The 56,997-nt window shown below is 61.8% G+C and carries 53 protein-coding genes (1 of these 53 only partly in view); 21 read left to right on the plus strand and 32 right to left on the minus strand.

Going from position 1 to position 56,997, the window contains the following annotated elements; translation table 11 throughout:
* Positions 1–90 precede the first annotated feature (90 nt).
* The gene (locus J1G18_RS03630; protein ID WP_098967080.1) at positions 91–1,182 is read right to left on the minus strand and encodes a calcium:proton antiporter; all 1,092 of its coding nucleotides are present in this window, start codon (positions 1,180–1,182) and stop codon (positions 91–93) included.
* A 287-nt stretch (positions 1,183–1,469) separates the two neighbouring features.
* Between J1G18_RS03630 and J1G18_RS03635 the strand changes: the two genes are divergently transcribed.
* The 3 genes from J1G18_RS03635 (at position 1,470) to J1G18_RS03645 (ending at position 4,689) form a co-directional block, all read left to right on the plus strand.
* Complete coding sequence (locus J1G18_RS03635) at positions 1,470–2,543, plus strand: BMP family ABC transporter substrate-binding protein (protein ID WP_223007108.1); 1,074 nt, start codon at positions 1,470–1,472, stop codon at positions 2,541–2,543.
* A 144-nt stretch (positions 2,544–2,687) separates the two neighbouring features.
* Entirely contained in the window at positions 2,688–3,653 is a 966-nt protein-coding gene (locus tag J1G18_RS03640; protein ID WP_223007109.1) for a 2-oxoglutarate and iron-dependent oxygenase domain-containing protein, read from the plus strand.
* Positions 3,654–3,735: 82 nt separating this feature from the next.
* On the plus strand, positions 3,736–4,689 hold the full coding sequence (locus J1G18_RS03645) for an adenosine deaminase (RefSeq protein WP_003221371.1): 954 nt from the start codon (positions 3,736–3,738) through the stop codon (positions 4,687–4,689).
* A gap of 118 nt (positions 4,690–4,807) precedes the next feature.
* On the opposite strand, the gene J1G18_RS03650 is transcribed toward J1G18_RS03645, so the two are convergent.
* The 3 genes from J1G18_RS03650 to J1G18_RS03660 form a co-directional block, all read right to left on the minus strand.
* Positions 4,808–6,190: an MFS transporter gene (locus J1G18_RS03650; RefSeq protein WP_139053432.1), complete on the minus strand. Its 1,383-nt coding sequence runs from the start codon at positions 6,188–6,190 to the stop codon at positions 4,808–4,810.
* A 126-nt stretch (positions 6,191–6,316) separates the two neighbouring features.
* The gene (locus J1G18_RS03655) at positions 6,317–7,048 is read right to left on the minus strand and encodes an ArsR/SmtB family transcription factor (protein WP_097089938.1); all 732 of its coding nucleotides are present in this window, start codon (positions 7,046–7,048) and stop codon (positions 6,317–6,319) included.
* Between the two features lie 315 nt (positions 7,049–7,363).
* The gene (locus tag J1G18_RS03660) at positions 7,364–8,293 is read right to left on the minus strand and encodes a LysR family transcriptional regulator (RefSeq protein WP_027613634.1); all 930 of its coding nucleotides are present in this window, start codon (positions 8,291–8,293) and stop codon (positions 7,364–7,366) included.
* A 118-nt stretch (positions 8,294–8,411) separates the two neighbouring features.
* On the opposite strand from J1G18_RS03660, the gene J1G18_RS03665 reads away from it, so the two are divergent.
* From J1G18_RS03665 to J1G18_RS03675, 3 genes are all read left to right on the plus strand, one after another.
* Complete coding sequence (locus tag J1G18_RS03665; protein ID WP_134785373.1) at positions 8,412–8,705, plus strand: putative quinol monooxygenase; 294 nt, start codon at positions 8,412–8,414, stop codon at positions 8,703–8,705.
* 32 nt (positions 8,706–8,737) lie between these two features.
* On the plus strand, positions 8,738–9,751 hold the full coding sequence (locus J1G18_RS03670; RefSeq protein WP_210556608.1) for a zinc-binding alcohol dehydrogenase family protein: 1,014 nt from the start codon (positions 8,738–8,740) through the stop codon (positions 9,749–9,751).
* Positions 9,752–9,904: 153 nt separating this feature from the next.
* Entirely contained in the window at positions 9,905–10,078 is a 174-nt protein-coding gene (locus J1G18_RS03675) for a hypothetical protein (RefSeq protein WP_166496092.1), read from the plus strand.
* Positions 10,079–10,083: 5 nt separating this feature from the next.
* Here J1G18_RS03675 and J1G18_RS03680 read toward each other — a convergent pair whose 3' ends face one another.
* Together J1G18_RS03680 and J1G18_RS03685 are read right to left on the minus strand one after the other, a co-directional pair.
* A complete protein-coding gene (locus J1G18_RS03680) occupies positions 10,084–11,286 on the minus strand; it encodes a multidrug effflux MFS transporter (protein WP_027613631.1) in 1,203 nt (400 codons plus the stop codon).
* Between the two features lie 233 nt (positions 11,287–11,519).
* On the minus strand, positions 11,520–11,720 hold the full coding sequence (locus tag J1G18_RS03685) for a heavy-metal-associated domain-containing protein (protein ID WP_096794848.1): 201 nt from the start codon (positions 11,718–11,720) through the stop codon (positions 11,520–11,522).
* Positions 11,721–11,868: 148 nt separating this feature from the next.
* On the opposite strand from J1G18_RS03685, the gene J1G18_RS03690 reads away from it, so the two are divergent.
* The 3 genes from J1G18_RS03690 (at position 11,869) to cueR (ending at position 15,250) form a co-directional block, all read left to right on the plus strand.
* Entirely contained in the window at positions 11,869–12,252 is a 384-nt protein-coding gene (locus tag J1G18_RS03690; RefSeq protein ID WP_103484571.1) for a hypothetical protein, read from the plus strand.
* Positions 12,253–12,446: 194 nt separating this feature from the next.
* A complete protein-coding gene (locus tag J1G18_RS03695; protein ID WP_223007110.1) occupies positions 12,447–14,840 on the plus strand; it encodes a heavy metal translocating P-type ATPase in 2,394 nt (797 codons plus the stop codon).
* Positions 14,837–15,250 (plus strand): Cu(I)-responsive transcriptional regulator, encoded by a 414-nt coding sequence (gene cueR / locus J1G18_RS03700; protein ID WP_123589138.1) that lies wholly within the window; start codon positions 14,837–14,839, stop codon positions 15,248–15,250. The genes J1G18_RS03695 and cueR overlap by 4 nt, the downstream gene beginning before the upstream one ends.
* On the opposite strand, the gene J1G18_RS03705 is transcribed toward cueR, so the two are convergent.
* The 3 genes from J1G18_RS03705 to J1G18_RS03715 form a co-directional block, all read right to left on the minus strand.
* Positions 15,204–16,406: an MFS transporter gene (locus J1G18_RS03705; RefSeq protein ID WP_223007111.1), complete on the minus strand. Its 1,203-nt coding sequence runs from the start codon at positions 16,404–16,406 to the stop codon at positions 15,204–15,206. The two genes, cueR and J1G18_RS03705, sit on opposite strands and share 47 nt — an antisense overlap.
* A gap of 223 nt (positions 16,407–16,629) precedes the next feature.
* Positions 16,630–17,526 carry a PA4780 family RIO1-like protein kinase gene (locus J1G18_RS03710; RefSeq protein WP_003221347.1) on the minus strand — a complete coding sequence of 299 codons (897 nt, stop codon included), beginning with the start codon at positions 17,524–17,526 and terminating at the stop codon, positions 16,630–16,632.
* Positions 17,527–17,848: 322 nt separating this feature from the next.
* A complete protein-coding gene (locus J1G18_RS03715; protein ID WP_223007112.1) occupies positions 17,849–19,126 on the minus strand; it encodes an acetyl-CoA C-acetyltransferase in 1,278 nt (425 codons plus the stop codon).
* 329 nt (positions 19,127–19,455) lie between these two features.
* Between J1G18_RS03715 and J1G18_RS03720 the strand changes: the two genes are divergently transcribed.
* The 4 genes from J1G18_RS03720 to J1G18_RS03735 all read left to right on the plus strand — a co-directional run bounded on the left by J1G18_RS03720 (position 19,456) and on the right by J1G18_RS03735 (position 25,356).
* Positions 19,456–20,808 (plus strand): 3-oxoacyl-ACP reductase, encoded by a 1,353-nt coding sequence (locus J1G18_RS03720; RefSeq protein ID WP_134785365.1) that lies wholly within the window; start codon positions 19,456–19,458, stop codon positions 20,806–20,808.
* 2 nt (positions 20,809–20,810) lie between these two features.
* Complete coding sequence (locus J1G18_RS03725) at positions 20,811–21,665, plus strand: MaoC family dehydratase (protein WP_223007113.1); 855 nt, start codon at positions 20,811–20,813, stop codon at positions 21,663–21,665.
* Between the two features lie 302 nt (positions 21,666–21,967).
* Positions 21,968–23,551, plus strand: a complete 1,584-nt coding sequence (locus J1G18_RS03730) for a collagen-like triple helix repeat-containing protein (RefSeq protein ID WP_223007114.1) — start codon at positions 21,968–21,970, stop codon at positions 23,549–23,551.
* 134 nt (positions 23,552–23,685) lie between these two features.
* Entirely contained in the window at positions 23,686–25,356 is a 1,671-nt protein-coding gene (locus J1G18_RS03735; protein ID WP_223007115.1) for a ShlB/FhaC/HecB family hemolysin secretion/activation protein, read from the plus strand.
* A gap of 223 nt (positions 25,357–25,579) precedes the next feature.
* Here J1G18_RS03735 and J1G18_RS03740 read toward each other — a convergent pair whose 3' ends face one another.
* The 9 genes from J1G18_RS03740 to cpaB form a co-directional block, all read right to left on the minus strand.
* Positions 25,580–27,979 (minus strand): autotransporter domain-containing protein, encoded by a 2,400-nt coding sequence (locus J1G18_RS03740; RefSeq protein ID WP_223007116.1) that lies wholly within the window; start codon positions 27,977–27,979, stop codon positions 25,580–25,582.
* A gap of 226 nt (positions 27,980–28,205) precedes the next feature.
* On the minus strand, positions 28,206–28,478 hold the full coding sequence (locus J1G18_RS03745; protein WP_134785360.1) for a DUF3613 domain-containing protein: 273 nt from the start codon (positions 28,476–28,478) through the stop codon (positions 28,206–28,208).
* Between the two features lie 17 nt (positions 28,479–28,495).
* On the minus strand, positions 28,496–29,218 hold the full coding sequence (locus J1G18_RS03750; RefSeq protein WP_135294886.1) for a tetratricopeptide repeat protein: 723 nt from the start codon (positions 29,216–29,218) through the stop codon (positions 28,496–28,498).
* Positions 29,219–29,241: 23 nt separating this feature from the next.
* On the minus strand, positions 29,242–30,126 hold the full coding sequence (locus tag J1G18_RS03755; protein WP_007962993.1) for a type II secretion system F family protein: 885 nt from the start codon (positions 30,124–30,126) through the stop codon (positions 29,242–29,244).
* Position 30,127: 1 nt separating this feature from the next.
* Complete coding sequence (locus J1G18_RS03760; protein ID WP_097089927.1) at positions 30,128–31,012, minus strand: type II secretion system F family protein; 885 nt, start codon at positions 31,010–31,012, stop codon at positions 30,128–30,130.
* 18 nt (positions 31,013–31,030) lie between these two features.
* Entirely contained in the window at positions 31,031–32,299 is a 1,269-nt protein-coding gene (locus J1G18_RS03765) for a CpaF family protein (protein WP_098967055.1), read from the minus strand.
* A complete protein-coding gene (locus J1G18_RS03770) occupies positions 32,296–33,486 on the minus strand; it encodes a pilus assembly protein (RefSeq protein ID WP_098967053.1) in 1,191 nt (396 codons plus the stop codon). Before J1G18_RS03770 ends, J1G18_RS03765 begins: the two co-directional genes overlap by 4 nt.
* Positions 33,483–34,706 (minus strand): type II and III secretion system protein family protein, encoded by a 1,224-nt coding sequence (locus J1G18_RS03775; RefSeq protein ID WP_098967052.1) that lies wholly within the window; start codon positions 34,704–34,706, stop codon positions 33,483–33,485. The genes J1G18_RS03770 and J1G18_RS03775 overlap by 4 nt, the downstream gene beginning before the upstream one ends.
* Positions 34,707–34,726: 20 nt before the next feature.
* Positions 34,727–35,662 (minus strand): Flp pilus assembly protein CpaB, encoded by a 936-nt coding sequence (gene cpaB, locus J1G18_RS03780; RefSeq protein ID WP_098967050.1) that lies wholly within the window; start codon positions 35,660–35,662, stop codon positions 34,727–34,729.
* A 336-nt stretch (positions 35,663–35,998) separates the two neighbouring features.
* Here cpaB and J1G18_RS03785 point away from each other — a divergent pair, with 336 nt between their 5' ends.
* From J1G18_RS03785 to J1G18_RS03795, 3 genes are all read left to right on the plus strand, one after another.
* Positions 35,999–36,205, plus strand: a complete 207-nt coding sequence (locus tag J1G18_RS03785; protein WP_095138203.1) for a Flp family type IVb pilin — start codon at positions 35,999–36,001, stop codon at positions 36,203–36,205.
* A 117-nt stretch (positions 36,206–36,322) separates the two neighbouring features.
* Positions 36,323–36,535 (plus strand): Flp family type IVb pilin, encoded by a 213-nt coding sequence (locus J1G18_RS03790; RefSeq protein ID WP_096794831.1) that lies wholly within the window; start codon positions 36,323–36,325, stop codon positions 36,533–36,535.
* A 66-nt stretch (positions 36,536–36,601) separates the two neighbouring features.
* Positions 36,602–37,009, plus strand: coding sequence for a response regulator (locus J1G18_RS03795; protein ID WP_025111740.1), 408 nt, complete (start codon positions 36,602–36,604; stop codon positions 37,007–37,009).
* Positions 37,010–37,068: 59 nt separating this feature from the next.
* Here J1G18_RS03795 and J1G18_RS03800 read toward each other — a convergent pair whose 3' ends face one another.
* Together J1G18_RS03800 and J1G18_RS03805 are read right to left on the minus strand one after the other, a co-directional pair.
* Positions 37,069–37,854, minus strand: a complete 786-nt coding sequence (locus J1G18_RS03800; RefSeq protein WP_096794830.1) for a response regulator transcription factor — start codon at positions 37,852–37,854, stop codon at positions 37,069–37,071.
* A gap of 118 nt (positions 37,855–37,972) precedes the next feature.
* Positions 37,973–38,443, minus strand: coding sequence for a prepilin peptidase (locus tag J1G18_RS03805; RefSeq protein WP_098967049.1), 471 nt, complete (start codon positions 38,441–38,443; stop codon positions 37,973–37,975).
* A 75-nt stretch (positions 38,444–38,518) separates the two neighbouring features.
* Between J1G18_RS03805 and J1G18_RS03810 the strand changes: the two genes are divergently transcribed.
* Positions 38,519–38,965 (plus strand): TadE/TadG family type IV pilus assembly protein, encoded by a 447-nt coding sequence (locus J1G18_RS03810; RefSeq protein ID WP_007963015.1) that lies wholly within the window; start codon positions 38,519–38,521, stop codon positions 38,963–38,965.
* Entirely contained in the window at positions 38,962–41,709 is a 2,748-nt protein-coding gene (locus J1G18_RS03815) for a PAS domain-containing sensor histidine kinase (protein ID WP_223007117.1), read from the plus strand. Before J1G18_RS03810 ends, J1G18_RS03815 begins: the two co-directional genes overlap by 4 nt.
* Here J1G18_RS03815 and J1G18_RS03820 read toward each other — a convergent pair.
* From J1G18_RS03820 to J1G18_RS03840, 5 genes are all read right to left on the minus strand, one after another.
* Positions 41,706–43,709: a pilus assembly protein TadG-related protein gene (locus J1G18_RS03820; RefSeq protein WP_098967045.1), complete on the minus strand. Its 2,004-nt coding sequence runs from the start codon at positions 43,707–43,709 to the stop codon at positions 41,706–41,708. The two genes, J1G18_RS03815 and J1G18_RS03820, sit on opposite strands and share 4 nt — an antisense overlap.
* 253 nt (positions 43,710–43,962) lie before the next feature.
* Positions 43,963–44,520, minus strand: a complete 558-nt coding sequence (locus tag J1G18_RS03825) for a DUF4136 domain-containing protein (protein ID WP_007963018.1) — start codon at positions 44,518–44,520, stop codon at positions 43,963–43,965.
* A gap of 51 nt (positions 44,521–44,571) precedes the next feature.
* Complete coding sequence (locus J1G18_RS03830; RefSeq protein WP_210556638.1) at positions 44,572–45,180, minus strand: DUF4136 domain-containing protein; 609 nt, start codon at positions 45,178–45,180, stop codon at positions 44,572–44,574.
* A 12-nt stretch (positions 45,181–45,192) separates the two neighbouring features.
* Positions 45,193–45,942, minus strand: coding sequence for a methyltransferase (locus tag J1G18_RS03835; protein WP_222016751.1), 750 nt, complete (start codon positions 45,940–45,942; stop codon positions 45,193–45,195).
* On the minus strand, positions 45,942–46,244 hold the full coding sequence (locus tag J1G18_RS03840; RefSeq protein WP_007951009.1) for a MazG-like family protein: 303 nt from the start codon (positions 46,242–46,244) through the stop codon (positions 45,942–45,944). The genes J1G18_RS03835 and J1G18_RS03840 overlap by 1 nt, the downstream gene beginning before the upstream one ends.
* Positions 46,245–46,404: 160 nt before the next feature.
* On the opposite strand from J1G18_RS03840, the gene J1G18_RS03845 reads away from it, so the two are divergent.
* Both J1G18_RS03845 and J1G18_RS03850 read left to right on the plus strand, forming a co-directional pair.
* Positions 46,405–46,698: a hypothetical protein gene (locus J1G18_RS03845; protein ID WP_223007118.1), complete on the plus strand. Its 294-nt coding sequence runs from the start codon at positions 46,405–46,407 to the stop codon at positions 46,696–46,698.
* 151 nt (positions 46,699–46,849) lie between these two features.
* Positions 46,850–48,199: an MATE family efflux transporter gene (locus tag J1G18_RS03850; RefSeq protein ID WP_223007119.1), complete on the plus strand. Its 1,350-nt coding sequence runs from the start codon at positions 46,850–46,852 to the stop codon at positions 48,197–48,199.
* Here the strand turns inward: J1G18_RS03850 and J1G18_RS03855 are convergent.
* The 7 genes from J1G18_RS03855 to J1G18_RS03885 all read right to left on the minus strand — a co-directional run bounded on the left by J1G18_RS03855 (position 48,193) and on the right by J1G18_RS03885 (position 55,761).
* Positions 48,193–49,068: an alpha/beta hydrolase gene (locus J1G18_RS03855; RefSeq protein ID WP_223007120.1), complete on the minus strand. Its 876-nt coding sequence runs from the start codon at positions 49,066–49,068 to the stop codon at positions 48,193–48,195. The two genes, J1G18_RS03850 and J1G18_RS03855, sit on opposite strands and share 7 nt — an antisense overlap.
* Before the next feature lie 12 nt (positions 49,069–49,080).
* Complete coding sequence (locus J1G18_RS03860; RefSeq protein ID WP_223007121.1) at positions 49,081–49,875, minus strand: DUF4123 domain-containing protein; 795 nt, start codon at positions 49,873–49,875, stop codon at positions 49,081–49,083.
* Positions 49,872–51,209, minus strand: a complete 1,338-nt coding sequence (locus J1G18_RS03865) for a contractile injection system protein, VgrG/Pvc8 family (RefSeq protein WP_134785346.1) — start codon at positions 51,207–51,209, stop codon at positions 49,872–49,874. The genes J1G18_RS03860 and J1G18_RS03865 overlap by 4 nt, the downstream gene beginning before the upstream one ends.
* Before the next feature lie 230 nt (positions 51,210–51,439).
* Entirely contained in the window at positions 51,440–53,353 is a 1,914-nt protein-coding gene (speA, locus tag J1G18_RS03870) for an arginine decarboxylase (RefSeq protein ID WP_003221289.1), read from the minus strand.
* Between the two features lie 219 nt (positions 53,354–53,572).
* Positions 53,573–53,944 carry a translation initiation factor Sui1 gene (locus J1G18_RS03875; protein WP_007914613.1) on the minus strand — a complete coding sequence of 124 codons (372 nt, stop codon included), beginning with the start codon at positions 53,942–53,944 and terminating at the stop codon, positions 53,573–53,575.
* Positions 53,945–54,132: 188 nt separating this feature from the next.
* Complete coding sequence (locus J1G18_RS03880; protein ID WP_223007122.1) at positions 54,133–54,690, minus strand: NUDIX hydrolase; 558 nt, start codon at positions 54,688–54,690, stop codon at positions 54,133–54,135.
* Positions 54,691–54,693: 3 nt separating this feature from the next.
* Entirely contained in the window at positions 54,694–55,761 is a 1,068-nt protein-coding gene (locus J1G18_RS03885; protein ID WP_007963034.1) for a DUF2333 family protein, read from the minus strand.
* Positions 55,762–56,187: 426 nt separating this feature from the next.
* Between J1G18_RS03885 and gcbA the strand changes: the two genes are divergently transcribed.
* A protein-coding gene (gene gcbA, locus J1G18_RS03890; RefSeq protein WP_027613596.1) for a diguanylate cyclase GcbA crosses the window boundary here: on the plus strand, positions 56,188–56,997 show its 5' portion. Its footprint extends 861 nt past the window's final position; only the first 810 of its 1,671 coding nucleotides appear in the window; the start codon lies at positions 56,188–56,190; the stop codon falls past the right edge of the window.

The raw sequence follows: 56,997 nt of genomic DNA on the forward strand, positions 1-56,997 counted from the left end.
CGCGAAAGCGGTGTGTCAGGCAGGCTAAATCTGAATGACACACCGCTTTCGCGAGCAAGCCCGCTCCCACATTTGGATTTGTGTATGTCCTTAAAGGCCCAGCAGGGAGAGCATGATAAACGTCGCAAACAGCACAAAGTGAGTCATGCCTTCGATGGCATTGGTCTCGCCGTCATTCAGGTTGATCGCACTGACAATCAGCGTGATGAAGATCATCACCGTCTGCACCGGGGTCATCGCCATTTGAAACGGCTGACCGGTGTACAGCGCCATCGCTTCCATCACCGGCACGGTGAGGATCACCGTCGACAGTGACGCGCCCATCGCAATGTTCACCACCGATTGCATGCGGTTGGCCAACGCGGCACGCAACGCCGTCAGGATCTCCGGCGCCGCGGAAATCGCCGCCACCAGAATCGCCGTGATCACCGGCGGTGCACCGGTACCTTCCAGGCCCAGATCGAGGGTCTTGGACATCACTTCGGCCAGTGCGCCGATCACCACCACGCCGAACACCAGAATGCCGATCGACCAGGTCAGGCTCAGCGGTTTCGGTTCATCTTCCACCGGCTCTTTCTTGCGGCGTTTGTCCGGATAGCTGTAGCTGAAAAAATAACTGTGCGGCCCGACCTGCATGCGCAGGAACAGCGCGTAAAGCACCACCATCGCACCGATGGTGAACGCTGAATAAATCTTCCAGTTGGCCGCCGGAATAAACTCCGGCACCACCATCGATACGCCCATGGCGGTGAGGATCATCACGCTGTAGCTGCGTGCCGAATCATCGTTGTACGACTGCTCGCCGTGCTTGAGCCCGCCCATCAACGCGGCGAGGCCGAGGATGCCGTTGATGTCGAGCATCACCGCCGAATAGATCGTGTCCCGCACCAGCGTGGCGGACGCCTCGTTGCTCATCATGATCGCCAGGATCACCACTTCCACCAGCACCGCAGCGAGGGTCAGGATCATCGTGCCGTAGGGGTCGCCGACTTTTTCTGCGAGCAGTTCGGCATGATGGGCGACGCGCATCGAGGCGGCGACGATGAAGGCGATCAGCACCAGACCGCAGACCAGCGCGACGATCTGGCCGCTGTGGAGCATCCAGTGTTCCAGCGGATAGGCGATGCACGCGGCAATCACCGCCAGCAGCAGAAAGCTTTCTTGCTTGAGGATCGTGAGCATGGCGGGCCTTTTTGCCGAGAGATTCGAATGAGCTACTGACTGCGGCGCGGCGCTAACGTTTCGTTACACCTTAGCGCACCAACCGATTGCAGCGGGTTTCAGGCATGCACTTTTATCGTTCCTGCCGGCCTCTTCGCGAGCAAGCCCGCTCCCACAGGGAATCGCATTCCAATGTGGGAGCGGGCTTGCTCGCGAAGGCCGCGCCTCGGTTTCGGATTGTTTGTTGTCCTGTTGGTCAGCAATTTGCATTGCCCCTGACCACACACAACAAAATGGAGCTCCAATTCATGCAAATACGTCCGCTGCACAAACTGCTGTGCGCCGCCATCGGTCTGGGGATCAGCCTGAGCGCCAGCGCTGCCGATCCGCTGAAGGTCGGTTTCGTCTACATCGGCCCGATCGGCGACCACGGCTGGACGTATCAGCATGAACAGGGGCGCAAGGCACTGGCGGAGAAATTCGGCGCGCAGATCAGCACCAATTACGTCGAGAACGTGGCCGAGGGCGCCGACGCCGAGCGGGTGATCCGCAACATGGCCAAGGACAACTACGACCTGATCTTCACCACCTCGTTCGGCTACATGAACCCGACGCTGAAAGTCGCCAAACAGTTTCCCAAGGTCACCTTCGAACACGCCACCGGCTACAAGCAGGACAAGAACCTCGGCACCTATCTCGCGCGCACCTACGAGGGTCGTTATGTCGGCGGTTTTCTCGCGGCGAAGATGACCAAGAGCAAGAAGATCGGCTACGTCGCCTCGTTCCCGATTCCGGAAGTGATCCGCGATATCAACGCCATCCAGCTGGCGCTGAACAAGTACAACCCTGGCACCGAGATCAAAGTGGTGTGGGTCAACTCGTGGTTTGACCCGGGCAAGGAAGCCGACGCCGCCAACGCCCTGATCGATCAGGGTGTGGACGTAGTGTTCCAGCACACCGACAGCCCGGCGCCGATTCAGGCCGCCGAACGGCGTGGCGTGTACGCCGTGGGTTACGCCTCGGACATGGCGCACTTCGGCCCGAAAGCGGTGCTGACTTCGATCGTCAACGACTGGGCACCGCACTACATTCAGGCCACGCAAAGCGTGATCGACCACAGCTGGAAATCCCAGGACTACTGGGGCGGGCTGAAGGAAGGCACGGTTGAACTGCCGATCAGCGATCTGGTACCGGCACCAGTGAAAGCCGAGGCCGAGCAGATCATTGCCGACATCAAGAGCGGTAAGTTGCAACCGTTCACCGGGCCGATCAAGGATCAGGCCGGCGTGGAGAAAATCCCTGCTGGGGTGAGCGCAACCAATGCCGAATTGGCGTCGATGAACTATTACGTGGAAGGGATGAAGGCCGAGATGCCGAAGTAATTCCGGCCCCACCACCATTCCCCTGTGGGAGCGGGCTTGCTCGCGAAAGCGGTGTATCAGCCAACGCATGTGCCGACTGACACGGCCCCTTCGCGAGCAAGCCCGCTCCCACATTTGGATCTTCAGTGTTCTCAAGGATTGTGTATGGATCAGCTCCCGATCATCGACATCAGCCCGCTCTATAACGACGACCAAAACGCCTGGCCCGCCGTCGCCGCACAGATCGACCAGGCCTGCCGCGAATGGGGCTTTTTCTACATCAAGGGCCACCCGATTTCCGCACAGCGCATCGACTCGCTGCTCGACCACGCCCAGCGTTTTTTTGCGCAACCGACCGAAGAAAAACTCAGGATCGACATCACCCAGACCCGCCACCATCGCGGCTATGGCGCTATCGCCACCGAACAGCTCGACCCGGACAAACCCAGCGACCTCAAGGAAACCTTCGACATGGGCCTGCACTTGCCGGCGGATCATCCCGACGTGCTCGCGGAAAAACCGCTGCGCGGGCCGAATCGTCATCCGGCACAAGCAGGCTGGGAAGCGCTGATGGAGCAGCACTACCTCGACATGCAGGCCCTCGCGCAAACCTTGCTGCGGGCGATGACGATTGCGCTGGGGATCGAACGCGACTTCTTCGATTCGCGCTTCGTTGAGCCGGTCAGCGTACTGCGGATGATCCACTACCCACCACGCCACACCGCCAGCAGCGCCGAACAGCAAGGCGCCGGAGCGCACACCGATTACGGCTGCATCACCCTGCTCTACCAGGACAGCGCCGGCGGCCTGCAAGTGAAGAACATCAACGGTGAATGGATCGACGCGCCACCGATTGACGACACCTTCGTGGTCAACCTCGGCGACATGATGGCGCGCTGGAGCAATGACCGTTATCGCTCGACCCCGCATCGGGTGATCAGCCCGCTGGGGGTGGATCGCTATTCGATGCCGTTCTTCGCCGAGCCGCACCCGGACACCCGCATCGAATGCCTTCCCGGTTGCCAGGACGCACAGCATCCGGCGAAATATCCGACCACCACCTGCGCCGGATTCCTGCTGTCGCGCTTCGCCGATACCTACGCCTATCGGCGCGAGCCGCAAGCGGTGTGATGGATCGCTTGGTCAGGTTTTGCCAATTGTTTCGGCGCGCATCTGTAGAATGGCTGCCATCTGCACCTGATGAGAAAAGAATATGTACGATTGGCTCAACGCCCTGCCCAAGGCCGAACTGCACCTGCATCTGGAAGGCTCGCTGGAGCCTGAGTTGCTGTTCGCCCTGGCCGAACGCAACAAGATCGCCCTGCCGTGGAGCGATGTCGAAACCCTGCGCAAGGCCTACGCCTTCAACAACCTGCAGGAATTCCTCGACCTGTATTACCAGGGCGCCGACGTGCTGCGCACCTCGCAGGACTTCTACGACCTGACCTGGGCCTACCTGCTGCGCTGCAAAGCGCAGAACGTGATTCACACCGAACCGTTCTTCGACCCGCAGACCCACACCGACCGGGGCATCCCGTTCGAAGTGGTGCTCAACGGCATCGCTGCGGCACTCAAGGATGGCGAACAGCAACTGGGCATCACCAGCGGTTTGATCCTGAGCTTCCTGCGCCACCTGAGCGAAGACGAAGCACAGAAAACCCTCGATCAGGCGCTGCCGTTCCGTGATGCGTTTGTCGCGGTCGGCCTCGACAGCTCGGAGATGGGTCACCCGCCAAGCAAGTTCCAGCGTGTGTTCGACCGCGCCCGCCACGAGGGTTTCCTGACCGTCGCCCACGCCGGTGAAGAAGGCCCGCCGGAGTACATCTGGGAAGCCATCGACCTGCTGAAGATCCAGCGTATCGACCATGGCGTACGCGCCATCGAAGACGAGCGCCTGATGCAGCGGATCATCGACGAGCAGATCCCGTTGACCGTGTGCCCGCTGTCGAACACCAAGCTCTGCGTGTTCGATCACATGTCGCAGCACAACATCCTCGACATGCTCGAACGTGGGGTGAAGGTCACCGTCAACTCCGACGACCCGGCGTACTTCGGCGGCTACGTCACCGAGAACTTCCATGCGCTGCATGAACACCTGGGCATGACCCAGGATCAGGCCAAGCGCCTGGCGCAGAACAGCCTGGATGCGCGTCTGGTAAAACCGTAAGTACAAAGCAAATCCCCTGTGGGAGCGGGCTTGCTCGCGAAAGCGGTGTGTCAGTCGACATATTGGTTGAATGACACACCGCCTTCGCGAGCAAGCCCGCTCCCACAGGGTGCTGTGTTCAGCCAGCGATCTCTGCTTCAGTCAGCTCTTCCAGCGTCTTGCCCCGCGTCTCCATCCCGAACAGCCACACCACCCCCGCCGCAATCGCAAAGCACAGCGCGCCCAGCGCAAACACCCCGCCCTGCCCGGTAATCGGGAACACCAGCCCGGTCACCAGCGGCCCGAGCAACGAGCCGACACGGCCAATCGCCGAGGCAAAGCCCGAGCCTGTCGCCCGCGCCGAAGTCGGGTACAACTCCGGCGTGTAGGTGTAGAGCACCGCCCACATGCCGAACAGGAAAAACTGCATCAGCAGCCCCGAGCTGATCAGCAACGCGACGTTGCCGCCGAACACCGCACTCTGCCCGTAGAGAAACGCCATCACCCCGCCGCCGAGCAACGTCACGATGCACACCGGTTTGCGCCCCCAGCGTTCCACCAGCCACGCCGCCATCAGAAACCCGGGAATCCCGCCCAGCGATATCAGCACGGTGTAATACACCGACTGGGTCACGGCGAAACCCGACTGTTGCAACAACGCACTGAGCCACGATGTCAGCCCATAGAAACCGAGCAAAGCGAAAAACCACAGGCTCCAGATCATCGTGGTGCGCTGGCGATATTGCGGCGACCAGATCTGCTTGAGCGCCGAGAAGAAGTTGCCCGGCGGCGTCACTGTTCTTGGCAGGCGCACCGGCTCCGGCAGCGTCGCCCCCCCGAGCGACGTGCGCACGCGCGCCTCTATTGCGCTCAGGACCTTGTCCGCCGCCTCATGGCGTCCGGCTTGCTCCAGCCAGCGCGGTGATTCGGGGATAAAGAAACGGATCGCCAGCACAAACACCGCCGGCACCGCCAACACCAGGAAGATATCGCGCCAGCCAATCAACGGCAGCAGAAAGTACGACAGCACCCCGGCGGCAACGAAACCCAGCGGCCAGAAACCGTCCATCAATGCAATGTAGCGCCCGCGCCGCTGCGCCGGGATCAACTCCGAAAGCATCGACTGTGCAATCGGAAACTCCATGCCCATGCCGATCCCCAGCAGGATCCGGAACAGCGTCAGGCTCTCGACCGTTTGCGCGGTCGAACACAGATAACTGGCCACGCCCCACAACACGATGCTCCACTGAAACACCGGTTTGCGCCCGAAGCGGTCGGCGAGCATGCCCGACAGGGACGCCCCCAGCACCATGCCGAAAAAGCTCGAACTGGCGAGCAGGCCAGCCTGTGCACTGCTCAAGCCGAACTCGGTTTTGATCGAGCCGAGCAGGAACGTCATCATGGCCAGGTCCATGGAGTCGAAAAAGAACGCCAGGGCAATGATGATGAAAATGACCCGGTGATAACCGCTGAGCGGCAGCCGTTCCAGGCGTTCTGCCGCGCTGAAGTTTCGCGTATCCATGCCCATCCCCTCCGCAATGTGTGCGGATCGAGTGTGCGCGATAACGCCTCAGCGCTTTTTCTGGATACGACCTGTTCGCAGTCACAGGCGACGCCAGCGTCGAAGTGTCGGCCGGCGAACGCTCTATTACGCCAATTCCAGCTCGGTTTCCTTGGCGAACCGCTGGATTTCCCGCTGCCCGGCCGGGGTCACTTGCAAGGCTCGGGAGTCCTTGGGCAGCACCAGCCAGCCGGACTGCATGAACAGCTGCAGCACCGCCGCGCCGAGTGAACCGCCCAGGTGCGGGCGACGTTCACTCCAGTCCGGACAGGCGCACGCCACCTGAGCCTTGCGATGAGCGAGGGCCTGGATGAACACACCGCGGTTGGCCAGTTGCGTCGAGCCTTTGAGGGTCACCACGACCCGCTGCTCGATCTGTTCGAGCCAGCCGGCATCGAGCAGACGCTGATACAGATCGGCGGCCAGCGTGCCACCCAAATGATCATCGCAAAAGCGCGCACGCAGCAGTGAAGACGGCGCAGTCCGGGGATTGGCGCTCGGTGCCGAGCGTTTGAATACGTGAGGAATTTCCCGCGGTGCGCTGGCGATCGTGGCACTGGCCAGCGCTTCGATGGCCGCCGCGATCTCCGGGGCTGCCAGACGGAAAAAGCGCTTGCGCCCACGGACCTCGACTTTCAACAGGCCCCCGGCGGACAAACGCCCCAGATGCGCACTGGCCGAAGATGGCGACAACCCTGCCAGCAGCGCCAGCTCTTCGGTCTGGCGTGCCGAGCCATCCATCAACGCCCACATCATCGCACTGCGCTTGGGGTCGGCCAGCAGCGTGGCGATCTGGCTGATGCAAGGTGCATGTTCCATGTATTCACTCCCTGTTGAATCGTATCGTCTACTGCTCGAAGACATCTTGACCAGTAATGGGTCATCGGCCAAGACGGGTAAAACGCCATGAACCGGAGCAAGCCAGGCCGGTGCTGCGGCACCCGTCAATGGAGTGTCCGCGGCGTTTGTGCAGCGCTCGCCCGGCTCTGAAAAACCGGCCGGATTCAGTCCTGACCGGTTATCGGTGCAGGTTTGAGGCGGTCGCTAGTATAAGCGGGATGCACGCTGCTTCCTGCGCCGTGGCTGACACGAATGGTGATAGTTCCTGAGTGAAATTTCGCTAATTGCCTGCGACTAATGATCAACTTTCGGGAAATGGGGAAATTGACTACTCAATTCGGCGCATCGGCTGGCGAGCATCTCCCTCAAAAGGTTCACCGGCTTACTCAATTGTGCGCGATGGGCGCACAACAGATTCAGCGGAGCACGCTCACAGAGCAGCTCTGGCAGCAACACTTTGAGGCGCCCGGCGAGCACATCCGTGCCGACATCGAGCCACGATTTGTAGGCGATGCCCGCCCCCGCCACCGCCCACAACCGGACGACGTCGGCGTCATCACTGAAGCGATCACCACTGACCGTCAGCCCGACTTCACGTTTGCCGTCATGAAAACTCCAATGGTCGTGCACGCGGCTGCCGAGCATGTACAGCAGGCAATTGTGCTGCGCCAGTTGTTCGAGCTGACGCGGTTCGCCGTGGCGCGCCAGGTACGCCGGCGATGCGCAGAGCACGCGGCGATTGTCCGGAGCGATGGGCAGGGCCACCAGGCTCGAATCCTCGGGTTCGCCATAACGCAGGGCGATGTCCACCGGCTGGCGGAACAGGTCGGCGATCCGGTCACCGAGCAGCAGGCGCACGGTCAGCTTCGGATGCTCGCGCTGAAACTCGTCGAGCCATGGCAACAACAGGTTGCGCCCGAAATCCGAAGGCGCCGACAACTGCAGGATGCCGCTGACCTGATCCTGCGCGCTGGAGAGAAATCGCCGGCCTTCGTCCAGCGAACTCAACGCGGCCCGCGCGTATTCGAGGAAGCCTTCGCCCTCGGCGGTCAGACGCAGGCTGCGGGTCGAGCGCGCCAGCAAACGCACGCCCAGTTGCTGTTCGATGCGTTTGAGCGCGGCGCTGGCCACTGCCGCGGACATGTCCATCACCCGCGCCGCTGCCGACAGACTGCCCAGATCCGCCGCGCGAACGAACAACTGCAAATCGTCGAAACGCAGCATTCTCAGCCTCGATTATCAAAAAAACATTGAAAGAGACTGCTCTTTTAGCCGGTTTTATCGCGCCGAGAAATAGCCAATGATGGGTTCAAGCAAATTTATCCCGCGACTGGAGCCGCACATGTCCCAAGCATTCACCGCCATCGCCACCCTGATCGCCAAACCCGGCCAGCAGGACACCCTCGAAAACGCCCTGCGCGCACTGGTTGAGCCGAGTCGCGCCGAAGAAGGCTGCAGCCAGTACGACCTGCACCGCGACCTCGCCGATCCGCTGACCTTTTATGTGATCGAACACTGGGCCAGCGAGGAAATCCTTTCGGCGCACAACGCCAGCGCGCATTTTCAGAACTTCCAGGCCGCCGCCGGCCACTGCATCGATCACTTCCAATTGAAACGTCTGGGCGCCATCGCCTGAGCCCTTCTTCTATTACCGTTACGGAGCAAGTCATGAAAGCCATTGCCTATTACGCCTCCCTGCCGATCAGCGACGAAAAATCCCTGCAAGACATCGAACTGCCGGAGCCGGTCGCCGGCCCGCGCGACCTGCTGGTGGAAGTCAAAGCCATCTCGGTCAACCCGGTCGACACCAAAGTGCGGCAGAACGTGGCGCCGGAAAACGGCGCAGCAAAAGTGCTGGGCTGGGACGTCGCCGGTGTGGTCAAAGCCGTCGGCAGTGAAGTGACGCTGTTCAAGGCCGGCGACAAAGTGTTTTACGCTGGCTCCATCGCCCGTGCCGGTGGCAACAGCGAGCTGCACGTGGTCGATGAGCGCATTGTTGGCCACATGCCCAAATCCCTCGGTTTTGCCGAAGCCGCCGCGCTGCCGCTGACCGCGATCACCGCGTGGGAACTGCTGTTCGAACGCCTGCAGATCCTTGAGGGCAAGACCGAAGAAGGTCAAAGCCTGCTGATCGTCGGCGCCGCTGGCGGCGTCGGTTCGATCCTCACCCAACTGGCCAGCCAGTTGACCGGCCTGAAGGTCATCGGCACCGCGTCCCGTGCACAGACTCGCGACTGGGTGACCGAGCTGGGTGCCGACCTGGTGATCGACCACAGCCAGCCGTTGAGCGAGGAACTGAAACGCGCCGGCATCGATCACGTGACCCACGTCGCCAGCCTGACCCAGACCGATCTGCACCTGGAGCAACTGGTCGAGGCGTTGGCCCCGCAAGGCAAACTCGCGCTGATCGACGATCCGAAGTCGCTGGACGTGAGCCAGCTCAAGCGCAAGAGCCTGTCGCTGCACTGGGAATTCATGTACACCCGCTCGCTGTTCGAAACACCGGACATGATCGAGCAACACAAACTGCTCAACCGCGTGGCCGAGCTGATTGATGCGGGGACGTTGAAGACCACCGTCGGCGAGCATTTCGGCACGATCAACGCGGCGAACCTGCGCCGGGCGCATGAGCTGCTGGAAAGCGGCAAGGCCAAGGGCAAAATTGTTTTAGAAAGTTTCTGAAAACCCGGACGTCGTAATCAGCGCCAGCCCTTTCAAGGGCTGGCGCTATTTTTTGCCGTCAGTCAGATGCTTGATCGTTGTCACAAATCCGATCGTATTCAGGTCTACACTCGAAGCCTCTGCGATGCATCTTTTACACAAGGGAGGTCAGTAATGAAGATCCTGATAAAAGAAGTGGCAAAGTCCCAATGGCAGGTTCGCCTGGACCAGCACGCCGTGACCTTTCGCAGTGAAGCCGAGGCGCTCGCCTTCACCCGCACCCTCGAAGCGCGCCTGCACGCGCCCCATCGGATTCCCGACCCCGGACAGCAACGCGCCGTCGGCTGAGGCAGTCAGGCTTCGGCCTGTGCTTGCGCCAACGCCCGGGCATTCTGCAAATGCCGGGTGTACATCGCGACGCTCACCACCAGCAACCCGCACAGGCTGATGACCATGGCCATCGGCATGGCGCTGCCATCGTGCAGAACGCCCACCAGCGAAGCCGCGCCGGAAGCCACGCTGAACTGCAGGCAGCCCATCAGTGCCGACGCACTACCGGCACGCGCACCCTGGCCGTTCATTGCACACGCCGCTGCGTTGGGCAGGATGCAGCCGAGGCTGGCGATACACACGAACAACGGGATCAACAGCGGCCACAACGCTTCGGTGTGCAGCGAGCTGACCGCGAGCAAAGAAACCCCGGCCAGCAGATACACCCACACCGCCCGTGCCAGCAGAAACGCCGGACCGCGCTTGGCCAATAGCCGCGCATTGACCTGAGCCACCAGAATGAAACCCGCCGCATTGGTGCCGAACAGCCAGCCGAAATGCTCGGCCGGTACGCCGTAGAGCTTGATGAAGACGAACGGCGAACCGGCGATATAGGAAAACATCCCGGCGACCGCAATCCCACCGGTCAGGGCGTGTCCGAGAAACACCCGGTCGCCGAACAACCGGCCGTATTGGCGCAACGCACCGGACAATGGCTGGCGCGGCACATGGGCCGGCAGACTTTCCGGCAGCCCCAACGCCACAGCGAGGCCGGCCAGTGCGCTGAAGCCCGTCAGTGCGAGGAAGATCGACTGCCAGCCCGTGGTGTTGACCAGCAGACCGCCGAGCAACGGCGCGAGAATCGGCGCCAGCCCCATCACCAGCATCAGTTGCGAAAAGACTTTCGCCGAACCAACCGCATCGCACTTATCACTGACCACCGCCCGGGAAATCACCATCCCCGCGCAGCCGCCCAGCGCCTGAACGAAACGCGCACCGATCAGCCATTCCAGATTCGGTGCGTAGGCACAGGCCAGCGAGGCCAGGGTGAACAGGCCGACACCGACCAACAGCGGCAGGCGCCGCCCAAACCGGTCGGCCACCGGGCCATACAGCAACTGCCCGATCGACAGACCGGCGAAATAGGCCGCCAGGGTCAATTGCACATGCTTTTCATCAGTGCCAAAGGCCAGCGCCATCGACGGGAACGCCGGCAAATAGAAGTCGATCGCCAGCGGACCGAAGGCGCTCAGGGCACCGAGAATCAGAATGGTACGGAAGTTCATCAGGCATCCAGGTGGGATAGAAGTCGGCAGCCCGACAGTCTAGCCGCGCTGAGACACCTTGAACATTCCGATAGCTCGCTAACTATTAGAAATCAGATGACCTACACCTGAAACCTGTGGCGAGAGAGCTTGCTCCCGCTGGACTGCGCAGCACGCCGAGTGTTTTTCAATTGAAAAAAAGGGCCGCTTCGCGACCCGGCGGGAGCAAGCTCCCTCGCCACAGGGATTTATCGTTATCCGGCGAGTTTTACCGGGTAGCCCTCTTCGCTGATCACCTCGATCACCTGCTCGGCACTCAGCGAACTCTCGACACCAACTTCTTTAGCCGCCAGATCGACCCGTACGCTGGCCGCCGGATCCTTCGCCTGCACGGCGTTGGTGATGGCTTTGACACAGTGGCCGCAGGACATGCCTTGAACGTTGAACACTTGCATGGATGGACTCCTTTGAGTGAGGTTGCCCGCAGTGTCGAGCTTGCCACCATGGCAAGGTCAAGTTCTGCAGAAAACTGCCGGGCTGGCAATCGGCGTCGCGCTCAGCCAAGCTGCGTGCATCAATGACTCAAATTCAGGAGATTCAGCCATGCGCTGGTCAGCTTTCAGCCTGTTTGGCTTGCTCAGCCTCTTTGCCGCCCTGCCCCAGGCCAACGCGACCGGTGAGGACTACGCCGTTCTGATCATCTCGCGCGAGCGCCTGGAAGTGCCGACTCCCTGCGAGATTGGCGTGTACGTCAATGATCAACTCGCTGGGCGCCTGCTGCAGGAACAAACCACTTCGTTCAACCTGCCCCACGGGACGATTTCCATCCGTCTGAAACAATTGCCTGGCCAGGTGCCGGGTTGCCAGGCAGGCATGCTGGCACCGCCGGCGCAGGAGATCTCGCTCAAGGCCGGCGATGTGGTGAAGTACCGGATCGCGGCAAATGCCAAAGGCTTGTACCTGCGACCTGCCGCCCTCGAATACTAAGCAAAACTCCAAATGTGGGAGCGGGCTTGCTCGCGAATGCGCTGTGTCATTCAGCGATGATGTTGACTGACACACCGCATTCGCGAGCAAGCCCGCTCCCACACTGTTTTTGTAGTGAGTCAAATATTGGTGCTTGACCTTGCCCGCGTGGCAAGGTTGATCCTTGTAGGCATCTTCTACAGGGAGTAAGACCGATGTCCGATTCCATCACTTTCGATCTGCCGATTGCCGGCATGACCTGCGCCAGTTGCGCCGGGCGTGTCGAGCGGGCGTTGCGCAAAGTCAGCGGCGCCAGTGCCGTCAGCGTCAATCTCGCCACCGAACAGGCCCGCGTCCAGGCGCCTGGTGACAGCTTGCCGGCGTTGATGGAGGCGGTTGAACGCGCCGGTTACAGCGTGCCGCAGCAGACGGTGGAGTTGAGCATTGACGGCATGACCTGCGCTTCGTGCGTCGGTCGCGTCGAGCGCGCCCTGAACAAAGTCCCCGGGGTGAAGAGCGTCAGCGTCAACCTCGCCAACGAACGCGCGCACCTCGAATGGCTCGGTCAGGTCGATATTCAGTCGCTGCTCGATGCTGTGAGCAAGGCCGGCTACTCGGCCAGCGTCTGGCAAGCCGAACATCCGGCCACCGATAACCAGCAACAGCGCCTGCAACATGAGCGCTGGGCGCTGATCTGCGCGATCGCCTTGGCCTTGCCGCTGGTGTTGCCAATGCTGCTGCAACCGTTCGGCATTCACTGGATGCTTCCGGCCTGGGCGCAATTCGCCCTCGCCACCCCGGTGCAATTCATTTTCGGTGCACGATTTTATGTGGCCGCGTGGAAAGCCGTGCGCGCCGGCGCCGGCAACATGGATTTGCTGGTGGCCCTCGGCACCAGCGCCGGTTATGGCCTGAGTCTGTACGAATGGGCCACCGCCGCCGGGCGCATGCCGCATCTGTATTTCGAAGCTTCAGCCGTGGTGATCGCCCTGGTGCTGCTCGGCAAATACCTGGAAAGCCGCGCCAAACGCCAGACCGCCAGCGCCATCCGCGCCCTCGAAGCCTTGCGTCCGGAACGGGCGATTCAGGTCATTGACGGTCGCGAGCAAGACGTGGCGATCAGCGCTCTGCGCCTGAATGATCAGGTGCTGGTCAAACCCGGCGAACGCTTCCCGGTCGACGGCGAAGTGCTCGAAGGTCAGAGCCACGCGGACGAAGCGCTAATCAGCGGCGAAAGCCTGCCGGTGCCAAAACAGCCGGGCGACAAAGTCACCGGTGGTGCGATCAACGGTGAAGGTCGCCTGCTGGTGCGCACCACCGCCCTCGGTGCGGAAAGTGTATTAGCGCGGATAATCCGTCTGGTCGAGGACGCTCAGGCGGCAAAAGCACCGATCCAGAAACTGGTGGATAAGGTCAGCCAAGTGTTCGTGCCCACCGTGTTGCTGATCGCCCTCGCCACCCTGATCGGCTGGTGGCTGTACGGCGCGCCTATGGAAACCGCATTGATCAACGCGGTCGCTGTGCTGGTGATTGCCTGTCCGTGTGCCCTCGGTCTCGCCACGCCGACGGCGATCATGGCCGGCACGGGTGTGGCTGCGCGTCATGGCATTCTGATCAAGGACGCCGAAGCGCTGGAACGTGCCCATGCAGTCGACAACGTGGTCTTCGACAAGACCGGCACGCTGACTTCCGGCACCCCGCGTATCGCCCATTTCAGTGCGCTGGATGGCGATGAAAATACTCTGCTGACACTGGCCGGCGCCCTGCAACGCGGCAGCGAGCATCCGCTGGCCAAAGCCGTGTTGGACGCGGCCGCCGAGCGTGACCTGAGCGTGCCGGATGTCAGCGACAGCCAGGCCCTGACCGGACGCGGTATCGCTGGCACGCTTGATGGTCGGCGCCTGGCGCTGGGCAATCGGCGCTTGCTGGAAGAAAGCGGCCTGAGCGCGGGCAATCTCGCCGAGTCCGCCAAGGCCTGGGAAAGCCAAGGCCGAACCCTGTCGTGGCTGATCGAGCAAAGCCCGGAACCGCAAGTGCTCGGACTGTTCGCCTTCGGCGACACGCTCAAGCCCCGCGCACTGCAAGCCGTGCAACAACTGGCCGTCCGCGGTATTCACAGCCATCTGCTGACCGGCGACAACCGTGGCAGTGCGCGCGTGGTGGCCGAGGCGCTGGGCATTGAAAACGTTCATGCCGAAGTGCTCCCCGCCGACAAAGCCGCGACCGTCGCCGAACTGAAGAAAACCGGCGTGGTGGCGATGGTCGGCGACGGCATCAACGACGCCCCTGCACTGGCGGCGGCCGACATTGGCATTGCCATGGGCGGCGGTACCGACGTAGCGATGCACGCCGCCGGCATCACTCTGATGCGCGGCGATCCACGGCTGGTGCCGGCAGCGCTGGAGATCAGCCGCAAGACTTACGCGAAGATCCGCCAGAACCTGTTCTGGGCCTTCGTCTACAACCTGATCGGCATTCCGCTGGCAGCGCTCGGCTTCCTCAATCCGGTGCTGGCCGGTGCGGCGATGGCGCTGTCGAGCGTCAGCGTGGTGAGCAATGCGCTACTGTTGAAAACCTGGAAACCGAAGGATCTGGAGGAGCACCGATGAACATCGGCCAAGCGGCCCGGCACAGTGGCCTGAGCGCAAAGATGATCCGCTATTACGAGTCGATCGGCCTGCTCAAGGCTGCCCATCGCACCGACAGCGGCTACCGGGTCTACAGCGACGATGACCTGCACACCCTGGCGTTCATCAAGCGTTCGCGGGACCTGGGCTTTTCCCTTGAGGAAGTCGGCAAGCTGCTGACCCTGTGGCAGGATCGCCAGCGTGCCAGTGCCGATGTGAAAGCGCTGGCGCGTCAGCACATCGACGAGCTGAACCAGAAGATCCGCGAGCTCGGCGAGTTGCGCGACACCCTGCAGGACCTGGTCGAGCACTGTAATGGCGACCATCGCCCCGATTGCCCGATCCTCAAGGAACTGGCGTCGGGCTGCTGCGCGCAACCCGTCCGCGCCTGAGTGCCAGCCCCTTCACGACCAACAATGTGCCGAGCGGGATGCCGTGGAACAGCATGACCACGGCACCCGGCGTCCACCAACCGTAAAACGGCGCGGCAATCAGCATGCCGACGCCGAACCCGGTCATTTGCAGCAAGGTCAGGAAACTGAAAATCGGCAGGCGCAGATGCTCCGGCTCACGTTGCAGGCGCGACATCAGGCTGACTTCGGAGAAACCGTCCCCCAGCCCCGCCGGCAGCGAAAACAGCAGCAGGCCGTAAAGGCTGTGCTGCTGGAACATCAGGATAAAACCGCAAGACATCAACGCCACGCCGAAGAAATACCGTCGCTCCAGATCACGGTTATCCGTGCCTTTGAGGCGACTGGCAATCCGCGCACCCAGCAGTTTGCCGCTGGCCCACACCGCCAGCATCAGGCCCAGCGTGGTGCTGGCCGAATCGGGTGTCAGCAGTCTGGAGATGATCGGGAACCCGACGTTGTGCGCGGCACTGCCCAAGGTGTCGGCCATGGTCACGGCAAGCATCGCGGCGATCACCGGAGCGCTACGCAGGCCTTGTTTCAGAGCTGACCATTCGCCGCGTTCGCTGGTCGATTGTTCGCTGACTTCTGCAGCGACGAAGCGCAACGGTGCAATCAACAGCGCCGCCAGCACATAGGTCAGTGCGTTGAGCGCGAAGACCGTTTCGAAACCAAAGGCTGCCACCAGCAAACCGGACACCAGGCTGCCGCCGACCATCGCCGCCGACGACGCCGAGGTGATCCAGGCATTGGTTTTCAATAGCTGCGCCGGTTCGATCAGCCGTGGCAACTGACTGTTGAGGCCGATGGCGAACATCGAATTGCCAAAACCCAGGCCGAAAGCGATCACCGGCAACAGCAACGCCTGCTGGCTCAGCGGAAGGATCAACAGCAGGCCGAGCAGCGCCGCGCGCAGCAGGTCGAAGGCGATTAGCGGCACCCGGCCATTCCAGCGCCGATAGAAGCGCGTACCGATCAGACTGGCAAAAATCCCCCCGCCAACCCGACTGGCGAGGAACACCCCGACGCTCATGGCGCTGTTGCTTAGCAGGTAAACGTAAGTCGCCAGCGCGACCATGTTGAGGAAGGCGCCGAAATCGGAGATCAGCCGGGCGGTGATGATGAGGCGGGCGTTCACATTCAATCCTTGAGTGTGCGAGGGCTGACAAGATTCCCACACACATTTCAAGAACACCACAAATCCCTTGTAGGAGTGAGCCTGCTCGCGATGGCTGTGTATCAGGCAACACTTACGCTGAATGACACACCGCCATCGCGAGCAGGCTCACTCCTACAAGGGATCTTCGGTGTTTCGGGCAGGCACAAAAAACCCGGCCGAAGCCGGGTTTCTGTTCATGCGCTTACTGCATCCACGGTGGCGGAGGCGGTTCGTCGGACTTGCCTTTGGGCTCGTCATCCGCCGCACGGATCGCCTGCTTGCGCTCTTCGTCGAGCCGCGCCGCTTCGATCTCGCGCAACACACCGCCAACGTCAGCCAGATCTTCCGGATCGTCGAACTCGCCGGTCAGCACGCTGTTGGGGTGCAAGGTGCCGGCTTCGTACAACGCCCACATTTCCTTCGCGTAGCGGGTCTGCTTCAGCTCCGGGGCAAAGCGCCCGAAGTACGACGCCATGTTGCCCACATCGCGCTCGAGCATGCTGAACGCGTGGTTGTTGCCAGCGGCATCCACCGCCTGCGGCAGGTCGATGATCACCGGGCCGGTCGGGGTCAGCAGCACGTTGAACTCCGAGAGGTCACCGTGCACCAGACCGGTACACAACATCAGCACGATCTGCGAGATCAGGAACGCGTGATACTCGCGGGCCTGATCCGGCTCCAGCACCACGTCGTTCAGACGCGGCGCGGCATCGCCATATTCGTCGGCCACCAGCTCCATCAGCAGCACGCCATCGAGAAAATCATACGGTTTGGGCACTCGCACGCCGGCACCGGCCAGACGGAACAGCGCCGCGACTTCGGCGTTCTGCCAGGCGTCTTCGGTCTCTTTGCGACCGAATTTCGAACCCTTGGCCATCGCCCGGGCCTGCCGGCTGTTACGCACCTTGCGGCCTTCCTGATACTCGGCTGCCTGGCGGAAACTGCGTTTGTTCGCCTCCTTGTAAACCTTCGCGCAACGTAACTGGTTACCGCAGCGCACCACATAAACAGCTGCTTCTTTACCACTCATGAGTGGGCGCAGCACTTCGTCGACCAGACCGTCTTCGATCAGGGGTTCAATGCGTTTTGGAGTCTTCATCAGCTTTTATTGTGGGTCCTTTATTACCAAACACGCGAATGTCACTCGTTATACGGCAATCCTCGCTCTACGGGGAGGGGTTGCCGACCTATGAACCCTGTGGATGCACACACTGTGCCGAAATAATCGAGCTTTGCCGATCATAGCTGAGCCCGTTTGAAATGTTGGCAATCAGCGTCGAGGGCATTTGCGACAGAATCTGACATTGGCATTCATTTCCCCTGTGGGAGCGGGCTTGCTCGCGAAAGCGGTCTGTCAGACACAATGACGGCGCCTGACACGGCCCCTTCGCGAGCAAGCCCGCTCCCACAGGGGATTGTGCTCAACGTTCGATGATCGCGGTGACACCCTGGCCGCCAGCGGCGCAGATCGAGATCAGGCCCCTGCCCTTGCCGGCCGCATCCAGCAGTTTTGCCAGGTTGGCGACAATCCGCCCGCCGGTCGCGGCAAACGGATGCCCCGCCGCCAACGAGCTGCCTTTCACATTCAGCCGGCTGCGGTCGATCGAACCCAGCGGTGCCTCCAGCCCCAAACGCGTCTTGCAGTATTCGGAGTCTTCCCAGGCCTTGAGCGTGCACAGCACCTGCGCGGCGAACGCTTCGTGAATTTCGTAGTAATCGAAGTCTTGCAGGGTCAACCCATTACGCGCCAGCAGGCGCGGCACTGCATATACCGGCGCCATCAACAGGCCTTCGGCGCCGTTGACGAAATCCACCGCCGCCGCTTCGCCATCGCGCAGGTAGGCGAGGATCGGCAGACCACGTTCTTTTGCCCATTCCTCGCTGCCCAGCAGCACCACTGAGGCGCCGTCGGTGAGTGGCGTGGAGTTGCCTGCCGTCAGCGTGCCCTTCGCGCTTTTTTCGAAAGCGGGCTTGAGCGTGGCGAGTTTTTCCAGGGTCAGGTCCGGACGCAGGTTGTTGTCGCGGGTCAGGCCGAGGAAAGGCGTCATCAGATCGTTGTGCCAGCCTTCACTGTAGGACGCGGCGAGTTTGTGATGGCTTTCGAGGGCCAGTTGATCCTGCTCTTCACGCGGAACATTCCAGGTCTGCGCCATCAGTTCGCAGTGCTGGCCCATCGACAGGCCGGTGCGCGGTTCGCCGTTACGCGGAAACTCCGGGATCAGGTGCCGCGGACGCAGTTGCAGAAAGGTCTTCAGCTTGTCGCCGGTGGTCTTGGCGCGGTTGGCCTGCAGAAGGATTTTGCGCAAGCCTTCGCTGACGCTGATCGGCGCGTCCGAGGTGGTGTCGACGCCACCGGCAATGCCGCAATCAATCTGGCCGAGGGCGATTTTGTTGGCCACCAGCAGCGCTGCCTCCAGCCCGGTGCCGCAGGCTTGCTGGATGTCATAGGCCGGGGTGGCCGGCGACAGCCGCGAGCCGAGCACGCACTCGCGGGTCAGGTTCATATCCCGTGACAATTTAAGCACCGCACCCGCCACCACTTCGCCGATGCGCTGGCCGTGCAGGTTGTAGCGTTCGATCAGGCCTTCCAGGGCAGCAGTGAGCATCACCTGATTGCTGGCAGTGGCGTACGGCCCGTTGGAACGGGCGAAAGGAATACGGTTACCACCGATGATGGCGACGCGGCGCAGCTGACTCATGAAAAGCTCCTTTTCCAAATGATCGAATTCACCTGAATCCTTTGTAGGAGTGAGCCTGTGGTGAGGGGATTCATCCCCGATGGGTCGCGCAGCGGCCCCCTCATTGCAATCGCTATACATTGCGACTGCTTCGCAGCCGATCGGGGATGAATCCCCTCGCCACAGGTCACTCCTACAAGGTTCAACGTTGTTTCTGAATTTGTGTTTGGCCACACAACCATCGGCGGCCAACTACTCTGCTGTTCTAGCGTAGGCCTTATTGCGTGGATCGAACGATTGATTGCCGTTGGTAGTCCACACTTTGAACCCCAACTTTTGGAGAGCGTTCCATGTCTGACCGCTATATCGACTTCGCCAACTCATCCATCGGCCACCGTCTGGTCGGGGCTTTGGGCCTGCCGTCGCCGGTGCGGCTGGAACGCTGGCAGGCCGGACGCCTGCGGCCGGTGGACGGTGCGCTGCTGATCGGCGGCGGGCCGCTGGCCGAGCGGGTCAATGCGTTCGCCAACCGCCTGACCGATGCGATCTACAGCTACGGCACTGAACCGTCGCTGGCCACGGCGTGGATTCCCGGGCACGGGCCTAAACTCAAGGCCGTGGTGTTCGATGCCAGCGATCTGCAGCACACCGACCAGCTCAAACAGCTGCGCGAGTTCTTCCAGCCATTGATGAAAAACCTCGACAGCAGCGCGCACCTGGTGATCCTGGGCCGCGCCCCGGAAACCCTGCGCGATCCGTTTGCGTCCAGTGCACAGCGAGCGCTCGAAGGCTTTTCGCGTTCGCTGGCCAAGGAGCTGCGCAGCGGCGGCACGCTGCAACTGATCTATGTCGGTGACGGCGCTGAAGATCAGCTTGAGGGGCCGTTGCGGTTTTTCCTGTCACCGAAAAGTGCCTTTGTTTCCGGGCAGGTGATTCGCCTGAGCCCGTGCGCCACGCCGGTCACCGATTGGACCCGGCCATTGGCCGGACGCAAGGCGCTGGTCACCGGCGCGGCACGCGGGATCGGCGCCTCGATTGCCGAGACCCTCGCCCGCGATGGCGCCGAGGTGATTCTGCTCGACGTCCCCCCGGCCAAGACTGATCTGGAAGCCCTCGCCGCACGTCTTGGCGGCCGGGCGATCACCCTTGATATCTGCGCCGAAGATGCCGCCGCGCAACTGATCGAACAACTGCCGAACGGCCTCGACATTCTGGTGCACAACGCCGGGATCACCCGCGACAAGACCCTGGCCAACATGACCCCGGAATTCTGGGACGCGGTGCTGGCGGTCAACCTCAATGCCCCGCAAGTGCTGACCAAGGCGCTGCTCGACAGCGGCACCCTGCACGACAATGCGCGGGTGATTCTGCTGGCCTCGATCAGCGGCATCGCCGGCAATCGCGGGCAGACCAACTACGCCGCGAGCAAGGCCGGCCTGATCGGCCTGGCTCAGGCCTGGGCGCCAACGCTGCACGAACGCGGCATCAGCATCAACGCCGTGGCCCCGGGCTTCATCGAAACCCAGATGACCGCGCACATCCCGTTCGGCCTGCGTGAGGCCGGACGGCGCATGAGTTCGCTGGGCCAGGGCGGCTTGCCGCAAGACGTCGCCGAAGCCGTCGCGTGGCTGGCGCAACCGGGCACCGGCGCATTTACCGGCCAGGCGCTGCGGGTCTGTGGCCAAAGTGTTCTGGGGGCATAGGCATGAGCATTGAATGGCACACCCTCGACCGTGAACCGAGCCTGCCCGGCCTGTACGCGCGGGCCGCGACACGGCGCAAGATCACCGGCACCCGACTGCCCGACAGCGGTTTGCGCTGCTGGGTCGATGTCGACCCGCAAAAACTGGCGGCCTATCGCAAGGTCTGCGGCTTTACCGATGACGGCCTGCTGCCGCCAACTTATCCACACATCCTCGCGTTCGCCCTGCAGATGCAATTGCTCACGGCGAAGGAGTTTCCATTCCCGCTGCTGGGGCTGATTCACCTGAGCAACCGCATACGCGTGTTGCGGCCAATGGGCGGGATCAGTCGCGCGCAAGTCAGTGTTCGCGTGCACAACCTGCAGCCGCATCCCAAAGGTGCGACCTTCGACGTACTGACCACTCTGGACGATCAACTCGGACCACTGTGGGAAGCCGAAAGCCAGATGCTCTGTCGCGGGGTGAAACTCGAGGGCGAACCCGTAGAGCAACACTGGGAACCGTCCCAGGTGTTGACGCAAGTCGCGCAATGGAAAGCGCCGGCCGATATCGGTCGGAAATACGCCAAAGTCTCGGGCGACTACAACCCGATTCACCTGAGCGCCGCCAGTGCCAAGCTGTTCGGTTTTCCCACGGCGATTGCTCACGGTCTGTGGAACAAGGCACGTACCCTCGCCGCACTGGCGGATCACCTACCCAAGGCCAACCTTGAAATCGCCGTGCACTTTCGCAAACCGGTGCGCTTGCCCAGCGAGGTCTCATTGCTGGCGAGTGCGCCGGGATCCAGCGGCGAGTTGCGCCTGATCGGCAACGGCGATCTGGAACACATGGTCGGTCAGTGGCAACCGGTTGCCTGAGTATCCGCCCGGGCAAGCCTGTAAATTGTGTATATATCACTTAAGTTTTTCCGCGTTTGGCGCCGCACTCTGAAAAACTCCAGGCCTTGATTTTCAAGGCCTTTTTTTATGCGTCTATATCCTGGGTATTAGTCCTTAGGCACGGCGCGGCGCCTTATATATAAAGGCGTTAATACCAACTTGAGAATGGTGGGAAAGCACCGCGCGATCGAGATTGGCACCACGGACGAGGCATCACCGGCGACAGATCGGTGAGCCATCGAAAACGACGAATGTTGTTACAGGTGCAAGGAATCTCAATCATGAAAACTCAAGTGTGGTGCAAATCGGCAACAGCTCTGGCATTGATCCTCTCCCTTGGCCTCGCTGGCTGCAGCAGCGGCGGTGGCGGCCATCACAGCAGCTCCGGCAGCTCTTCGCCAGACAGCGCGACGTCGGGCACTGGCGGCACTGGTGGCACTGGCGGTAGCAGTGGCGGTACTGGCGGCACCGATACCGCAGGCACAGGTGGTACCGGTGGCACTGGCGGTACCGGCACGACCAACCCGACCAATCCGACGAACCCGACCAATCCTACCAATCCGACAGACCCTACGGATCCAACCAACCCGACCAACCCGACTACCACCCCGCTGGTGACTACCACCCTGGTGCAGGATGTCGGCAACACCGTCGCGGGCGTCGGCAGTGGTGTCGGTCAGGTCGGCGACTCCTTGAGCACCGTTCCAGTCGTGGGCGGCGTTGTGCAAAGCGCAGTCAAAACCACAGGCAATGTGGTCACTACCCTGGGTGATGGCGTGGCCAACGGCATCGGCAAACTGGGCACGGTCGACAACGGTCTGGGCGTCACCGCAGCCTCGGTCGGCGGCGTGGTGTCAGATGTCGGTACTGGCGTCTCGGATCTGAGCAGCAAACTGGCGACCGCCACCGGCAGCGTCCCGGTTGTCGGCGGCGTGGTGACCAAAGTGGCACCGGTGCTCGATGGCGTCGGTGAAAAAGTCACCATGCTCGGCGACACCCTGAGCCTGGCCACCACCACCGGCCCACTCGGTTCAGTGACCAAAAGTGTCGGCAACGGTCTGGTGCCAGTGATTGCCATGGTTGAAAGCACCACCGACAAAGTCGGCGATGCAACCGGCCTCGGCGCTCCGCTCAATGGTGTCCTCGGCCAGGTCGGCGGCGCCGTCAAAGGCCTGGGTGGTCAAGTCACCGGTGCTGGCAGTGGCAACGCGTTGACCAACACCGTCGGCGGCGCCTTGACCAATGTCGGCACCACTGTCGGCAAGGCCGGGGGGCTGGTGGATAACGGCACCAGCACCGGTGGCGGATTGGGCGGTGGTCTCGGCGGCGGTCTGGGCGGTACCGGCTTGCTGCAAACGGTTGGCGGCGCCGTGGTCAACGTCGGTGCCGGTCTGAACGCCGGCAGCACCAACGGCGTGGTCAGCGCCGGCGGCGTCACGGCTGGCGGACTGGGCAACACCATCGCTTCGCTCAACACCGTACTCGGCGGCTCGGGCACGCCGATCACCGCCACCACCTCGCCACTGGCCACCGTCGGCGCTACCGTCGGCGCAGGGCTGAACCCAGTCACCAGCGCCGTCACCGGTCTCACTCAACAGGTCGGTGCCACTACAGGTCTCGGTGCACCGGTCGCCGGTCTCACCGGCCAGGTCGGCGGAGCGGTCAGCACGATCGGCAACACCATTGCCGCCACCAACAACCCGGTCACCACCGCCGTGGGTGGTGTGGTCAGCAACGTCGGCGCCACCGTCGGTGCGGTCGGCGGACTGGTCAGCGGCGGCACCGCCACTGGAGGCACCGCAACCGGAGGCCTGGGCGGTGTACTCGGTGGTCTGACCGGCGCTCTTGGAGGCAACAAACGCTAAATTGCACCTGGCCGATTCGACGGCCGCACCTACAGCGCCTACGCTTGGTTGAGGGCGGAAGATTCCCACGAGTCTTCCGCTTTTTTCTTAGGAAAAATTCAGCCCAGCGCTGTGATCTGACCATGGAGTGTCCTATGCGCGTAATGGCATCCCTGCTGTTCCTCAGTCTCAGTTCCGCCGCCCTCGCCGACACCCTGCCCAGTTTTCTCAACAGCAACGAAACCACGCGTAACCTGCCCGTGCCGAACCTGCCGGCAGATGCTTATCGCCCCGCCGCCACGCCCCTGCAAGTACCCGACCCCGGCGCGGCCACGGCGCAGCCGCTGTTGATGGAGACCAAAATCAACCTGAAAACCGTGCAGATCGAAGGCGGCACGATCTACCCGCTCAATGAGCTGGCCGAAGTCTACAAACCCCTGATCGGCCATCAGACCAGCCTCGCCGACCTGATCGAAGCCACACGCGACATCACGCGGCGCTACCAGAAGGACGGCTATCTGCTGTCCTATGCCTTCCTGCCGCAACAGCGTTTCGACGACGGCGTAGCCCGAGTGGTGCTGGTCGAAGGTTATGTGCGCGATGTGCAGGTGCAGGGCGATGTCGGCCGGGTCAAAGGCCTGCTCGACGACCTGGCAGCCAAAATCCAGGCCGAACGCCCGCTGACCCGCAAGACCTTCGAACGCTACACCACCCTGATGACCCGCATCCCCGGCGTGACCATCCAGGCGCAAGTGCCGCCGCCGGGCACCACCGACGGCGCAACGACGCTGGTGGCCCAGGCCAGCCGCAAAGCGTTCACCAGCACCATGAGCACCACCGAAGACAACCGCAACGGCACGCAGGCATTGCTGGGGGTCAGCAGTAACTCGCAGACCGCCATGGGCGAGCAGCTGACCCTGAGCGGGCTGTTTCCGCCGGGCGACGATCACGAACATTACTACCGTCTGGACTACAACCAGTTCCTCAATAGCGAAGGTACGCAACTGAGCCTGTTTGCCTCGCGCTACCGGGCCGATCCGGGCACCAATGTGCTCACCAGCGATGGCTTCGAACTCAAACCGCACAAGGAAGATGACCGCTACTCCATCGGTGTCAGCCACCCGTTCATTGCCGCCTCCAACGAGCTGCTTAACGCGGGAGCGCGGCTCTATGCAGTGGATGACAAAAACCGCTATGACGTGGTCGGCTATCCGCTCAGCATCGAAGAGCGCACCAACGTGCGTGCCCTCGCATTCGAAGGCGACTGGCGCAAGAGCGATGCCCGGCAACTGCGGATTCTCAGTGGTGGCGTGTATCAGGGTCTGGACAGCATGGGCGCGCATTCCAACAACCCGGCGCTGGACCTGAACTTCCTGCGCCTGCGCCTCTCCGGGGTGCAAAGCGACAAGTTCTTCGACAACTGGCAAGGCGTGCTGTCAGCCGCACTGTATTGGAGCGACGACACCCTGCCTGACAGCGAGCGCGCGGTGTTCGGCGGGCAGAATTTCGGCCGTGGCTACCCGGACGATCAGGCGTCGGGCGACAAGGGCTGGGGCGCGGCTTACGAGGTCAACTACAGCTTCAATCGCGACGGCAACTGGGTGCGCATCCTGCAGCCGTACGTGGTGCTGGACCGTTCGAAAACCTGGTTCAACAAGCTGGCGGTGCAGAGCAATGACCTGTCATCGGCAGCAGTAGGCCTGCGTTTCGGCGATGCCAAGTACTACAACATTGCGTTGGAGGCCGCCAAGCCGATGTCCGATGAAGCGCTGGATACGTTCAATCGTCGGGCGCGTTACAGCATCAGTTTCAGCTATCAACTGTAGGGTGTCAGATCAAACAACTGAGCAGGCAGACCGCTTTCGCGAGCAAGCCCGCTCCCACATTGGAATGCACATCCCTGTGGGAGCGGGCTTGCTCTCACATTGCAGCGCACATCCCTGTGGGAGCGGGCTTGCTCGCGAAAGCGGTGGATCAGTCAGCATTTTTGCCGACTGACACTACGCCTTCGCGAGCAGGCTCGCTCCCACAGGTTTTACCCGATGTGGATCAGAACGCGTAACGCACCTTCGCAGTAAAGCTGTCGGAGTCGAAACCGCTGGAGGTCAGATAGTTGTAAGAGCCGCCGACGCTCCACGCGCCCATCCGGTAGTTGGCGCCCAGGCCCAGTTCATAGCTGTCACGCACCGGAGTGGTACCGCGGCTGACGGACGACTCGCCCCCCAGCACGAAGGCCGATGTGGTGCTGACCTTGTCACCGATGAAGTCATGCCAGGCCATCAGCTTCGCTTCCGGTTCCAGGCTGCCGCTGCCGACATCGAATGCCGCCGCCAGACGTGCACCGACGCCCATCTCACCGACTTCATAACGCTGACTGCCGACATTCAGCGACGCCGAGCTGCCCTTCTCGCGATACGCATCCATGCCGACATTGGCATAGCGCGCGCCGACCTGAGGCTCCAGCACCACATCAGGCATCAGCCGCAGGCTGTACCCGGCCAGTGCGCTCACGCCGAATACATCACTGTCGTAATCAGCCTTGGCCTGAGTGCCAGCGATATAACGTTTGGATTCGTTATCGTTCCAGCCGTACATCAGCGACGAGTCGACGAACCAGTTGTCATGTACCCAGTTGCTGTACAGCGTCAGCGCATGCCCGGTGACTTTGGTCTTGTTGCCGAGATCGGATTTCACATCGGTATCGAGGTAGCTGTAAGCCAGACCCAGTGTGGTATCGGCATTCAACTGACCATCGGCACCGACCGCGATCCCGTGGCTGTCGGCGTCATAACCGGCGACACCGCGACGCTCGTCCTGATTGGCATCGCTGCTCAAGGCTTGCAGCCATACGCCTTTTTCCGGGGCGCCGGTGGCTGAGCGTGCGCGACTGGAGCGATCATTGATCACGCCCGAGACCAGCGTCTGACTGTTGGTCGCCGCGTGCAGTACACCACGGCTGACATCCGGGCTGAGGGTTTCACTCAGGCGCGCCAGTTCGGCATCGGTGCCAGCGTTGGCGAATGCCTGGAACACCGGATCCTGTTCATCGAGGCGTGCCAGCAGTCCTGGCACATGCCCGACCGCCGTCGCCGCGTTATCACTGCCGCCGACTGCCAGGGTGTTCTCGGCCAGCACCTCGCTCGACTTGGTCGTCACCACACTGGTGATGTCATTACCGACCACACCGAAACTCTTCACATCCAGCAGCGCGGAGGTCGAGGTCACGGTCAGGTTGTTGCCACCGACCAGATTCCCCGAGCTGATCAGGGTGTAACGCGTTCCACCGGGGCTCACGCGAAAATCACTGGAGCGCGCCAGCAGACGCAGTTGCGCGCCCGGAGCGATATCGGTGGTGCCGGTGACTTTCAGCACAGGCAGCGCCGGGTTGGTGTCATTGCCCAGGTACATCTCCAGCACCGAGTTCGACTCTTCCATATCGAAGTCGCCGATGAAGGTGGTGTGCGGCTTCATCAGGGTCAGCGTGCCCTCTTCGATAGTGACGTAGCCGGAGCGGATGGTCGAACCGTCGAAAGTCGCATCACCGTCGACCAGTACTCCAGACAGGCCGAGCAGGTCACCCTTCACCGCGCCGCCATAGAAATAAAAGTAGCTCGCGCCGTCATCGACCTGGATCGCCGCCTTGCCACCCTCGATCAACCCGTTCATTTGATAGATGCCGAAAGGCCGGGCGCCACTGGCTTGGCCACTGACATGCACACCGATGTCCTCGCCGGAGATGGTTCCGCCGTTCCACAGCGCGGTGGAATTGGCGCTCGCCGGAGCGCTGAACTTGACCCCCTCGAACACCAATGCCTGGGCATTGGCACCGGTCGCACGGATAGTCCCGGTGTTGTTGACCGACTGGCTCAGCGTCGCGCCATCGAGCAATACGCCCAATGCATCGGTACCGCTTGCGTTGATGGTGCCTCGGTTGCTGAGCCCGGTCATGCTGGTGTGCACCAGCAGCAGGCCACTGGCGGTCTGGCCGCTGACGTCGATGCTGCCACTGTTGACCAACGAATCGCCCAGCGTGCTGCCGAGATCGGAAATACCGCTGGAGGTGCCAGCGTCGGCCAGACCGTGAACTGAAATAGAGCCTTCGTTGAGCAGCGCGCCGGCGATTTTGGTCGGCACCACTCCAGCGGTCCCCAGACTGATCCCGGTGCCGAACCTGGCGCCGTCAATCCGGATATTGCCGGTGTTGCGCAGTTGATCCGCCGTCACCCCCGAGAGCTGTGCGCCGTAGGTCGTACTCACCTGGGAAACAGGAGCGATATTGCCGTTACCGCTCAGAGTGATCAGCCCCCAGTTCTGCAGGTTACTGGTCAGCGGGCCGCCACTCAGGTCGTGGTTCAGGCTCGCGCCGGCGGCGATAGCCATAGTGGTGTGCAAAGCGGCGGCGGAGATGGAGAGCGCCAGGACAGAGCGGCGCAGGCATACGATAGTCACGCGAGATTCCCTTCCAAAACATGAGAAACAGTTTCAGCAGGGTTCGTTACATGATTCAGGCATCCCTACCGTCCCACCAAGTCGTCCTGGTTCGGGCGCGGGGAATGTACACGAGCCATCATTTTGATACCACATAAAAGTCAAAGTGATGGCGTCATTTTTCAAGACAATCCATCCAGTATCCGCTCAGGCCGCATCTCCTGCGCGCTTGAGCGTTGCGATCAACCTAGTTCTTGGTCTCGATCTTGCCGCCCGCATCCGGGTCGTAAAAATCCGGAATCTCGTATTTGTATTTCTTCAACCAGCGTTGCAGCGCCAGCTCCCGCTCCGCCGCCGTGGCGGTTTGCGGCTTGGGCGAGGCTGCCTGGTTGCGACTTTGCAGCACCAGCCAGCCTTCGGTTTCCTGTTGCTGCGCCGAGGCCGGGCCGGCGTCGATCGCCTGGGCGGCGAACGGCAGGCTGAGCAGGGCCAGGCAATAAACACTGTGCAAGGTGTTCATGGTCATCTCCCGGAGTGTCACTTGAGCGTCGACGGTTGTGGGTCAGCCACCACCGCTACTTGATTACCAACCGCGGTCGGGGCCTTGGCCGGCACCTTGAGTTTTTCCGCGCGGGCCTGGGCGTCGGCGAACTGCTCCGGCGTCAGGTGCGCGCGGCTGACGATTTCGGCTGCTTGCTGCCAGTTGTTCTGGTACAGCAGCAAGCTCACCAAATTCAGCGTGGCCAGTTGATCGTTCTGCTTGAGTTCGATGGCCGTCAGGAACTCGAAACGCGCATCTTCAAGACGCAACTGGTTGAGGTAGACCACGCCGAGGTCGTTGCGGATTTTTTCATTGGTCGGCGCCAGACGCACCGCGCGTTGCAAGTGCGCCTGAGCCTGGCCATTGTCGCCACGGGCGGCATAGATCTGCCCCAGGCCGTGTTCGGCGTCCGCCGTGAGGCAAGTACCGAGTAGCCCGCGATACAGCGGCTCGGCTTCATTGCGCCCGAGCAAGCGATACACCCTGGCCTTGCGCAGGCGGACCTCGACCAGTTTGTCGGGCAGGCTTTGCAGGTTGGCCAGGCTGGCGTGCAGTTTGCCGTCGTTGGCCAGATCGTCCGCCAGGTTCAGCGCCAGTTCCTGTTCGGAATCGAGTTTGCTGCAACTGGTCGGTGCGAGCATCGCCGACCACGGCGCCTGACCGTCGGTGGCGCAACCACCGAGCAACAACAAACTTGCCAAGACAATCAGTGCTTTCATCAAACGCTCTCCATGAGCCAACGTCAGTTTGCAAACGCCCGGGTAATTGCGGTGAACCCCGGGCCGGCCAGTACGATCAGCAAGGCAGGAAACAGAAACAGCATCATCACCACCGACATCTTCGCCGACATCTTCGAGATGTATTCCTGCAGTCGGGTGAGGCGGCGGTCGTCGAGTAATTGTTTGAGCGCCAGCAGCGATTTCATTGCCCCGCCACCCTGCTGAATCAGTTGCTGCAGGATCACGCAGGTGTCGGTGAACTCATCGACCGCCAGCATCACCGAGGTCTTGTTCAACTCCTGTCCCAGCTCCAGTCCCGAGTCGACCCGGGCCAGAATCAGGCGCAGTTCGCGGGTCAGTTCCGGCAGCAGTTTCTGCCCTTCGGTGCTGAGCACGCGCAAGGCTTGTTCAACCGCCATGCCCGACTCGAAGAGGATGCGCAGCAGCGGAATGAACGTGGAGATTTCCACGGCGATGGTTTTCTGCCGACGCCCGGCGGCGTAAGCCAGCAGCCGCTTGGGCAACAGGTAACCGGCGCCGGTGGCGAGCATCGGCACGATCCAGCGGTTGGCGGCGTGCGGAAAAAATACTTCCTGGAGAAAGATCGCCAACCCAAGCGCCAGCAGCGGCGTGCCGATCTGGCAGGCGGCGAACAGCGAGCGCTCACTGGCGCGGCGCCAGCCGAGGCGACTGAGCAGGGTCTGGGTTTCGCTGTCGATGCTCACCGAGCGCTGACCGAACCTGCTGTTACCCAGAGCCCGCAGCCAGTTACCGAAACGGTTCTCGCGCACCAGATGCCCCTGCAAACGCTGGTTGACCTGGCGCACCCGGCGGCGCTCGGTCAGCAGGTGATTGACCACCAGCAACAGCGCGCCGAGCAGCAGCATCAGAGCGGCGAGATAGACCATTTCAAATACTCCGCAACATGCGCCACAGCGCCAGGCAACCGGTCACTTGCAACACCACGGCGATGATCAACATGGTCCGACCACCGGAGTCGTGCCACATGCCGAGCATGTAGCCGGGGTTGGTCAGCATGAAGTAGCTCACCAGAATCACCGGCAGCGAACCCAGCACCCACGCGGTCATGCGTGTTTCGCCAGTCAGTGCGCGCAGTTGCCGGGCGCCCTGGTCACGTTCGCGGATCAGCTTGATCAGGTTCTCCAACAGCTCGCTGGCATTGCCGCCGTAGCGATGATTGACCTTGAGGCCGAGGGCAAACATGCGCAGTTCGTCCTGTTCGTAGAGTTCGGCGAAATCGCTGACCGCATCCGGCAGATTGACCCCCAGTTGCACGTTGCGCTGCACCCGGCCCATGGCTTTTTTCAGCGGATCCTCGCTCGATTCGATGCCGCCCATGACGGCGTCGCTCAAGGTGCGGCCGGACTTGAGACTGCGCACGGTGTAGTCGAGCAGCTGCGGCAACTGCTCGATCATGCGTTTGATCCGCCGGTGATACAGCCAGGAAATGTACAGGCGCAGGATCAGCGGCGGCGCCAGCAGCATCGCCAGCAAACCGATCCAGTCCGCCAATAGATAACCCAGGACAATCGCCACGCCCCACAGGGTCATCCACAGCCCGAAACGCTCGCTGGGACGGCCAAGCCCGGCGCGCAAAAACATCCGTTCAAGCCCGACCCAGGTCGGCTTCTGCGCGGCCAGTTGCGGCTGCCCCGCCGCGAGACGATTGAGAACCCGTTCGTTGCTGGTCTTGTGGATACCGTGCACGAACAGCCAGATCGATAGCCCGAGCAGGATCAGACACAGAAGGATGAGAATGGCCGGTCCGATCATGATGCAAGTCCCATGCGGTCAGCCCAGGTGGGTCTCGTGGCGCAACTTGTCGCCCGCCGGATTGACCGCTTCGCGCAGGAAGCCGAAACCAGTGCGCCGATCAAGGCGAAACAAGGTGTTGGTGACGTAGACGTCTTCACGGATGCCGACCACTTCCACCACCTCGCTGACACAGCGGCGGCCGTCGGGCATGCGAGTCAGCTGGATGATCACATCGAGGGCGGCGCAGATCATCTGGCGCAAGGTGCGCTCGGCGATCGAGCGACCGGTCAGCCCCACCAGCGTCTCCAACCGCAGCAACGCATCCTGGGCATTGTTGGCGTGTACGGTGCTCATCGAGCCGTCGTGACCGGTGTTCATCGCGGTCAGCACATCGACCACCTCGACTCCACGAATCTCGCCAAGGATGATCCGGTCGGGGCGCATGCGCAGGGCGTTGCGGATCAGGTCGCTGGCCTTGACTTCGCCGTGGCCCTCGGCATTCGGCGGACGGGTTTCCAGGCGCACAACATGCGGGTGGCTGAGCTGCAATTCGGCGACGTCTTCGATGGTCACCAGACGTTCGTGGGGGTTGATCAATTGGCTGAGGATGTTCAGCAGCGTGGTTTTGCCGGTGCCGGTACCGCCGCTGATCAGCACGTTACAACGCTTGCCGACCGCCTCCTGAAGGAACTCGAAAATCGCCAGATCGATGGTCTGCATCGCCATCAGATCACTGCTTTTGAGCATGTCCTTGCGAAACTTTCGAATCGACAGGCAGGGGCCGTCGAGCGCGATCGGCGGGATGATCGCGTTGACCCGGCTGCCGTCCGGCAGACGTGCATCGACCATCGGCGAAGACTCGTCGAGACGCCGCCCGAGTGGCGCGAGAATCCGTTGCATGACCCGCTCGACGTGGTGCGCGTCGATAAAACGCAGGTCACTCTGATGCAGCACGCCATCGCGTTCGATGAATACCCGGTGCGGGCCGTTGACCAGAATCTCGGTCACTGACTGATCGCGCAGCAGTACTTCCAGCGGACCGAAACCGGTGAGTTCATCGACGATTTCTTCGGCCAGCCGCTCCATCTCGTAACGGGAAATCGCCAGGTGCAGGCGGGCGATGTATTCGGCGACCTTGTCAGTGACAAACTGCGCCAGCAATTGGCGCGAGCCCTCCAGCAGGTTTTTCCCCGACTCTTCGATGGCGTCGATGATGTAGCGGTGCAGGACCAGTTTCAGGCCTTCGTGATCGGTATTGCCGGTCGCGCCGCGCTGCACCGCGCCGAACAGTTTTTCCGCGCTCATGAGGTGCCTCGCAAGCGGTCGAACCAGGTGACTTTGGGTTTGGCCAGGCCTTCGGAGCGCTTGGCCAGACGCTCACCGAGAGCACGCAGGCTTTGCGTGAGTTTTTCCCGCGGGGCCAGTTCGAACAGGCTGACGCCCTGATTCTTGGCGTTCAGGCGCACTTCGGCATTGGCCGCCAATACCGCGATCACTTCGAGGTTGAAGGTTTTGCCCAGGGTTTCAGCATCCGGGGCCACGCTGCCCAGATAGCCGTCCACCAGCAAACGTGCGTGGTCGAGCTTCATGCCCTTCTCGCGCCACAAGTTGAGTACAGCGAGGTTGCGCCGGCAATTGAGCACGTTCTGATCGGTGTACCAGATCAGCTTGTCGCAGTGGCTGACAAACGTGCGTAAGGCTTCACTGTCGGACTGCCCGGTCAGATTCACGACGATGTGCTGGAAGTGTTGGCGCAAGGCGCTGAGCAACATGTACAGCTCGGCGGCACTGGTGTTTTCCAGCGGCTCGTCGCTGCTGGCATACGCCAGAATCCGCAGCCCCGCTTCAGCGCTGGTAAAGGCACTGTCGATCAGCGTCGCGTCGAGCCTGCGCAAGTGACGCAAGGCATCGCCGAAGTGGAACGAGCTCTCGAGCCCGAGCAGCGCCAGGCTGTCACCGCGCGGCAGGCCCAGATCCAGCAGCAAGGTCTGCTGTCCGCTCTTTTGCACCACCTGCGCCATATGGTTGGCCAGCAGCGCGCCATCCGAATAGCTCTGCGTGCCGTACAACACCGTAAGGCCGCCAAGCTGGGTGTTGGCCGCCACGGGGGGCAGACGTTTGTTCAGGCGCCGCACCAGCCCCGCGACCTCACTGGCCCGCGAACCGTAGGCGACGAAATCCCGGGCGCCGGCACGCATGGCGTTGAGCACCAGTTGGTTGTCCATGCCGTCGCCGAGCGCAACGATGGCAAGCATCGGTTTGGCTTCCAGCGCGCCTTCGATCAACGCACTCTGCGCCACCACATGGTCGCGATCGAGGCCGACGAACACCAGGCTGGCGAAGGTGACATCGACCAGCGCCAGCAACTCGTCCAGGCTCCCGGCCCCGGCGCTCACCACTTGGCCCAGCGGCGCGAGTGCGCCTTGCAGCCACTCCAGATCGGTGCTGTTACGGGTGATCGCCAGAAAGGTCTGGCTGAGGTTCTGGTTCATTGGGACAGCCCACTGCGTTTGTCGAAGTTGCCGTTTTCGAGGAAGAACATGCGGTAGAAATTCGGATCGTAGTTGCGCAGTTTTTCCCCCGGCAGCGATGGCAGTTTCGCGTCCGCCGCCATTGGCTGCACCAGGTGCGGGGTGACAATCATCAGCAGTTCGCGCTCTTCGCGTCTGATCTGCGAGCCTTTGAAAAAGGCGCCGAGCACCGGAATATCACCCAGCCCCGGAAACTTGTTCACCTGCGAACTGTTGGTGGTGCTGATCAGGCCGCTGATCACGAAGCTTTCGCCATCAGCCAGCGAGACGCTGGTGTCGGTACGGCGGATGGTCAGGGCCGGCACGGTGGTGCCGGCTATCTGCACAGCGTTGCTCAAATCCAGTTCGCTGACTTCCGGTGCGACTTTCAGCGCGATGCGGTCGTGGCTGATCACGGTCGGGGTCAGGGTCAGGCGGATACCGAACTCCTTGTACTCGATCGACACGTTGTCGCTGCCGGCGCTGGGCACCGGAATCGGGATTTCACCACCGGCCAGAAAACTTGCGCTCTGCCCGCTCAACGCCACCAGGCTGGGGCGCGCGAGGGTGTAGGCGAAACCGCTGGTTTCCAGCGCGTTGATGATCGCCATGGTCTTGCCGCCGATCCACGAAAAATTGAACAGGCCGTTATCCACCGGCAGTCTCGGCGTCGGCACGCCATCGATTGGCGGCAACGTACCGGGCGAACCAAACAGGAAATTGCCCCGTGTACCGATTAGCGAAGCGGTGGCTTCCTTGAGTTTGGTGCGGCTGACTTCGACGAAACGAATGTCGGTCTGCACTTGCGAGGGCAGCATCGGATCATCGGAAGGCATTCTGCTGGCGCTGGTCAGTGCGGCAGTGGCACTGCCCTTGACGAACACCATGCTCTGGCGCGGCTCACTGGAGCACGACGTCCAGACCATCAGGCTGGTGGCGCCGGGGGCCACGCCGGTGAGTAGAAACGAGGCGCTGCCGGTGTCGTGCACATCAGCGATCTTCGGGTCGCCGATGGCCACGCGGGTGATTGCCACGGGCGACTGGATGTCCTGCTGGAAGCCTTCGCCGATCTCGATCACCGGCGGCATACGGCCGAGTGCCGAGCAATTGCCGGTGGCCGCGACGGCGGCGTTGATCGACAGTCCCATCAGTATCAAGGCCCGGACGACAGGTGTTAATAGCGGCCTGAATCGACTCTGCATGCACGTGGATCCTTGCTCAGTCATGGGGCTTGTTGGGAAAGCTGATTGCCGCGGATCACTTCCATCGGCCGCGCACCGCCATGGCCGCCAGCGGCCGGCGCTTTTGGCGCGGCACCGAGGGCCAGTTGCGTGAACTGGAAGAGTTGGCTGTTGGCATTATCCACGTGCACCGGTGACCGGGTTTCACCGGCCCAGTACCTGGCCAGACGCTGTTCTTCGCTGCTGCGCACGGCCAGGCGCAACGTGCCGACCTGAGTGGCGAGCATCATCCGGCTGAGCAATTGTTCGGGCACCGCCAGCACCACGGTGCGTGCAGCGATCCGGCGTTGATCCTGTTTGAGTTTTTCGTCGGCGCTCAAGGCCGGGTTGGCGGGTTGGCCGTCATTGGTCAGACCGTATTGCTCACCGACACCGAGCACGCGCATGGCTGGAACCACGATCTGCGCCGACTGCTGCAGATTGCTTGCGTCCTGACGCAGGTAGAGCAGCACATCAACGTAGTCGCCGGGAATCAGTTGCCCGGCGGCGCCGATCACTTCGTCCACGGCCACGGTCAGCGCACGCTCATCACTGTGAATCATCCGCGCCAGTGAGCCACCGGCCTGAAAGCTTTCGTCGTTGAGCCAGGTGCCTGCGCTCAAGTGCCGCCACGGCGTGCGACCCACCGCTTGCTCGACACTGGAAAGGCTGCCGGCTGGAGCACTGCGCAGTTTCTCCACCGCCACATCGGCAGCCGTGAGCGGCGTGAACGGCGGCACATCGTGCAACAGCACGACCACTGGCTGGCGGGTCTGATCTTCGGCGGCGGCCACGGTTTTTTCCATGGCGACTGCCGGGGCGGCAGGCACTTGGGCAACGGGAGCCGGTTGCCGACTGAGCATCAGGCCCCAGTAGCCGACGACGATTGCCCCCAGCAGCAGAACGGCTGCAAGACCCATGGTGACGCGACTGTTCATGACGGCTCTCCCTTTCCTCACTGCACCGACAGCCTGTACTTCCTGCCGAGAGAATTTTTCGCGATCAGGCAGCTATGAACATGCAACGATTTCGCTATTTCCAAGCTAGCTGATCCGAGCCAAAACGCCATTTCTGACAGGAAAATAACTCACTAAAGTATGAGTCCTGGCCAATTAACTGTAGGGTTTGGCTCGACTAACGTTCTGGTTAATCCTTTGTGATTAATCCGTTCTTACAGTTGTTGAGCAGGGGTTTGTTGACAATGCTCTGATAGCACGGTGAAAGCATGCCGCTGTAGCGTTGGATCGGCGCCAGAGGCGCAAAGGAGTGGACGTATGATTCTCGAATATCTGCTAGCCAGGGCCCGTCTGTTTCTCAAAAGCGAGGAAGGGGCGTCGGCAATCGAGTACGCAATCGTGGTGGCAATGGTGGCCGTGGTCGTCGTGGTGTTCGTGACACCTGTCGGCAACAAGGTACTGGCGATTTTCAACTCAGTTCTGACCAGTCTCGGCGGAACGGCGCAGGTCCGGCCTACGCCTTGATCCCCCCCGCTCGCCCCCTTTCAATGCCCGCGCGGGTGAGCAATCGCGCGTCCGGGCGTTGACGAGGCAAGTGAATTTCCAGCGTGCGGCCAAGGGCTGACGCAAAGGAGAATGCTCATGGTGGTTGAATATCTGTTGATGCGTGCGCGGGCCTTTCTGACCAGTACTGAAGGCGCGTCGGCCATCGAGTACGCGATTGTGGTGGCAATGGTGGCGGTAGTGGTCGTGGTGTTCGTGACACCGGTTGGTGCCAAGGTGCTGGCGATTTTCAACAGCGTGCTGGTATCCCTTGGCGGCACTGCACAAACCGCTCCGGTACAAACCCCCTGATGTGAGTCGCGTCCGGCGAATGTCGCGCTACACTCGATCTCACTTCCAGCTTTTCAGGGACTGCCCATGACTGCCTCCTCGCTCCCCCGCCAACAGTTGCTTCTGGTTGACGACGAAGAGGACGCGTTGCTTGAGCTGGCCGAGTTACTGGAGGGCGAGGGCTTTGTCTGCCACACCGCCACCTCGGTGAAACTCGCCCTGCATCACCTCACCCGCCATCCGGATATCGCGCTGGTGATCACCGATCTGCGCATGCCGGAGGAGTCCGGCATGTCGCTGATCAAACGCCTGCGCGAGCACACTTCACGCCAGCATCTTCCAGTGATCGTGACCTCCGGACATGCCGACATGGAGGACGTCAGCGACATGCTGCGTCTGCAGGTGCTGGATCTGTTTCGCAAGCCGATCTACCACGTGCGCCTGTTGGAAACCCTGGACAATCTGTTCCCCAAACCCAAGACGCAAGCCGGATAATCGCTCAAGGTATTTTTGGCAGAATTGACTGCCTGCCCGCGAAGGGCAGGCAAGCGGGATCAGTGTGCGGTCACACGCTGACGGGCGGCCGAGGCACTGGGCGATAGCGCCAATGCCAACTGGGTGCGGTTGTGCATATGGGTCAGGCGCAAGACCTGCGAGACATACAATTTCACGGTGTTTTCGGTGATGCCCAACTCGCAGGCGATCTGATAGTTGGTCTGCCCTTTGCCCACCAGCCGCGCCACATCCAGTTGCCGTGGTGACAGCTGATTGAAGATCGCCGGAATCTCCTGCTCGGCTTCGGCGCCGTCGCCGCCGAGCATGTCTTTGACCACCGCCGCCGGATTGCGCCGGACCTTGTCCAGATCCTGGTAGAGATCGTCGATGGATTCCGAGAGAAACTGCAGCTTCTGGTTCAGGTGTCCCAACTGGACATTCTTGTGCCGCTCTTGCAGGGCCGCTTCCTGACGTTTCACGCCTTCGAGCAGTTCATCCAGCTGGATCGGCTTCTGGTAGTAGTCGGCAATCCCGGCACGCAGGGCCTTGATCACGTCCTGTTTGTCGGCGCGCCCCGTGAGCATGATCGCTTCGAACACCCGGTGTTTGCCGCTGATGCGTTGCAGCTCCTGCACCAGTTGGATGCCATCCATGTCCGGCATATGCAGGTCGCTCAGCACCAGACCGATTTCGGCGTCTTCACTGAAACGCTCGATCGCCTGAGTGCTGGATTCACACGGCACACAGCGGTACCCGCTGCTTTCGAGAAACTCGCACAATTCTTCGACGATCAACGGTTGATCATCGACCACGAGCACTTTTACCGCCGACGTAAGCTTGTTCACGAACCACTCCATTGCTCGGGCCAAAGCTGACTTTTTCTGCACTTTGGCGATGTAACCACTTCATTTGAAAGTAGACGCACTTTCCGACTATGTACATAGGACTAGTGGCATCTGGCGACTAATGGATCCAATGTATCGAAGCCAATACACCTGCCAGCACGAACGGTGCAAATGGCAGCTTCTTTGACGCTTCTGGCTCTAAATATCGAAGACGTTCTCTAAGCCATTGACTCATATGAAGCCAGACTCTTGGCGCAACGAGCAGCCACAGCAGACTGGCGATACCAGCGCCGATAAACGCACAAAGAATGAATAAACCGTTCGTCGCAAGGCCCATGGCTGTCATTAATTTCACATCGCCTGCGCCCATCCGGCCCATGAAATACCCAGGAACAGTCAACATCAGGGCGATCGCGGCGGCCCACCATCCCTGCTGCGCATCGGCTCCGAACCAGGTGGTGCCAGTCGCCAGCAAATGGATCAGCGCCAGCGCTCCTGCACCGAACGTCAGCACATTGGCGATACGCCGTTGCCGGGCATCCTGGGCGGCGCACAGGGCCAGCCAGATCAGGAGAACTAAACTCTGCATCCGGTTAAATCCATCCGATTTTGCTGAATGATTCTATGCTGATACTACGCAGTGAAAGTCAGGGTAGACGCACTCATGAAAACCGGCTTCGCAAAATCACAGGCAGGCGCAGTGGCGATCGAATTCGCCTTGGTATTCGTGATTTTTTTCGCCGTGTTCTACGCGCTGGTCAGTTACAGCCTGCCGTTTGTATTGATGCAGACTTTCAACGAGGCGACATCTGAAGCGGTGCGCCGCAGCGTCGCAGTCGACCCCAACACTCCCGGTTATGCTTCCGTGGTGGTGAGCACTGCCAACACCGCGTTGACCCAACAGTTGCAGTGGGTGCCATCCGCGCTGAACCTGGTGGTCGGCGTCGATACCTCGGCGGTGTATGACGCCACTCAAGGTACGCTGACGGTCAGAGTCGATTACCCCACCAGCAAGCTCAATCAGGTCATTCCATTTCTGGTGCTGCCGGGCGTGGGTGCAGTGCCGAGTCTGCCCGCCACCCTCTCCGCCGCGTCGAGCCTGAAATTTTGACCGCCGGCGACAATCTGTTCGGACGCCTGCTCAAGCGCGCGCCACCGCCGGCCAACGAACTGCCCGATCATCTCGGCGCACCGCCGCTGGGCCTGCACCTGCAACTGAACCACGACGGCGGCGTATTGCAGATCGCCGGGCCGTTGCGCCACCAACTCGCGCAACAGCCACCCCACGACTCGCCGCTGCCGTTGTCGGCTTATTTACTCGCGCACAGTACGTTGGCAATTGAAGGCCGCCCGCAGGACTGGCAAGGGCAAATACTCGATCTGGATTTTCCCGGCCTCAGCGATCAGACCCTGCACCTGCGCGGTTGGGTACAGCCTTCGGCCGACGGCTGGATGCTGCAACTGATGGACATCGGCGACCTGCTGCTGGAGCGCCAGCAGTCGCGCAACCGTGAAGCCAGTCAGGCACTTGCCGGACAGATCAGCGAACACCTGCGCGTCTGTAGCCTGACGCGTTTGCCGCTGGTGCTCAGCGAGCAACTGCAGGCCATCGCCCAGCGCTGGCATATCCCGTGTCTGGCTCTCGCCCTGCTCGACGAACAGGAGCAGGGCTGGCAGATCTACGAGCAATATCGCGCCCACGACGCGCCGTTGCTGTGGCAGGACGGCCAACGTCTGGGCACGCCGCTCGACAGCCTCAACGGCAGCGCGCCGCAACGCCTCGGCGCCCATCATGGCTTGTACGACCACGCGCGGGTGGAGGCCACGTTCGGCAACGCCGACGGGTTCGCCGTGCCCTACAGCGATGATCGAGGGGTGGTGGCGTGGCTGCTCTGCGGCTTCTACACCGTGGACATTGCCGCCCCGCACCTGAACGACCGCGACTGGATGGCCCTGACCAGCGCACTGGCCGGCCCGCTGCTCAGCCGCCTGCGAGAACAGCAACATCATCACTACACCGAACGCCTGGAATCGCTGCAGACCCTGCTCGGCACCGGTTGGTGGGAAATGCTTGGCGACGACATGCTGCTGGCGCCTACGCTGCTCGATGTGTTGCCGGCGGACCGTGCTCGCATCTCGCTGCAAGACTGGCTGGCACTGATTCATCCGGCCGATCGCGAAGAACTGCGCAGCCGCCTGCACGCCCTGCAATTGCACGGCGAGCCCCTGACCCTGTGCGTGCGCCTGCACCGCAGCAGCCCCGGACAAACGCCCCTGTGGTATCGCGTTCAGGGCCAGGTCGCCGGCACCGGTGAACAGCGGCGACTGGTGGGATTCATGCTCGACATCAGCGACACGCGCAACCAGCAGCAACGCGCCGAAGCCGCCCATGCGCGGCTGGATAACCTGATCGCCAGTTCGCCGGCAGTGATTTATGTGCAGCGCTACGTCGAAGGTGCGTTGCTTGCGGACTTTTTCAGCGCCAGCCTGCAGCCGCTGCTGGGCTGGACGCCGGCCGAGGGCTGCGCCGCCGACTGGGTGCAACTGATTCACCCCGAAGACCGCGAGCTGTATTTCGCTCGCACCCGGCAACTGTTGCGCGAAGGCTCGGCGCGTGCGCGTTTTCGCTTGCGCGACGCACGCGGCGACTACCACTGGCTGCTCGACGAAGCCAAACTGCTGCGCAATGATCTTGGTCTGCCGGTCGAAGCCGTCGGGCTGTGGCTGGACGTCACCGAAGCGACCCTCGCCGCCGAACAGGTCAGACACAGCGAAGAGCGTTACCGGATTCTGGTGGAAGACTCTCCGGCGATGATCTGCCGTTATCGCCCGGACCTGACCCTGACCTTTGGCAACCGGCCGCTGGCGACCTACCTGGAATGCACCCCGGAGCAATTGCCGGGGGTCGATCTGGGCAGCTGGATGTCCGACGAACAACGCGCCGCCTTCATCCAGCGTCTGGCACTGCTGACCCCGGAGCTACCAGTGAGCACTGCCGAAATCAGCCTGCAATTACCCGGGCGCGAACATGCATGGTGGGTGTGGTCCGATCGCGGGGTGTTCGATGAACACGGGCGCCTGCTTGAGGTGCAGGCCGTGGGCCGCGATAACACCGAGGTGCGGCGCTCGCAGCAGCAACTCACGCAAAGCGCAAAAATGGCCACCCTCGGCGAAATGGCCACTGGTCTGGCCCATGAAATCAATCAGCCGCTGAACGTGATGCGCATGGCCATCGTCAACGTGCTCAAGCGCCTGGGCAACGGCGATGTGCAGATCGACTATCTGACCGACAAACTCAATCGCATCGACGCCCAGGTGCAGCGCGCCGCGAAAGTGGTCGATCACATGCGCGTGTTCGGCCGTCGTTCGGAGATCGAGCAACAACTGTTCAACCCGGCCTCGGCCATCGAAGGCACCTTGTCGTTGCTGGCCGAAGGCATGCGCGGCAAAGGCGTCGACCTGCGGATCAGCGAAACCGCTTTCAGCGTGCAGGTGCGCGGTTACGTCGATCAGTTGGAGCAGGTGCTGATCAACCTGATGGTCAACGCCCGCGATGCGCTGCTCGGCAAACGCGAGAAAGACTCATCGTTCAAGCCATGGATCTCGATTTATGCCGAGCGCGACGAGCACAAGGTTCGGCTGTGGGTCGAGGACAACGGCGGCGGCATCGAGCCGCGTTTGCTGGAGCGGATTTTCGAACCGTTCTTCACCACCAAACCGGTGGGCGTCGGCACCGGGCTGGGGCTGTCGGTGAGCTACGGCATCATCGAAAACATGGGCGGGCATTTGAGCGTGCGCAACTCGCTGGAGGGCGCACGTTTCTGCATCGAGTTGCCGATTGCACCGGACGCCTAGATCACCAGATAGGCCTTGCCGGTCTGGCCGCAGGTCATGTTGGCACCGACGTCGACGTCCATCAGGTTGATGCCTAGGCTTTTAAGCAAGTTGTTCAGCAGCGGGTCGAGCAATGGGCTGAGCAGGTTGGTAATCAGCGGTTGCAGAATGGCCGTGACATCGCTGATCAGGCTGGCCACACCGGTGACGATAGCCCCTAGTGGGTTGCCGCCCTGCGGCTTGTACACGATCAGATTGATCCCTGCCAAAGTGTTCGCCAGGCTGCTGACGATGTTGCTCGACGGCGCCGCTGAAATCACACTCGGCGGCAGTTTGAGGTTGGCCGGCGTGGCGAATGGCGTGCTGCTGGAATACAGCAAATCCTGAGAGCTTTGCGCGACGCTGGTATTGACCATGATCGCGATCCCGCCCGCCCCGTACTGGACGTGGGTGTTCTCGTCGCAACTGCCGATGCCGAGAATCTTGTGGCAGGTCACAGTGCCGAGATCGACCAGTGGCAACGGTGTAACCGTCGGCTCGGCGAGCGAGGAAAAAGCATTGGTCGGGTCAATCTTGCCGACCTTGAGGTCAGCGATCGAGGTGATCGTGTGGGCGGTCAGGCTTTTGGTGCCCGAGGTTCCCGGGCCGATCGGACAGCTGTAATCGGTGACGTAGCTGATAGCGCCACCGGCATCCAGGGCGATGTCGATTTCCGGCGATGGCAGCAACTGCGGATCAAGCTGTTGGCAACCGGCGCCGAGCAGACAACCGACTGAATTGAGGGTCGCCACCAGATTCAGACTCAGCAGCGCGTTGAGGGTCGGGGTCAGTGTGCCGACCAATCCCAGCACCGCATTGAGCAGCCCGGTCACCCCCGACAACACCGGCAGATTGACCGAGAGCATCGTGCGAATCTGCGCCGTGCGCACATAAATCCGGTCCGGCCCCAACGGATTGGCCTTGGCCCGCGCTGGATCACCAATCGCCGAAAACTGCGGCGGCTCGATCACCTTGACCCGCACCGTGACATTCGCCAGCCCCAGCACGCTGATCGGCAAGGTCGCGGCCACCGCGCTTTTGCTGTTGGCCAGTTGCACCACACCCTGAATCAGTTGCAGCAGTTGCAGGTTGGCATCCAGCCCGGCGGCGGTGGTGCCGGTCTGCAACTGCAGGATGTCGCCGAGTTTGACCGGCGCAGCATTGATCGCCGCAACCTGCAGCTGACCCAGCGCAGTGATCACCGTCGCGGTCGCGCCATTGAGCTGCACCACCGTCGCGGCCGCCTGAATCAGTTGGGTGACCGTGGCCTGGGTGTTGAGCAGTTGCGTGTAGTTGCCGGCGGCGACGTTGAGGTTGATCGCCAGTTGGTTGAGGTAGCTGAGCAGGTTGATGTCGGTATTGAGCAGACCGTCCCAACCCAGTGCCGTGAGGTTGACGTTGCCGCCGAGCAGCCCGGAGAACAGCGGATTGAGAATGTTCGACTGGGCGGTGTTGATGCTCGCCAGCGTACTGCGGATGTTCAGTTGCGCAACCGTCGGGGTCGGCTGCGCGGCGACGGCCGAGGCGTTGAGCGTGGTGTTCAGGCTGACCGCAGAGCCGCTGAACAAGGCCTGTACGCCGCCGGCAAAACTGGTGGTCACCGTGCGGCTGGCGTCCACTTTGATTGCGCTCGACCGGGTTGCATCGACGGTGAACGCACGCAGGCCGCTGGCCGCGGTCTGCACACTGCCGCAGGTCGTCGCGAGGGTGTTGTTGCTATCGATGATGTAGCCATTGCGCACTGCGCTTTGCCCGGCATAAGTGGCTGCACTGAGGCCTGACTGACAATTGCCGCCGCGACTGACCGCTTCCAGCGCCGCACTGTCGACCACCCGCTGCAACTTGCGCTGCTCCATGTACAACCGACCGGTGTCGACCACCAACAGCATCAACACCAGCGCCAGACTGAGGGTGGCAGCCGCCATCAACCCGATCGCCCCGCGTTGCCGGGCCGGGCCGTTGAACTGCGTACGAGGCGACATGGCGCACTCCTTTGCCGGCGCGTTGCCGAGCGCTACCTCCGATGGTGGATTTGAGTGTAGACGGCGCTAGTGGCAACGCGCCATTTGGTGCTGCACAAAACCCTGCAGACCTCGTCTTCTCGCGAATGCGCTGTGTCATTCAACATGGATGTGGCTGACACGCCGTCTTCGCGAGCAAGCCCGCTCCCACAGGGAGATTTGTGGTGGGGCAAAAAATGGGAGCCTCTTGGGCTCCCTTTTTTTTTACAGCGAACTAGCGCGGTGGATAGTTGGCCAATATCCGGCTGACGGTTTCGCGCACTGCGTTGCTGCGATCCTGCGGATTGGGCGTGCTGCTGAGCATCTGTTCATCGCTGCCGCGCCACACCAGTTTGCCGTCCTTGCCGTCGAGCAGGTCGATCTGGATCGTTGCCACCTTGTAGGTGATGTTGCGGGTTTCGTTGTACATCGGCGCGCCCCAATACCCGTTCCACGGGCCACCCCAACCGCCGCCGTAGTTGGTGGTCACTTGCTGCTGGCGATCCTCGACGATCAGGTAGGTTTGCACGCTCAGGTCGCCTTTGGCCCCCGCAGCGGCAGGGCGCAAGCCGCGTTGATCAAGTTGATCGCTGACGGCCTGGCGGATGCGTTGCTCGGTCAGGTCGCTCTTGATCCGTGGATCATCCGGGCGATATTGCAGCGCCGGTTCTTTCCAGCTCCAGCTGCGATAGGCGGCGAAATCGCGGCTGGCGTCAAAGTCGTGATTGACCTGGTTGGCAGCGCAGGCACTGAGCAGCGCGGCCATGGCCAGTAAAGCGAGACGACGGAACATGGTTGTTCTCCGGTTGAAGGCCTGAACCTGCGAAGCGTTCTCACCTGAAGTCTAGCTCGGCGGATACGCCGACAGGGCTTTTTCCAGAGCCTCGCGAATGGCGTCGGTGCGCACCAGTTGGCTACCCTGATTGGCGGTTTCGGCGCTGGCGCTCCACACCGGTTGACCGGTGCCGGCGTCGAACAGATTGACCTGCACCACCACGACCTGCTCCTGATAGGTGCGAACAATCGGCACAGTGTTGTACATGCCGTAACCGCGCCCGTAGCGATCATAGCCACTGTATCCGCCGTAACCGTAATCGTCCTGCACCTGCCGCAAGCGGGTTTCCAGACGCAGATTGGCGCTGACCAGCAAATCGGCCGGACGATTGTCGTGCAACGGCCGCAGACCACGCTGATCCAGCGCATTGCTGACGGCTTCAGCCACTTGCGCCGAGTCGGCCCAGGCCGTGCCCGGCGGTAACTGCCCGTTGAGCCAGGCCCAACTGCGATAGCGCCCGTAATCGCGTGTCGGCGCCGGGTAGGCGCTGCGATCAAACGTATTGGCCGCTTGCGGCGGCGCCGGCGGCAACGGCCGCGACTGCGCGACATACGGGTTGCTGCCCTGGCAGGCGGCCAACCCCAGACAGATCAGCAATAACCCGAGTTGAGCTTTCATGTAGTGCTCCGATCAGATCGGCCGGCAGATCCAGTGCAAGTAACGCCCAAGCCCGGCGAAGCTTGGGTGACGACGGTGCGCAAGTTCCATCTCCAGCAAGTCCACCAGTTCGGCGCGGGCCTGGAATTCCACCGGCATGTAGTCGTGGAAAACCCGGATTCCGCTCTGGGTTTCGACCTGCCACAACCCTTCGAGTTGCGTTGCCAGCTCCCGCGGATCAAGCGGTTGCTGCGGGGTCAGGCTCTGCTTTTCACCGGCCATGGTGTTTTTGCGCATTTTCTTGAAATGGCCCTTGAGCAGGTTGCGGTAGATCAGCGCATCACGGTTGTAGAACGCCAGCGACAGCCAGCCACCGGGCTTGGTCAGTTGATGCAGCACCGGCAGGATCGCGTGAGGTTCGGCTAGCCATTCGAGCACCGCGTGGCAGATCACCAGATCGTAGGGCTCGGTGAGCTGACCGAGCAGCTCCTGCCACGGCGCCTGAATGAACGTTGCGCTCTGCCCGGCTTCGGCGAAGCGCTGACGGGCGCCCTCAAGCATCGGCTCAGCCGGTTCGGTAAAGGTCACCTGATGGCCGCGCTCGGCCAACCACAGCGACATGTGGCCCAGACCGCCGCCGATGTCCAGCACGCGCAGCGGTCGGTCCGGCAATGCTTCGGCCAGGTCGGCCTGCAACACCGCGAGGCGAATCGCGCCTTTGGCGCCACCGTAGATTTTTTCGGCGAACCGGGTCGCCAACTGATCGAAATGCCGGTCGCTCATCAGCTGAACCGCCGTTCGCTGTCGGCGAGCTTGCTGCGCACCACTTCATTCATGTCCAGCCCCAACTCGCTGCACAGCAGCAACAGATACAGGACGATATCGCCGACTTCCTGCCCGGCATGCGCCAGTTTGTCCGCCGGCAACTGGCGTGACTGGTCTTCGGTCAGCCACTGGAAAATCTCCACCAGTTCGGACATCTCGACGCTGGCGGCCATGGCGAGGTTTTTCGGGCTGTGAAATTGCCGCCAGTCATTGCGGTCGCGAATGGCGTGCAGGCGTTCGGTCAGTTCAACAAGGTTCATCGGGCTCTCCTGAAGGCGTATAGCTTCGGGGGGATGTCGGCTGAACGCAAGCGGCCATGGCTCGCTCCCACACAGGATTGAGGCAAACCCTCTATAGTTGCAGGGAACTCGGCCACCCGCGCGGTGGCCCAAGGCTCAGCTCTTTCATCAGGATGCACACATGCAGGTAGAAAGCTTTTTCGAATGGCTCGGCCAGGCACTCGGTTCGGTCATCCGCTTTATCGTTGATGGCCTCAGCGGCCTGTTCAACATTCTGAGCAACGCCGGCGGCAACTTTGTCGATGGCCTGGCGAAGACGCTGGGCATGGACACTTCGATCATCAGCATCCTCGCGCTGATCGTCGGTCTGATGCTGCTGTGGTCGGCGATTCGCGCGTTCATGAATGCGTCGATCATTGCCGGGATCATCTGGCTGCTGTTGGGGTTGTGGTTGTTGAGCTGGATTATTCACTGACACCCCCTCTTCCCCTGTGGGAGCGGGCTTGCTCGCGAAAGCGTCAAATCAGTAAAAGCTGTTTTGACTGACACACTGCCTTCGCGAGCAAGCTCGCTCCCACAATAGATCGCATGAATCGCTACAATCCCCGCTCCCCCAAGGAGCCCGCATGTCCAACCTGATTGCCGACTGGCGCGACCGCCCGACTCACCGCAAGGTCTGGGCGCTCGCCGCGCCGATGATCCTTTCCAATATTTCCGTGCCGCTGGTGGCGCTGGTCGACAGCACCGTCATCGGCCACCTGCCCCACGCCCATCAGTTGGGCGCAGTGGCGGTCGGCGCCAGTCTCTACACGTTTCTCGCCTGGGCCATGGGCTTTCTGCGCATGGGCACCACCGGGTTTGCCGCTCAGGCGGCCGGGCGCAGCGATGGCGCGGCGTTACGGCAGATTCTGTTGCAGGGTTTGCTGCTGGCGCTGGGACTGGCAATCGTGCTCGGCGCTCTCGGCGTGCCGTTGAGCGGTGTGGCCCTGCATTTCATGCAGCCATCGGCAGAACTCGATCAACTGACCCGCGAGTTCTTCCACACCCGGCTATTCGGCTTGCCGGCAGCACTGGCCAGTTACGCCCTGGTCGGCTGGTTTCTCGGCACCCAGAATGCACGGGCGCCACTGGCGATTCTGCTGACCACCAACCTGATCAACATCGCTCTCAACCTGTGGTTCGTGATAGGTCTGGAATGGGGGGTGGTCGGCTCGGCCCGGGCCTCGGTGATTGCCGAGTGGAGTGGCGCCCTGCTCGGCCTGTGGCTGACCCGTGGCGCCTTGCGCGCCTATCCCGGGCACATCGTCTGGACGGCCTTGAAGGTATGGCAGAGCTGGCGCCCGCTGCTGGCGGTAAACCGCGACATTTTCATCCGCAGCCTGGCGCTGCAATCGGTATTTTTCCTGATCACCGTGCAAGGCGCGCGGCTCGGCGATGCCACGGTGGCGGCCAATGCTCTGCTGCTCAACGGTTTGCTGCTGACCGCGCATGCGCTGGACGGTCTGGCGCATGCGGTCGAAGCGTTGTGCGGACACGCCATCGGCGCCCGCGACCGGCTCGCCCTGCGCCGTTCGCTGGTGGTGGCCGGCGGCTGGTCGTTGCTGGCCAGCCTCGGTTTTGCCGCGCTGTTTCTGTTGGGCGGACACTTGTTCATCGAGATGCAGACCGACATCCAGAGCGTGCGCGATACCGCGTTCATCTATCTGCCGTATCTGGCGGTACTGCCGCTGATTGCGGTCTGGAGCTACTTGCTCGACGGCCTGTTCATCGGCGCCACTCGAGCCCGGGAGATGCGCAACGGCATGCTGCTGACCGTCGCCCTGCTGCTGCCGTTCGCCTGGGCATTACAGGGACTGGGCAATCATGGGCTGTGGATAACGTTCCTGCTGTTTATGGTCTTGCGCAGCCTGACCCTCGGCGCACTGGCCCTGTGGCTGCGGCGCAACGACGGCTGGTTCAGCGGTGCCGCTCACTGAGCCGGTGTGTGTTTGACGAACGCGACGACCTGATCGAGTACCGGCGCCAGACGCCGCAGCGGACGCGACAGGGTCGCCACCAGCGTCACATGACTGGGGCGCGAGTAGTAAAGATCCTGCACCTGTACACCCGCCTCGCGCAGTTTGCGCGCCAGGCCTGCGGTGTTGCGCGTCGGGTTGACCAGATTGTCCTTGGTCGCAGCGATCAGCAGTGCCGGAGGCTCGCCCGCCCTGACGTGGTTGATCGGCTGCGATTGCGGCGGTGAGTCCGGCCAGAAGAATACCGGACGCACCTGCGGATTCTTGATGGGCAGAAAATCATACGGACCGGCCAGGCCGATCCAGCCGCTGAGGTCTTTGGGCGTCATGCCCACCGCACCGAGCAGACCCGGATCCAGCGCCAGCATCGCCGCGTTGTAAGCGCCGGAACTGTGGCCCATCAGGTACAGGCGTTGCGGGTTGCCGGAGAACTCACGGATATGCGCCCGGGTCCAGGCCACCGCCCGCGCCGAGTCTTCAAGAAACAGCGGATAGCGCACTTGCGGGTACAGCCGGTAATCCGCCAGCACCGCGACAATTCCCCGCGACGCCAGTGCCTCGCCGACAAACGCGTAATCGCCACGATCACCGCTGTTCCAGCTGCCGCCGTAGAAGAACACCACCACCGGCGCGTCCTCCAGCGGCTGGCGCGGCACGTAGACGTCGAGCTTCTGTCGAGGATCATCGCCATAGGCAATCCCGGCGGTTTTGTGGAACGTGTCGTCGGGGGTTAGCGCATTGAGCACCTTGACCGGGGAACATCCCGTCAGCACCAGCAGCAGAAACCCGCCGAGGACTGCGCCGAACCGCTGCCACAGAGGATTTGTCATGGATGTCGCACCTCAAGATTGATCGTTCTGCCACTGTCGCCGCACATGCTCGAGCCGTTCCTGCTGGCTCAGCCCGTCCGGCACGTCTGGCAATACCGCTCGGGGATGCTGCAAGCGTAGCCACAACCAGCCATCCAGCACCGTGCGGTCGCTGAAACCCAGGCTCAGCCCCTCCTGCACATGGGAGGCCATGCGCGCGTAGTCGGTTCCCATTGATTGGCACCAGCGCCAGATGTGTTGTTCCAGCAGGCAGCTTTGCAAACGTTCGCGCTGACGATGGGTGAGGCTTTCGTCGATCCCCAGCGGCTCGACCGCCCACTGCGGGTTGCGCAGTTGCTGCCAGCCCTGACTGCCGATGGCGAGGTCGGCCCAGGTGCCGCCAAACCAGCGCAGCAGGCGGATCGGCCCGAGCCAGCGGCTCAAGTCGGCGGCGTCACAGGCGTCGAAGAAATAACTTGCCGTCTGGCGGTTGTAATAACCGAGCAAGGCACGGTGATTGAGCCCGAACGAGACCGTCAGCATCCGGCGCAGGTGGCTCAGCATTACTGCCTGCGAGGCATCACTGGCGAACAACAACCCGCGCCAGGTCTGCGGATCACGCTGACACAGCGCCGCCAGTGCCGGGCAGTCATGCAGGTCGACCAGCAGCGGACCGTGCTCGCTTACCGCTTGAAACTCGGTGCCCTGGAACAGCCGCGTGCAACGTACGCTGGCGAACCCCTGGCGCAATGTCGCCAGCGCCTGCTGCGCATCGGCGCCATCGAGCAACAGCCACTGTACCTGCGGGGCAAAGCCGACGCCGCTCAAGCGGCGCCGTCCTGATCCAGCGACGCGACCAATCGGCAACTGCAGATCGACGCCGTGCAGTGGTTGTAACTGCCGCCGCCGGGCATAAGACACAGCAGCAACAGCGGTTCGGCAGACTTGAGCCATTGCGCCAGGCCCGCGCTCGGCAGCACGTCCGGCAGCGCCAATGGCGCTTCGCAGTCTTCGATCACCGCCGGCTCCTGCAGCACACCACTGATCACCGGCTGATCCGGATCGCCTTCATGAAAACTCACCACCACTTCAACGCCTTCACGCAACGATGTCAGTGAGGCGTCGCTCAACGCTGCTGCGAGCGGCAGCCAACAATGGCTGGCGGCAGCGCCTTCGCCCTGATAAAGCCAGTCGAACTGCACCGCCACCGGCCGCTGATCGTCGGGCTGCGGTTCATCGACCGTCACCACCCACGCACGTTGCAGACTGTGCATGCGCGGCCTGGCACAGGTGCTCGTCAATGTCGGCAGTTGCGCCTGGGCGGCGGCGACGATCCGGTTGCTGTAAGCCGGCTCGCTGGCGGGATCAGCACGATGCTCGATCCGGCTCAGCAACCAGCGGCGGTTGCATTCGGCAAACGGATGCGCAGTCAACGCCAGCCACTGCGCGGCGCGCAAGGTCGGCAGATCGCTGTGGCCATAAGCTTTGCCGGCCTGCGCCGAACCCGCGTCCACATCGCTGGCGTCCACCTGCATCTGCCAGCGTCTTACCGCCGGGGTGCTCGCGCCATCGTCCACAGACGCCGCGCCGGCCACGGGAAAACGCCCTGGATCATCGACAAAGACCAGACAGTGTCCGTCCGGCCGGTGCTCGAAGTAGTAGTGGATCCGCGCCTGCGCGCACAGCCGCTGCACAAACTGCAGGTCCGACTCCCGGTACTGGGTGCAGAAAGTGTGCACCGGGTATTCGCACTGCAAATCAAAACGCCGTTGCGCACCAACGATCCCATGCTCCTTGAGCACCTGCGCGAGGATCTTCGGCACGCACTGACTGCTGAAGATCCGCTGACTGAAACGCAGCGCCAGACAACTCAGCTTCGGTCCCAGTGTCACTCGACACAATCGGGCGCCCTGATCGTGCTCATGCTGAACGACACTCTGCAATTGCCCGCTCAGGCCATTGTGTCCGGGACCGAACTGCAGGAACGCCGAGCGGAAAAGCAGGCCGGCCAGGTCCAGTTGCGGATCATTGATCAACAGATCGATATCAAAGGCGAAGGGTTCGCTGATGCCCTCACTTCCGGTAAAGGCCAGCACCTCGAAGGGCTCGGGCAGCCCCGTTACATCGAGACGAAACGACGGCTCGTTGACTGATTCGAACATGGGCGGATCTCTACAGGAGGGGCGGCCGGGGATTCTCGCCGAGAGCCATGGCCGAGTAGAGAGCTGAAGTACAACTTAGGAAATGACCTACGCGAAAAGCAGACCGGATCACTTCTCCGGCTGTGGCAGGCAATTATTTCGCAGGGGATTTGGGAAATGTCCCACCGGGTCATCCGAATTTTCCACAGCTTGAGGGAAAATTTCAGACAACCCGGTGCAACAGACCTGACTCAGGAAGACAGGTAGGAGGAACGGGTCAGACCCAGACGCAAGGCATCGAGGAACTGCGTACGCTCGCTGGCACTGATGCGGGCACTGGCGCACTTGTCGCGGTAGTGGGTCATCAGTTCTTCCGGCGACAAGTGCACGTAACGCAACATGTCTTCGATGGTGTCGTGGGTCTCGATACCGGCGTGGTACACGCTGCCATCGGCGTTCTGGTAGATGTTCACCGAGTCGGTGTCACCGAACAGGTTGTGCATGTCGCCGAGGATTTCCTGATAGGCGCCGACCAGGAACACGCCCAGCAGATAGTCTTCACCTTCGTTCAGACCGTGCACCGGCAGGCTGGTCTCGATGCTCTGCTCGTCGACGTACTGGTTGATCTTGCCGTCGGAGTCGCAGGTCAGGTCTTGCAGCACGGCGCGACGCAGCGGCTCTTCGTCCAGACGATGCAGCGGGATGATCGGCAGTACCTGATCGATCGCCCAGGTGTCCGGCAGGCTCTGGAACACCGAGAAGTTGCAGATGTACTTGTCGGCCAGCTTGTCGTTGAGTTCGTCGAGCACCTGGCGGTGCGAACGCTGACGTGCCTTCAGCGAGTTGTGCAGGCGACGGCACACAGCGAAGTAGCACTGCTCGGCCAGGGCCTTTTCCGCCAGGGTCAGTTTGCCGTCGGCGTACTGCGAAGCCACGTCGCTCATGTAGTGCGTGGCGCGCCAGTAAGTCTCGGTGACCATCTCGATATCGGTCGGGCCGAGCAGGTCCACCAGCCACTGCACGGTTTCCGGCAGGTTTTCCTTGTTTTCGATCAGCGGGATTTCGTCGTTGTGTTTCTCTACGTCGGTCACCTGCACCACCAGCATCGCGTGGTGCGCGGTCAGCGAGCGGCCGCTTTCGGAGAAGATGTGCGGATGCGGCAGGCTCTGCGCGTCGCAGAACTCCTTGAGCATGCCGACCACGACACCGGCGTAGTCGTCCATGTCGTAGTTGATCGAACTGGCGTTGCGCGAGTGAGTACCGTCGTAGTCGACACCCAGACCGCCGCCGACGTCGATGTGATCGACCGGCAGACCAAGGTTGCGCAGTTCGCCGTAGTAACGGATCGCTTCCTTGAAACCGTGCTGGTAGTCAGCCAGGTTGGCGATCTGCGAACCCATGTGGAAGTGCAGCAGGCGAATGCCCTGATCGAGGCCGGCAGCGCGGAAGCGTTCGACCACCGACAGCAGTTGCGCCGCCGACAGACCGAATTTGGATTTCTCGCCACCGGTGTCCGCCCACTTCGAGGACGCCAGCGACGACAGGCGCACGCGCAGACCGACCTGTGGCTTGACCTTCAGCGAGGCGGCTTCTTCGATCACCAGGCCGACTTCGGATTCTTTCTCGATGACGATGAACACGTTGTGGCCGAGCTTCTGGCCCATCAGTGCCAGACGGATGAACTCGCGGTCCTTATAACCGTTGCAGACGATGGTGCCGCCCTTCGGCGCCAGCGCCAGCACCGCCAGCAGCTCAGGCTTGGAGCCGGCTTCCAGACCGATGGAAACGTTCTGGGTGGCGATGATGTTCTCGATCACCGCTTCTTGCTGGTTGACCTTGATCGGGTACAGCGCGGTGTACTTGCTCTGGTATTCCAGGCGCTCGATGTTCGAGTCGAAAGCACCGGTCAGTTGACGGACACGGTCTTGCAGGATGTCGGGGAAACGTACCAGCAACGGCAGGGACAAGCCGCTCTTGCGCAGTTGGTCGACTTGTTCGAACAGGTCGATAGGCGAGCTGCTCGGGCCGTTCGGACGAACTTCGACGCGACCGGCGTCATTGATCGCGAAATACCCGGCCCCCCAATGGCGAATCCCGTAAACACTGCGGCTGTCCGCAACTGTCCATTGGCTGCCATCGTCTTTACGTGTGCGTCGTACGGACATCGAAGTCCCCTATAAAGAAGTCATAGTGCGTCGCCTGATCGCAGGCCGGCGCAGTCTAAAGAATGAAAATGACGGTTCGTCAGCGCGGCGGTAGACCGCGCTGACCGCGTGTAGTTTAGAAACCGGTCATGAACAGGCTCTGTGAAAACCATGGAGACGACGCCGGATCTGAACTGCTTCAGTGCCGGATCAAGCCGCAGATGGATTTCACAGAGGCTGCTAGCCGCCGGACTTCTTCGCTTTGAAACCGTGTTTGATCAGCTCTGCCAAGAGTAGCTCGACATGATCGCCCTGGATTTCGATGATCCCGTCCTTCAACGCCCCACCGGTGCCGCAACGTTTCTTCAACGTTGTCGCCAACTCCTTGAGGGCGTCTTCGGCCAGTGGCACGCCGGTGATGGTGGTCACCGTCTTGCCGCCACGGCCCTTGCTCTCGCGACGCACGCGGGCAATGCCGTCCCCGGCCGGGATCACGGTTTGTTTGCAGATACAGGCGTCCACCGGCTTACTGCATTCCGGGCAATGACGACCTGCGTCGGTGGAAAATACCAGGCCACCAAGGGCGGCGAAGGATGCGGCTTTTTTGGCCACCGGCAATCCTCTTGGGAGGACAAAGACTGATCGCAACCTTGGGCAAGGTCATCGACCGCGAAGCCCCACTCAGGCAGGGGCAGCGCTACTGCACCGTGCGCTTGAACAAAAGCAGGTCGGTGCAGCTTGAAAAGGTCGCGCAGTGTAACGGCAAAAAGCGCAATTGCTAAGAGCCAATCGGCGCCAATTTATGTGTTCTTTGCGACGCCGCTTTGTTGAGCCTTCAGATAGCGCTTCAACGCGGCCAGAGAGTCCGGACAGTAAGGCTTTTGCTCGATTTCGCGCATCACCTGCTCGACCGGAATAAAGCGTGCTTCCAGCACTTCTTCAGGCTGCAGTTTCAGCGGGCCGTCCCACACCGCGGAAAATGCCGAACACCACAAACGGTTGCCGGTGTCTTCGAAGAAGAAATGATCGTGGGCGGTCAATTCCACCCCGCTCACACCCAACTCCTCTTCCAGCTCCCGGGCCGCCGATTCGGCGTAGGTTTCATCGGCCTGCACCATGCCGCCTGCCGCCACATCCCAGTAACCGGGATAGATCGCCTTGCTCAGGGTGCGCCGGTGTACGCAGAGCTCACCAGCGGAATTGAACAACATGATGTAGGTGCCGCGCCCGATCAGCCCGCGCTCACGAAGATCGGCCCGCACCAGGGCGCCGAGCAGGTTGTCCTGCTCGTCGACCCAGGCGATCTGTTCGGCATCGGAGGCAGCGCGGTGCTCCGCCTCTTTGGCGCTATCGACCATGACTCAGCCCTGATTGAGCAATTGACGCAGATCGATCACTGCAGCGTTGGCCCGGGAAATGTAGTTGGCCATGACCAGCGAGTGGTTGGCCAGCACGCCGAAGCCGCTGCCATTGAGGATCATCGGGCTCCAGACCGGCTCCTGCGATGCTTCCAGTTCACGGATGATCTGACGCACGCTGACCGTGGCGTTCTTTTTCGCCAGCACATCGGCAAAGTCCACTTCGATGGCGCGCAACAGGTGCGACAGCGCCCAGGCCTGACCACGCGCTTCATAGAACACATTGTCGATCTGCATCCACGGGGTTTCGACGACTTCCTCGTCAACCTGCGGTACTTCACCAACCGCCGGCACTTCGGTTTTCAGCGCGGTGTTGAGTTTCACCCGGCCGACACTGGCGGACAGGCGTTGCGACAGCGAACCCAGACGGGTGCCGACATCGCCCAGCCAGTTGTTGAGGTTGTCGGCGCGAGCGTAGAACAAGGCGTTTTTCTGCGTTGGATCAGACAGACGCGCCTGATAACGGCTCAGGGAGTTGATGCCTTCCTGATATTCCGATTCGCTCGACGGCAGGATCCAGCTCTTGTTGTCGAAGTTGAAACGCGGTTCGGCCTTGGCCAGATCGGCATCTTCGGCCGACTGCGACTGCGAACGGGCAAAGTCCTTACGCAGGGCACGAGTCAGGTCACGCACCTGCACCAGCACGCCGTATTCCCAGCTCGGTGTGTTGTCCATCCACAGGCCAGGCGGAAAACGGTCGTTGGAAATGTAGCCGCCAGGTTTGTTCAGCAACGTACCGGCAACGGTCTTGAGGGTTTCGACCGTGGTGTAGCCGACGACCATCTGCTTGCCTTCTTTCTCGGCAGCCGCCTGGGCGTTTTGTGCCACCGGAAACAGCGCCGGCTCCTGGCTCCAGTACCAGCCCAGGCCGATGGTCACCAGCAGATAAATGCCGATCAGCGTGGCCAGCGCGCGGCTGAACAACAGCCCGCCAACATAGCTGCGGGTGGCCGACTTCGGCTCAGCGGCACGTTCAGGCGCGCTGCCCGCGCGGTTCTTCCAGTCCAGCATGGCGATATCCTTTCAATCACTTGGGTTCAACGGTTCGACCACAACCATACAACAACGTGCCAAGGCCGGCACCCGCCATTGAAGAGAAGCAGAAAATCCACGGAACGCGCGACATCGCCCCGCGAACTCTCTAGGGGTTTCCCTGATGCACTATCACCAAAGACGCCCCGGAACAGGCCATGGCAGATCAGCGCCTGTCTACAGCGCAGCGTTATGCACACAGGCGTTTTGACCCGTCGATCAGCGCCATACTCCCGGTTTACGGGAGGCTCACCGACGAGCAGGTTCAATCCGATACCGCCCGGTCAGAAACTGAATTGTGCAGCACCGCAGATTATTGATGCACGACACTCATATAAGGGAAAAGAGGTGCTAGCATAGAGCCACCAGTCGATCTCAGCATGCGCCCTAACTAGTAGTCAGGATATGACCGAGCCAGAAGACCCCAGCCGTGAGCGCCTCAAGCACCACTTTGCCCAGCGGGTAATTCATCAGGCACGTCAGATTCTTGAGATATGGCAGCGCCTGCAACGCAGTGAGTGGTCCACCGCCGACCTCGCCGAACTGAGCGAGGCCAATCTGCGCCTGCTGCGTTTTGCCGAGCGCTTCGAGCAGCCCGAGCACACGCAACTCGCGCGTCATATCGGCCAGTCGCTGGAAGCGGTGGACGCCAATCGCGGACGCCTGAGCAGCGGCTTGATCACTGACCTCAATCGTTTGATGCAGCGTCTGTCGCGCACCGGTCTGCGGCATGGCGATCAACTCGACCAGACCTTCCTGCCGCCGTTGCGCAAACCGATCTACGTGATGTTGCAGGATCACGACCGCGCCGAGCGGCTGGCCAAGCAGTTGGAGTTTTTCGGCCTGACCGCGCAGGCGCTGGACAGTGTCGCGGCGTTTCGCTCCTCGATGGTCGAGCGCTTGCCCGCCGCGATCGTCATGGACGTGGACTTCAGCGGCGCAGGCGTCGGCCTGCAACTGGCTGCCGAAGCTCAGGTTGGCCTGGAAGAACCGCTGCCGCTGCTGTTTTTCAGCCTGCACGAAACCGACACCCCGACCCGCCTCGCCGCCGTGCGCGCCGGCGGCCAGGAATTCCTCACCGGCACCCTCGAAGCGTCGAGCCTGCTGGAGAAGATCGAAGTCCTGACCTGCGTCGCCCAGTATGAACCTTATAAAGTGCTGATCATCGACGACTCCCGCGCCCAGGCCTTGCACACCGAGCGCCTGCTCAACAGC

Origin of the sequence: Pseudomonas sp. MIS38, assembly GCF_019891575.1 — a bacterium.
GTDB lineage: Bacteria > Pseudomonadota > Gammaproteobacteria > Pseudomonadales > Pseudomonadaceae > Aquipseudomonas > Aquipseudomonas putida_A.

Bases quoted from the DNA above. Each gene is read 5' to 3' on its own strand.
- cueR (WP_123589138.1), top strand. From the start codon at position 14,837: ATGAACATCGGCCAAGCGGCCCGGCACAGTGGCCTGAGCGCAAAGATG.
- J1G18_RS03720 (WP_134785365.1), top strand. From the start codon at position 19,456: ATGTCTGACCGCTATATCGACTTCGCCAACTCATCCATCGGCCACCGT.
- J1G18_RS03755 (WP_007962993.1), bottom strand. From the start codon at position 30,126: ATGGTCTATCTCGCCGCTCTGATGCTGCTGCTCGGCGCGCTGTTGCTG.
- J1G18_RS03630 (WP_098967080.1), bottom strand. From the start codon at position 1,182: ATGCTCACGATCCTCAAGCAAGAAAGCTTTCTGCTGCTGGCGGTGATT.
- J1G18_RS03695 (WP_223007110.1), top strand. From the start codon at position 12,447: ATGTCCGATTCCATCACTTTCGATCTGCCGATTGCCGGCATGACCTGC.
- J1G18_RS03850 (WP_223007119.1), top strand. From the start codon at position 46,850: ATGTCCAACCTGATTGCCGACTGGCGCGACCGCCCGACTCACCGCAAG.
- J1G18_RS03745 (WP_134785360.1), bottom strand. From the start codon at position 28,478: ATGAACACCTTGCACAGTGTTTATTGCCTGGCCCTGCTCAGCCTGCCG.
- J1G18_RS03845 (WP_223007118.1), top strand. From the start codon at position 46,405: ATGCAGGTAGAAAGCTTTTTCGAATGGCTCGGCCAGGCACTCGGTTCG.
- J1G18_RS03865 (WP_134785346.1), bottom strand. From the start codon at position 51,209: ATGTTCGAATCAGTCAACGAGCCGTCGTTTCGTCTCGATGTAACGGGG.
- J1G18_RS03710 (WP_003221347.1), bottom strand. From the start codon at position 17,526: ATGAAGACTCCAAAACGCATTGAACCCCTGATCGAAGACGGTCTGGTC.
- J1G18_RS03675 (WP_166496092.1), top strand. From the start codon at position 9,905: ATGAAGATCCTGATAAAAGAAGTGGCAAAGTCCCAATGGCAGGTTCGC.
- J1G18_RS03645 (WP_003221371.1), top strand. From the start codon at position 3,736: ATGTACGATTGGCTCAACGCCCTGCCCAAGGCCGAACTGCACCTGCAT.
- J1G18_RS03795 (WP_025111740.1), top strand. From the start codon at position 36,602: ATGACTGCCTCCTCGCTCCCCCGCCAACAGTTGCTTCTGGTTGACGAC.
- J1G18_RS03760 (WP_097089927.1), bottom strand. From the start codon at position 31,012: ATGATCGGACCGGCCATTCTCATCCTTCTGTGTCTGATCCTGCTCGGG.
- J1G18_RS03805 (WP_098967049.1), bottom strand. From the start codon at position 38,443: ATGCAGAGTTTAGTTCTCCTGATCTGGCTGGCCCTGTGCGCCGCCCAG.
- J1G18_RS03640 (WP_223007109.1), top strand. From the start codon at position 2,688: ATGGATCAGCTCCCGATCATCGACATCAGCCCGCTCTATAACGACGAC.
- J1G18_RS03765 (WP_098967055.1), bottom strand. From the start codon at position 32,299: ATGAGCGCGGAAAAACTGTTCGGCGCGGTGCAGCGCGGCGCGACCGGC.
- J1G18_RS03660 (WP_027613634.1), bottom strand. From the start codon at position 8,293: ATGCTGCGTTTCGACGATTTGCAGTTGTTCGTTCGCGCGGCGGATCTG.
- J1G18_RS03650 (WP_139053432.1), bottom strand. From the start codon at position 6,190: ATGGATACGCGAAACTTCAGCGCGGCAGAACGCCTGGAACGGCTGCCG.
- J1G18_RS03655 (WP_097089938.1), bottom strand. From the start codon at position 7,048: ATGGAACATGCACCTTGCATCAGCCAGATCGCCACGCTGCTGGCCGAC.
- J1G18_RS03830 (WP_210556638.1), bottom strand. From the start codon at position 45,180: ATGAAAGCTCAACTCGGGTTATTGCTGATCTGTCTGGGGTTGGCCGCC.
- J1G18_RS03685 (WP_096794848.1), bottom strand. From the start codon at position 11,720: ATGCAAGTGTTCAACGTTCAAGGCATGTCCTGCGGCCACTGTGTCAAA.
- J1G18_RS03715 (WP_223007112.1), bottom strand. From the start codon at position 19,126: ATGAGTCAGCTGCGCCGCGTCGCCATCATCGGTGGTAACCGTATTCCT.
- cpaB (WP_098967050.1), bottom strand. From the start codon at position 35,662: ATGAACAGTCGCGTCACCATGGGTCTTGCAGCCGTTCTGCTGCTGGGG.
- J1G18_RS03790 (WP_096794831.1), top strand. From the start codon at position 36,323: ATGGTGGTTGAATATCTGTTGATGCGTGCGCGGGCCTTTCTGACCAGT.
- J1G18_RS03730 (WP_223007114.1), top strand. From the start codon at position 21,968: ATGAAAACTCAAGTGTGGTGCAAATCGGCAACAGCTCTGGCATTGATC.
- speA (WP_003221289.1), bottom strand. From the start codon at position 53,353: ATGTCCGTACGACGCACACGTAAAGACGATGGCAGCCAATGGACAGTT.
- J1G18_RS03635 (WP_223007108.1), top strand. From the start codon at position 1,470: ATGCAAATACGTCCGCTGCACAAACTGCTGTGCGCCGCCATCGGTCTG.
- J1G18_RS03750 (WP_135294886.1), bottom strand. From the start codon at position 29,218: ATGAAAGCACTGATTGTCTTGGCAAGTTTGTTGTTGCTCGGTGGTTGC.
- J1G18_RS03825 (WP_007963018.1), bottom strand. From the start codon at position 44,520: ATGTTCCGTCGTCTCGCTTTACTGGCCATGGCCGCGCTGCTCAGTGCC.
- J1G18_RS03770 (WP_098967053.1), bottom strand. From the start codon at position 33,486: ATGAACCAGAACCTCAGCCAGACCTTTCTGGCGATCACCCGTAACAGC.
- J1G18_RS03735 (WP_223007115.1), top strand. From the start codon at position 23,686: ATGCGCGTAATGGCATCCCTGCTGTTCCTCAGTCTCAGTTCCGCCGCC.
- J1G18_RS03690 (WP_103484571.1), top strand. From the start codon at position 11,869: ATGCGCTGGTCAGCTTTCAGCCTGTTTGGCTTGCTCAGCCTCTTTGCC.
- J1G18_RS03785 (WP_095138203.1), top strand. From the start codon at position 35,999: ATGATTCTCGAATATCTGCTAGCCAGGGCCCGTCTGTTTCTCAAAAGC.
- J1G18_RS03820 (WP_098967045.1), bottom strand. From the start codon at position 43,709: ATGTCGCCTCGTACGCAGTTCAACGGCCCGGCCCGGCAACGCGGGGCG.
- J1G18_RS03810 (WP_007963015.1), top strand. From the start codon at position 38,519: ATGAAAACCGGCTTCGCAAAATCACAGGCAGGCGCAGTGGCGATCGAA.
- J1G18_RS03665 (WP_134785373.1), top strand. From the start codon at position 8,412: ATGTCCCAAGCATTCACCGCCATCGCCACCCTGATCGCCAAACCCGGC.
- J1G18_RS03670 (WP_210556608.1), top strand. From the start codon at position 8,738: ATGAAAGCCATTGCCTATTACGCCTCCCTGCCGATCAGCGACGAAAAA.
- J1G18_RS03775 (WP_098967052.1), bottom strand. From the start codon at position 34,706: ATGCAGAGTCGATTCAGGCCGCTATTAACACCTGTCGTCCGGGCCTTG.
- J1G18_RS03835 (WP_222016751.1), bottom strand. From the start codon at position 45,942: ATGAGCGACCGGCATTTCGATCAGTTGGCGACCCGGTTCGCCGAAAAA.
- J1G18_RS03680 (WP_027613631.1), bottom strand. From the start codon at position 11,286: ATGAACTTCCGTACCATTCTGATTCTCGGTGCCCTGAGCGCCTTCGGT.
- J1G18_RS03880 (WP_223007122.1), bottom strand. From the start codon at position 54,690: ATGGTCGATAGCGCCAAAGAGGCGGAGCACCGCGCTGCCTCCGATGCC.
- J1G18_RS03855 (WP_223007120.1), bottom strand. From the start codon at position 49,068: ATGACAAATCCTCTGTGGCAGCGGTTCGGCGCAGTCCTCGGCGGGTTT.
- J1G18_RS03840 (WP_007951009.1), bottom strand. From the start codon at position 46,244: ATGAACCTTGTTGAACTGACCGAACGCCTGCACGCCATTCGCGACCGC.
- J1G18_RS03725 (WP_223007113.1), top strand. From the start codon at position 20,811: ATGAGCATTGAATGGCACACCCTCGACCGTGAACCGAGCCTGCCCGGC.
- J1G18_RS03885 (WP_007963034.1), bottom strand. From the start codon at position 55,761: ATGCTGGACTGGAAGAACCGCGCGGGCAGCGCGCCTGAACGTGCCGCT.